69 protein-coding genes and 1 tRNA gene (2 of these 70 cut by a window edge) are annotated in these 52,405 nt (G+C 57.9%); 12 read left to right on the top strand and 58 right to left on the bottom strand.

Annotated elements, in window-relative coordinates; translation table 11 throughout:
- The 6 genes from BLP93_RS01035 to radA form a co-directional block, all read left to right on the top strand.
- On the top strand, window positions 1–2,374 hold the 3' portion of the coding sequence (locus BLP93_RS01035; RefSeq protein ID WP_092116325.1) for a homocysteine S-methyltransferase family protein. 83 nt of this gene lie to the left of the window's left edge; 2,374 of the gene's 2,457 nt are visible here — the last part of the coding sequence; the start codon falls outside the window, past its left edge; it ends in the stop codon at window positions 2,372–2,374.
- Window positions 2,375–2,480: 106 nt separating this feature from the next.
- Complete coding sequence (locus tag BLP93_RS01030) at window positions 2,481–2,960, top strand: TlpA family protein disulfide reductase (RefSeq protein ID WP_161946142.1); 480 nt, start codon at window positions 2,481–2,483, stop codon at window positions 2,958–2,960.
- Complete coding sequence (locus BLP93_RS01025; RefSeq protein ID WP_092116321.1) at window positions 2,957–3,430, top strand: N-acetyltransferase; 474 nt, start codon at window positions 2,957–2,959, stop codon at window positions 3,428–3,430. The genes BLP93_RS01030 and BLP93_RS01025 overlap by 4 nt, the downstream gene beginning before the upstream one ends.
- A 26-nt stretch (window positions 3,431–3,456) precedes the next feature.
- Window positions 3,457–4,017, top strand: coding sequence for a hypoxanthine phosphoribosyltransferase (hpt, locus tag BLP93_RS01020; protein ID WP_092116320.1), 561 nt, complete (start codon window positions 3,457–3,459; stop codon window positions 4,015–4,017).
- The gene (locus BLP93_RS01015; RefSeq protein ID WP_092116318.1) at window positions 4,014–4,853 is read left to right on the top strand and encodes a DUF3426 domain-containing protein; all 840 of its coding nucleotides are present in this window, start codon (window positions 4,014–4,016) and stop codon (window positions 4,851–4,853) included. The genes hpt and BLP93_RS01015 overlap by 4 nt, the downstream gene beginning before the upstream one ends.
- Window positions 4,854–4,900: 47 nt before the next feature.
- Window positions 4,901–6,238, top strand: coding sequence for a DNA repair protein RadA (radA, locus tag BLP93_RS01010; RefSeq protein WP_092116316.1), 1,338 nt, complete (start codon window positions 4,901–4,903; stop codon window positions 6,236–6,238).
- Between the two features lie 4 nt (window positions 6,239–6,242).
- On the opposite strand, the gene BLP93_RS01005 is transcribed toward radA, so the two are convergent.
- The 7 genes from BLP93_RS01005 to larC all read right to left on the bottom strand — a co-directional run bounded on the left by BLP93_RS01005 (window position 6,243) and on the right by larC (window position 13,337).
- Window positions 6,243–6,926, bottom strand: coding sequence for a hypothetical protein (locus tag BLP93_RS01005; protein WP_092116314.1), 684 nt, complete (start codon window positions 6,924–6,926; stop codon window positions 6,243–6,245).
- Between the two features lie 182 nt (window positions 6,927–7,108).
- Entirely contained in the window at window positions 7,109–7,447 is a 339-nt protein-coding gene (locus BLP93_RS01000; RefSeq protein WP_092116312.1) for a hypothetical protein, read from the bottom strand.
- Window positions 7,448–7,483: 36 nt separating this feature from the next.
- The gene (locus tag BLP93_RS00995) at window positions 7,484–8,431 is read right to left on the bottom strand and encodes a YIP1 family protein (RefSeq protein WP_092116522.1); all 948 of its coding nucleotides are present in this window, start codon (window positions 8,429–8,431) and stop codon (window positions 7,484–7,486) included.
- Window positions 8,432–8,550: 119 nt separating this feature from the next.
- On the bottom strand, window positions 8,551–9,033 hold the full coding sequence (gene fliS, locus BLP93_RS00990; protein WP_092116310.1) for a flagellar export chaperone FliS: 483 nt from the start codon (window positions 9,031–9,033) through the stop codon (window positions 8,551–8,553).
- A gap of 36 nt (window positions 9,034–9,069) precedes the next feature.
- Complete coding sequence (gene fliD, locus BLP93_RS00985; RefSeq protein ID WP_092116309.1) at window positions 9,070–10,740, bottom strand: flagellar filament capping protein FliD; 1,671 nt, start codon at window positions 10,738–10,740, stop codon at window positions 9,070–9,072.
- Window positions 10,741–11,013: 273 nt separating this feature from the next.
- On the bottom strand, window positions 11,014–11,964 hold the full coding sequence (locus BLP93_RS00980; RefSeq protein ID WP_092116307.1) for a flagellin N-terminal helical domain-containing protein: 951 nt from the start codon (window positions 11,962–11,964) through the stop codon (window positions 11,014–11,016).
- 185 nt (window positions 11,965–12,149) lie between these two features.
- Window positions 12,150–13,337 (bottom strand): nickel pincer cofactor biosynthesis protein LarC, encoded by a 1,188-nt coding sequence (gene larC, locus BLP93_RS00975; protein WP_092116305.1) that lies wholly within the window; start codon window positions 13,335–13,337, stop codon window positions 12,150–12,152.
- Between the two features lie 85 nt (window positions 13,338–13,422).
- Between larC and BLP93_RS00970 the strand changes: the two genes are divergently transcribed.
- A complete protein-coding gene (locus BLP93_RS00970) occupies window positions 13,423–14,094 on the top strand; it encodes a CBS and ACT domain-containing protein (RefSeq protein WP_092116303.1) in 672 nt (223 codons plus the stop codon).
- Between the two features lie 30 nt (window positions 14,095–14,124).
- Here the strand turns inward: BLP93_RS00970 and BLP93_RS00965 are convergent, their stop codons facing one another.
- The 48 genes from BLP93_RS00965 to BLP93_RS00735 all read right to left on the bottom strand — a co-directional run bounded on the left by BLP93_RS00965 (window position 14,125) and on the right by BLP93_RS00735 (window position 46,026).
- On the bottom strand, window positions 14,125–14,874 hold the full coding sequence (locus tag BLP93_RS00965) for a tRNA1(Val) (adenine(37)-N6)-methyltransferase (RefSeq protein ID WP_092116301.1): 750 nt from the start codon (window positions 14,872–14,874) through the stop codon (window positions 14,125–14,127).
- 85 nt (window positions 14,875–14,959) lie between these two features.
- Window positions 14,960–15,259 carry a hypothetical protein gene (locus tag BLP93_RS00960; RefSeq protein WP_092116299.1) on the bottom strand — a complete coding sequence of 100 codons (300 nt, stop codon included), beginning with the start codon at window positions 15,257–15,259 and terminating at the stop codon, window positions 14,960–14,962.
- A complete protein-coding gene (locus tag BLP93_RS00955) occupies window positions 15,237–16,280 on the bottom strand; it encodes an RNA-directed DNA polymerase (RefSeq protein WP_092116297.1) in 1,044 nt (347 codons plus the stop codon). Before BLP93_RS00955 ends, BLP93_RS00960 begins: the two co-directional genes overlap by 23 nt.
- Window positions 16,281–16,608: 328 nt before the next feature.
- A complete protein-coding gene (locus tag BLP93_RS00950; RefSeq protein ID WP_092116295.1) occupies window positions 16,609–17,691 on the bottom strand; it encodes a phage major tropism determinant in 1,083 nt (360 codons plus the stop codon).
- Window positions 17,692–17,706: 15 nt separating this feature from the next.
- Window positions 17,707–18,330: a hypothetical protein gene (locus BLP93_RS00945; RefSeq protein ID WP_139162872.1), complete on the bottom strand. Its 624-nt coding sequence runs from the start codon at window positions 18,328–18,330 to the stop codon at window positions 17,707–17,709.
- A gap of 11 nt (window positions 18,331–18,341) precedes the next feature.
- Window positions 18,342–19,169, bottom strand: coding sequence for a hypothetical protein (locus BLP93_RS00940; protein ID WP_092116291.1), 828 nt, complete (start codon window positions 19,167–19,169; stop codon window positions 18,342–18,344).
- A 9-nt stretch (window positions 19,170–19,178) separates the two neighbouring features.
- A complete protein-coding gene (locus BLP93_RS00935) occupies window positions 19,179–20,159 on the bottom strand; it encodes a hypothetical protein (RefSeq protein WP_092116289.1) in 981 nt (326 codons plus the stop codon).
- Window positions 20,159–23,602, bottom strand: a complete 3,444-nt coding sequence (locus BLP93_RS00930) for a phage tail tape measure family protein (protein WP_092116287.1) — start codon at window positions 23,600–23,602, stop codon at window positions 20,159–20,161. The genes BLP93_RS00935 and BLP93_RS00930 overlap by 1 nt, the downstream gene beginning before the upstream one ends.
- Before the next feature lie 162 nt (window positions 23,603–23,764).
- Window positions 23,765–24,265 (bottom strand): hypothetical protein, encoded by a 501-nt coding sequence (locus BLP93_RS00925; protein WP_092116285.1) that lies wholly within the window; start codon window positions 24,263–24,265, stop codon window positions 23,765–23,767.
- A gap of 13 nt (window positions 24,266–24,278) precedes the next feature.
- Window positions 24,279–25,475, bottom strand: coding sequence for a phage tail tube protein (locus BLP93_RS00920; RefSeq protein ID WP_092116283.1), 1,197 nt, complete (start codon window positions 25,473–25,475; stop codon window positions 24,279–24,281).
- A gap of 22 nt (window positions 25,476–25,497) precedes the next feature.
- The gene (locus BLP93_RS00915; protein ID WP_092116281.1) at window positions 25,498–25,926 is read right to left on the bottom strand and encodes a Gp37 family protein; all 429 of its coding nucleotides are present in this window, start codon (window positions 25,924–25,926) and stop codon (window positions 25,498–25,500) included.
- Window positions 25,926–26,414 carry a phage protein Gp36 family protein gene (locus tag BLP93_RS00910; RefSeq protein WP_092116279.1) on the bottom strand — a complete coding sequence of 163 codons (489 nt, stop codon included), beginning with the start codon at window positions 26,412–26,414 and terminating at the stop codon, window positions 25,926–25,928. Before BLP93_RS00910 ends, BLP93_RS00915 begins: the two co-directional genes overlap by 1 nt.
- 61 nt (window positions 26,415–26,475) lie before the next feature.
- Window positions 26,476–27,459, bottom strand: a complete 984-nt coding sequence (locus BLP93_RS00905) for a major capsid protein (RefSeq protein ID WP_092116277.1) — start codon at window positions 27,457–27,459, stop codon at window positions 26,476–26,478.
- A 48-nt stretch (window positions 27,460–27,507) separates the two neighbouring features.
- Entirely contained in the window at window positions 27,508–28,116 is a 609-nt protein-coding gene (locus BLP93_RS00900) for a hypothetical protein (RefSeq protein ID WP_092116275.1), read from the bottom strand.
- Window positions 28,117–28,213: 97 nt separating this feature from the next.
- Window positions 28,214–29,119, bottom strand: coding sequence for a phage protease (locus tag BLP93_RS00895; RefSeq protein WP_092116273.1), 906 nt, complete (start codon window positions 29,117–29,119; stop codon window positions 28,214–28,216).
- Entirely contained in the window at window positions 29,116–29,562 is a 447-nt protein-coding gene (locus BLP93_RS00890) for a phage virion morphogenesis protein (RefSeq protein WP_092116271.1), read from the bottom strand. Before BLP93_RS00890 ends, BLP93_RS00895 begins: the two co-directional genes overlap by 4 nt.
- Complete coding sequence (locus BLP93_RS00885) at window positions 29,563–30,273, bottom strand: phage head morphogenesis protein (RefSeq protein WP_161946141.1); 711 nt, start codon at window positions 30,271–30,273, stop codon at window positions 29,563–29,565.
- The gene (locus tag BLP93_RS00880; protein ID WP_161946140.1) at window positions 30,270–31,763 is read right to left on the bottom strand and encodes a phage portal protein family protein; all 1,494 of its coding nucleotides are present in this window, start codon (window positions 31,761–31,763) and stop codon (window positions 30,270–30,272) included. Before BLP93_RS00880 ends, BLP93_RS00885 begins: the two co-directional genes overlap by 4 nt.
- Window positions 31,760–33,148: a phage terminase large subunit family protein gene (locus BLP93_RS00875; RefSeq protein WP_092116267.1), complete on the bottom strand. Its 1,389-nt coding sequence runs from the start codon at window positions 33,146–33,148 to the stop codon at window positions 31,760–31,762. Before BLP93_RS00875 ends, BLP93_RS00880 begins: the two co-directional genes overlap by 4 nt.
- Complete coding sequence (locus BLP93_RS00870; RefSeq protein WP_092116265.1) at window positions 33,148–33,708, bottom strand: DUF3486 family protein; 561 nt, start codon at window positions 33,706–33,708, stop codon at window positions 33,148–33,150. The genes BLP93_RS00875 and BLP93_RS00870 overlap by 1 nt, the downstream gene beginning before the upstream one ends.
- Window positions 33,709–33,710: 2 nt before the next feature.
- Window positions 33,711–34,010, bottom strand: a complete 300-nt coding sequence (locus tag BLP93_RS00865; protein WP_092116263.1) for a VpaChn25_0724 family phage protein — start codon at window positions 34,008–34,010, stop codon at window positions 33,711–33,713.
- Window positions 34,007–34,369: a hypothetical protein gene (locus BLP93_RS00860; protein WP_139162871.1), complete on the bottom strand. Its 363-nt coding sequence runs from the start codon at window positions 34,367–34,369 to the stop codon at window positions 34,007–34,009. The genes BLP93_RS00865 and BLP93_RS00860 overlap by 4 nt, the downstream gene beginning before the upstream one ends.
- Window positions 34,370–34,380: 11 nt before the next feature.
- Window positions 34,381–34,605, bottom strand: a complete 225-nt coding sequence (locus BLP93_RS00855) for a TraR/DksA C4-type zinc finger protein (protein ID WP_092116259.1) — start codon at window positions 34,603–34,605, stop codon at window positions 34,381–34,383.
- Complete coding sequence (locus BLP93_RS00850; RefSeq protein WP_092116257.1) at window positions 34,606–35,190, bottom strand: glycoside hydrolase family 108 protein; 585 nt, start codon at window positions 35,188–35,190, stop codon at window positions 34,606–34,608.
- The gene (locus BLP93_RS16855; protein ID WP_153304269.1) at window positions 35,187–35,360 is read right to left on the bottom strand and encodes a hypothetical protein; all 174 of its coding nucleotides are present in this window, start codon (window positions 35,358–35,360) and stop codon (window positions 35,187–35,189) included. The genes BLP93_RS00850 and BLP93_RS16855 overlap by 4 nt, the downstream gene beginning before the upstream one ends.
- Window positions 35,361–35,362: 2 nt before the next feature.
- A complete protein-coding gene (locus BLP93_RS00845) occupies window positions 35,363–35,614 on the bottom strand; it encodes a hypothetical protein (protein WP_092116255.1) in 252 nt (83 codons plus the stop codon).
- Window positions 35,615–35,685: 71 nt separating this feature from the next.
- A complete protein-coding gene (locus tag BLP93_RS00840; RefSeq protein ID WP_092116253.1) occupies window positions 35,686–36,249 on the bottom strand; it encodes a hypothetical protein in 564 nt (187 codons plus the stop codon).
- Between the two features lie 72 nt (window positions 36,250–36,321).
- On the bottom strand, window positions 36,322–36,519 hold the full coding sequence (locus BLP93_RS00835) for a hypothetical protein (RefSeq protein ID WP_092116251.1): 198 nt from the start codon (window positions 36,517–36,519) through the stop codon (window positions 36,322–36,324).
- On the bottom strand, window positions 36,512–36,718 hold the full coding sequence (locus BLP93_RS00830; protein ID WP_092116249.1) for a hypothetical protein: 207 nt from the start codon (window positions 36,716–36,718) through the stop codon (window positions 36,512–36,514). Before BLP93_RS00830 ends, BLP93_RS00835 begins: the two co-directional genes overlap by 8 nt.
- Window positions 36,709–36,927, bottom strand: a complete 219-nt coding sequence (locus BLP93_RS00825; RefSeq protein WP_092116248.1) for a hypothetical protein — start codon at window positions 36,925–36,927, stop codon at window positions 36,709–36,711. The genes BLP93_RS00830 and BLP93_RS00825 overlap by 10 nt, the downstream gene beginning before the upstream one ends.
- The gene (locus BLP93_RS00820) at window positions 36,914–37,507 is read right to left on the bottom strand and encodes a hypothetical protein (protein ID WP_092116246.1); all 594 of its coding nucleotides are present in this window, start codon (window positions 37,505–37,507) and stop codon (window positions 36,914–36,916) included. Before BLP93_RS00820 ends, BLP93_RS00825 begins: the two co-directional genes overlap by 14 nt.
- Window positions 37,486–37,686: a hypothetical protein gene (locus tag BLP93_RS00815; RefSeq protein WP_092116244.1), complete on the bottom strand. Its 201-nt coding sequence runs from the start codon at window positions 37,684–37,686 to the stop codon at window positions 37,486–37,488. The genes BLP93_RS00820 and BLP93_RS00815 overlap by 22 nt, the downstream gene beginning before the upstream one ends.
- Window positions 37,683–37,943: a hypothetical protein gene (locus BLP93_RS00810; protein WP_092116242.1), complete on the bottom strand. Its 261-nt coding sequence runs from the start codon at window positions 37,941–37,943 to the stop codon at window positions 37,683–37,685. The genes BLP93_RS00815 and BLP93_RS00810 overlap by 4 nt, the downstream gene beginning before the upstream one ends.
- Window positions 37,940–38,215 (bottom strand): hypothetical protein, encoded by a 276-nt coding sequence (locus BLP93_RS00805; protein WP_092116240.1) that lies wholly within the window; start codon window positions 38,213–38,215, stop codon window positions 37,940–37,942. Before BLP93_RS00805 ends, BLP93_RS00810 begins: the two co-directional genes overlap by 4 nt.
- A complete protein-coding gene (locus BLP93_RS00800; RefSeq protein ID WP_092116238.1) occupies window positions 38,212–38,400 on the bottom strand; it encodes a hypothetical protein in 189 nt (62 codons plus the stop codon). The genes BLP93_RS00805 and BLP93_RS00800 overlap by 4 nt, the downstream gene beginning before the upstream one ends.
- Window positions 38,397–38,981 carry a helix-turn-helix domain-containing protein gene (locus BLP93_RS00795; RefSeq protein WP_092116236.1) on the bottom strand — a complete coding sequence of 195 codons (585 nt, stop codon included), beginning with the start codon at window positions 38,979–38,981 and terminating at the stop codon, window positions 38,397–38,399. The genes BLP93_RS00800 and BLP93_RS00795 overlap by 4 nt, the downstream gene beginning before the upstream one ends.
- Before the next feature lie 379 nt (window positions 38,982–39,360).
- A complete protein-coding gene (locus tag BLP93_RS00790) occupies window positions 39,361–39,579 on the bottom strand; it encodes a hypothetical protein (protein WP_092116234.1) in 219 nt (72 codons plus the stop codon).
- Entirely contained in the window at window positions 39,572–40,072 is a 501-nt protein-coding gene (locus BLP93_RS00785; RefSeq protein WP_092116232.1) for a host-nuclease inhibitor Gam family protein, read from the bottom strand. The genes BLP93_RS00790 and BLP93_RS00785 overlap by 8 nt, the downstream gene beginning before the upstream one ends.
- A complete protein-coding gene (locus tag BLP93_RS00780) occupies window positions 40,069–40,488 on the bottom strand; it encodes a hypothetical protein (RefSeq protein ID WP_092116230.1) in 420 nt (139 codons plus the stop codon). Before BLP93_RS00780 ends, BLP93_RS00785 begins: the two co-directional genes overlap by 4 nt.
- Window positions 40,482–40,721, bottom strand: coding sequence for a hypothetical protein (locus BLP93_RS00775; RefSeq protein ID WP_092116228.1), 240 nt, complete (start codon window positions 40,719–40,721; stop codon window positions 40,482–40,484). Before BLP93_RS00775 ends, BLP93_RS00780 begins: the two co-directional genes overlap by 7 nt.
- A gap of 35 nt (window positions 40,722–40,756) precedes the next feature.
- On the bottom strand, window positions 40,757–41,134 hold the full coding sequence (locus BLP93_RS00770) for a hypothetical protein (protein ID WP_092116226.1): 378 nt from the start codon (window positions 41,132–41,134) through the stop codon (window positions 40,757–40,759).
- Window positions 41,131–41,568, bottom strand: coding sequence for a gp16 family protein (locus BLP93_RS00765; protein ID WP_092116224.1), 438 nt, complete (start codon window positions 41,566–41,568; stop codon window positions 41,131–41,133). The genes BLP93_RS00770 and BLP93_RS00765 overlap by 4 nt, the downstream gene beginning before the upstream one ends.
- Window positions 41,565–41,909 (bottom strand): hypothetical protein, encoded by a 345-nt coding sequence (locus tag BLP93_RS00760; RefSeq protein ID WP_092116222.1) that lies wholly within the window; start codon window positions 41,907–41,909, stop codon window positions 41,565–41,567. Before BLP93_RS00760 ends, BLP93_RS00765 begins: the two co-directional genes overlap by 4 nt.
- Window positions 41,906–42,466: a hypothetical protein gene (locus BLP93_RS00755; protein ID WP_092116220.1), complete on the bottom strand. Its 561-nt coding sequence runs from the start codon at window positions 42,464–42,466 to the stop codon at window positions 41,906–41,908. Before BLP93_RS00755 ends, BLP93_RS00760 begins: the two co-directional genes overlap by 4 nt.
- Entirely contained in the window at window positions 42,466–43,215 is a 750-nt protein-coding gene (locus BLP93_RS00750; protein ID WP_092116218.1) for an AAA family ATPase, read from the bottom strand. The genes BLP93_RS00755 and BLP93_RS00750 overlap by 1 nt, the downstream gene beginning before the upstream one ends.
- Window positions 43,216–43,293: 78 nt before the next feature.
- Window positions 43,294–45,402, bottom strand: coding sequence for a Mu transposase C-terminal domain-containing protein (locus BLP93_RS00745; protein ID WP_092116216.1), 2,109 nt, complete (start codon window positions 45,400–45,402; stop codon window positions 43,294–43,296).
- Between the two features lies 1 nt (window position 45,403).
- Complete coding sequence (locus tag BLP93_RS00740) at window positions 45,404–45,592, bottom strand: helix-turn-helix domain-containing protein (RefSeq protein ID WP_092116214.1); 189 nt, start codon at window positions 45,590–45,592, stop codon at window positions 45,404–45,406.
- Window positions 45,589–46,026, bottom strand: coding sequence for a hypothetical protein (locus BLP93_RS00735; RefSeq protein ID WP_092116212.1), 438 nt, complete (start codon window positions 46,024–46,026; stop codon window positions 45,589–45,591). Before BLP93_RS00735 ends, BLP93_RS00740 begins: the two co-directional genes overlap by 4 nt.
- Before the next feature lie 211 nt (window positions 46,027–46,237).
- Here BLP93_RS00735 and BLP93_RS00730 point away from each other — a divergent pair, with 211 nt between their 5' ends.
- From BLP93_RS00730 to BLP93_RS00715, 4 genes are all read left to right on the top strand, one after another.
- Window positions 46,238–46,990: a LexA family transcriptional regulator gene (locus BLP93_RS00730; protein ID WP_161946139.1), complete on the top strand. Its 753-nt coding sequence runs from the start codon at window positions 46,238–46,240 to the stop codon at window positions 46,988–46,990.
- 24 nt (window positions 46,991–47,014) lie between these two features.
- Window positions 47,015–47,242: a YqaE/Pmp3 family membrane protein gene (locus tag BLP93_RS00725; protein ID WP_092116208.1), complete on the top strand. Its 228-nt coding sequence runs from the start codon at window positions 47,015–47,017 to the stop codon at window positions 47,240–47,242.
- Between the two features lie 71 nt (window positions 47,243–47,313).
- Window positions 47,314–47,715: a thermonuclease family protein gene (locus tag BLP93_RS00720; protein WP_161946138.1), complete on the top strand. Its 402-nt coding sequence runs from the start codon at window positions 47,314–47,316 to the stop codon at window positions 47,713–47,715.
- A 3-nt stretch (window positions 47,716–47,718) separates the two neighbouring features.
- Window positions 47,719–48,738 carry a hypothetical protein gene (locus BLP93_RS00715; protein WP_092116204.1) on the top strand — a complete coding sequence of 340 codons (1,020 nt, stop codon included), beginning with the start codon at window positions 47,719–47,721 and terminating at the stop codon, window positions 48,736–48,738.
- 319 nt (window positions 48,739–49,057) lie between these two features.
- On the opposite strand, the gene BLP93_RS00710 is transcribed toward BLP93_RS00715, so the two are convergent.
- From BLP93_RS00710 to BLP93_RS00700, 3 genes are all read right to left on the bottom strand, one after another.
- Window positions 49,058–49,133, bottom strand: a tRNA-Ala gene (locus tag BLP93_RS00710).
- A 212-nt stretch (window positions 49,134–49,345) separates the two neighbouring features.
- Window positions 49,346–50,929 (bottom strand): methyl-accepting chemotaxis protein, encoded by a 1,584-nt coding sequence (locus BLP93_RS00705; protein ID WP_092116202.1) that lies wholly within the window; start codon window positions 50,927–50,929, stop codon window positions 49,346–49,348.
- A gap of 39 nt (window positions 50,930–50,968) precedes the next feature.
- Window positions 50,969–51,430, bottom strand: coding sequence for a pyridoxamine 5'-phosphate oxidase family protein (locus BLP93_RS00700; protein ID WP_092116201.1), 462 nt, complete (start codon window positions 51,428–51,430; stop codon window positions 50,969–50,971).
- Between the two features lie 198 nt (window positions 51,431–51,628).
- Here BLP93_RS00700 and BLP93_RS00695 point away from each other — a divergent pair, with 198 nt between their 5' ends.
- Window positions 51,629–52,405: the 5' portion of a glutamate-5-semialdehyde dehydrogenase gene (locus tag BLP93_RS00695; protein ID WP_092116199.1), read on the top strand. Its footprint extends 489 nt past the window's final position; the window shows 777 of its 1,266 coding nt (coding positions 1–777); the start codon lies at window positions 51,629–51,631; its stop codon lies off the right edge, out of view.

The raw sequence follows: 52,405 nt of genomic DNA, 5'->3' as shown, positions 1-52,405 counted from the left end.
CGGCCTGCAGCCGGGGCAGTCTCCGGAAGAGTTCGGCGACCGCCATCCGGAGGTGATCGGCGCCATTCATGCGGATTACCTGCAGGCTGGTGCCATGTTTCTGACCACGAACACCTTCGGCGGAACCAGCTTCAAGTTGCCTCACTCCCTGGATCCCCAAGCCTTCAACCGCAAAATGGCCGAGGTGGCCCGGGGCGTGGCGGGAACCAGGGGATTCGTGGCCGGCAGCGTGGGACCTACCGGCGAACTGCTGGCTCCGCTGGGTAAGGCCGGTTTCGCGGAACTGGTGGATGCATTCGCCCGCCAGATTTCCGGCCTTGCTCAGGGTGGGGCGGACTTGATCCTTATCGAGACCCAGTTTGACCTCGGGGAGATTCGGGCCGCGGTGGTTGCCGCACGCAGGGTTTGTGATTTGCCCGTGGCCGTTTCCATGACCTTCGAGTCCGGTACCAGCCTGACCGGCACATCGCCGCTGACGTTTCTGGATACCATGCAAAACCTCGGGGTAGACCTGATCGGCACCAATTGCAGCCTCGGACCAGAAGGGCTGGAAGAGATCGTCCGGGCCATGCTGCCCCGGGCGAGAACTCCTCTTCTGGTCCAACCCAATGCCGGCCTGCCGATTCTGGAGAACGGTCGGACGGTTTTCCCCCTCCAACCGCAAGCCTTTGCCGAGCGGATGACGCGGTTTCCGGCGCTGGGCGTTCAAGGCGTCGGCGGTTGCTGCGGCACCAGTCCGGCGCATGTCCGGGCCATGGCCAAGGCCATGCGGGAAGTGCGAATCAATCTTCAGTCGCCGACATCCCATCCGGATATGGTGCTCACATCCCGCTCAACGTCGGTCTGCGTGGGCCTTGAAGAACCGATGGTTGTCATCGGCGAGCGGATCAACCCCACGGGCAAGAAGCAGCTTACGGCCCAGTTTCAAGCCGGTGAGCAGTCCCTGGCCATGGAAATGGCCGTGCAGCAAATAGCTCAAGGGGCCAGAATTCTGGACGTCAATGTCGGGGCGCCCATGGTCGTGGAGGAAAATCTGCTGCCGGAGCTGGTTTCACGGCTGGCCGCACGCTTTTCGGCTCCGCTGAGCATCGATTCCAGCAAGGTGGAAGCCATTGGCGCGGCGTTGGAATGCTATCCGGGCTCGGCTCTTGTCAATTCCATCAGCGGAGAAGCCGGCCGCATGGAAAGCCTGGGGCCGCTTTGCAAGATGTTTGGCGCACCCTTCGTTCTATTGCCGCTGGCCGGCAAGGATTTGCCGGAAACGTCCACCCAGCGGTTGAAAATCGTCGAATCCCTGCTCCGTAAATCCGAGGATCTCGGAATACCCCGACATTTGATACTTGTGGACGCCCTGGCCTTGACCGTGTCCTCAAAGCCCGAATCCGCGAAACATTGCCTGCAGACCATTCGTTCCTGCCGGGAGGAATGGAATCTGCCCACGGTACTCGGGCTGTCGAACATATCCTTCGGACTGCCGGCAAGAGAATTGCTGAACAGCACCTTCCTGACCATGGCCATGTCCCACGGACTCTGTGCCGTCATTGCCCACCCCGGAGCGCGGCGGGTCCAGGAAGCCCTTGCCGCCGGAGAGGTTTTGCTGGCCCGGGATCCCCAGGCCAAGTCGTTCGTGCGGAATTATTCCGGCTGGGCGGCCGGCGACGGCGCAGTGACGGTCAAGGCGGCGGACAGCAGCACCGCGAGCGCCGGCGCAGCGCGCAAGGAAGTCGGAACATTGGGCGAGGCGGTCATTCAGGGGGAAAAGGAACGTATCCTGGAGTTGCTGGAGCAGGCCCTGGACAGTGGAGGGCAAGCCGGTGAGCTGCTGGACCAGCAGCTGATCCCGGCAATCATGGAAGTTGGTCGGCGGTACGAGAGCCGGGAATTCTTTCTGCCGCAACTGATACTCTCCGCGGAAACCATGCAGAAGGCCTTTGATCGATTGACGCCTCTGCTGCAGGAACAGGCCGGCAGCGCAAAAAAGGCGTCCATCGTCATGGCCACGGTGGAGGGCGATATTCATGACATCGGCAAGAATATCGTCTGCCTGATGCTGCGCAACATGGGATACGAAGTGCACGATCTGGGCAAGGACGTCCCAGCCCGCGCCATCGTCCAGGCTGCCAGGGAAAAGCAGGCCGGCCTGATCGGCTTGTCCGCCTTGATGACCACGACCATGGTCCGCATGGAGGACACCGTCCGGCTGGTGAAGGAATTCGGAATCAATACCAAGGTCATGGTGGGCGGAGCCGTGGTAACCCAACGGTTTGCCGATATGATCGGCGCGGACGGGTATGCTCCTGACGCCGTGGCGGCAGTCCGCGTTGCAGCGCGGCTTATTGAAGAGACCACCCAAAACCAGTTAACTGCCTCGTGACTTTCCCCCGTGGTCTGATTAATCTTCAGGATGCCGGTCAATGAACAATGATGAACCGATGTATGCCGCGCCGGCAATCGACGGCATGTTTTCTGGGTGGATAAATATGAAAAAATTGTTGATTTGCATCTTGCTGATTTTTGGGGTGTTCCTCTGTCCCTGGCCAGGTTGGGCTCAATCCCTGCCGGTGATGGATCTGCAGGCCTACAACCAATTTCTGGAGAAAAACAAGGGAAAGGTGATTGTCGTTGATTTCTGGGCAACGTGGTGCGGGCCCTGCCGCAAAAAGCTGCCGGAACTGCAAAAATGCCGTGACGTTTTTCCCAAGGAGGATTTGACTCTGATCGGCATTTCCCTGGACTTCAATCCCGAAACATTGGCGACATATTTGCAGGATAACCCTCTGAATTATCCGGTCTATCTGGCTGAGGAAAATCTGGCCGAGCAGCTGGAAGTTCAAGCTATCCCGCTGTTGTTCGTTTACGATGTTGCCGGACAGTTGCAAATCGTGGAAGAAGGGCTGACACCTCATGACACGCTATGCCAAAATATTGACAATCTCACAGCCGATCCAGCCGATCCATGACCGTTCCTTCAGGCATCTACATTCGCAAGGCTCGCATCCAGGATGTCCGCACCATCCACGCCCTGTTGATGGATTGTTCCAAGCAGGGTTTGCTGTTGCCTCGTTCCTACAATCAGCTCTACAGCCATCTGCGGGATTTTTTCGTGCTGGCCCAGGATCAGGGGGCAATTCTGGGATGCTGCGCCCTCAGCATCACCTGGGACGACCTGGCTGAGGTCCGTTCTCTGGCCGTGGCGCCCGAATGTCGCGGCCAGGGGTGGGGGCGCAGACTTGTGGAGGCCTGCCTGAGCGATGCCATCACCTTAGGCATTTTTCGCATCTTCACCCTGACCTATCAGGCACATTTTTTTGAGCGGCTCGGGTTCCAGGTGGTCAGCAAGGACAATCTGCCGCAAAAGGTCTGGGCTGACTGTCTGCACTGTCCCAAGTTTCCGGATTGCGACGAAATTGCCATGAGCATCGAAATGTAACGTTAAGAACAAGAAATGAGCGCACCATGACTCCATCCAAGCACATGATAATCAGCAGCGAAGCCATTGCCGCCCGGGTCAAGGAACTCGGAGCGGCCATCTCCGAGCAATATGGAAATGAACCTCTGGTCATGGTTTGCGTGCTGAAGGGAGCCTTCATTTTCTTTGCCGATCTTGTTCGCGCCCTGTCCATCGAACCGGAAGTGGATTTTGTTCGTCTGGCGAGCTATGGCGGGCAAACCAGCCGTAAAGGCCGCATCCTCTTCACCAAGGATATGGAATTGCCGGTTCACGACAAACATGTGCTTGTCGTGGACGATATCGTTGATACCGGTCATTCCGCCCGCTATCTGTTGAACGTTCTACGTATGCGCGGGGCAAAAAGCCTTCGTGTCTGTGCCCTGGTGGACAAGCATCAGCGCCGGGAAGTCGACGTGACGGTCGATTTTCCGGGCTTCACCCTCTTCGATGGGTTCGTGGTTGGCTATGGATTGGATCATGCGGAGCGTTATCGCCATTTGCCCGCGGTCTATACTCTCAATGAAGCAAAACCGGCCTCCGCTGCAACCAGAGAGGAAGCACAATGATCGTAACCTGCCCCAATTGCGATACGAAATACAATCTTGATGCTGCCGTCCTCGGAACGGAAGGGGCAAAAGTACGATGCATCCGCTGCAGCCATGTTTTTTTCGTCACCCCGCCGTCCGACCACGAATCAGAGCCGGACCAACACCTGGATGCGGAGTTCGATTGGCTCAAGGATATTGATGAGCCCGGCATTGGCAGCAAGAAGGCAAATACCGGGGGGGCAGCCTCGGACGCCCAGGCTTCAGACATTTCCCTGGAGATCCACCCTTCGGAAGAACCGAAAAGCAGGGCGCTGACGCTGGTTTTCGTCGTTCTGGGGCTTGTGATCATCGGCCTGGGAGTCTTCTTGTTTGCGCGGCAGGACGGTCAGAATATTGTATCTTCCTGGTTCGGGACCCCGCCCGCCGAAGAGGCGCAGGCGCCGGAGGTGCTGGGACCGGACCAGGTGCATCTGATATCCCTGCAAAATGTTCGTCAGTACTTCGTGACCAACGAGAAAATCGGCCAGTTGTTCGTCATCGAAGGCAAGGCGCGCAATGATTTTCCCACTCCCATGGAACTTTTCAAGATCGAGGCCTCACTGTTCGACGGGGAAGGGCATGTGGTGGAGCGCAAGGAGTTTCTGGCCGGGAACACGGTTTCACTTTTTCAGCTGCAGATTCTCTCGGAACAGGAGCTGGATGCGGCTCTTCAGGCCAGAGTCGGCATCCTGACCAACAACACGAACTTGCGACCAGGCATGGATGTGCAGTTCATGGTTGTCTTTCCCAATCCCCCGGCCACTGTTCAGGAGTATGGGCTGAAAGTCATTGAAGCCCAGCATCCGCCACAGTAGCCAGCCGTGGCGGCACAGTGCCGTCGCGGCCGAATATCGACATCTTCATGAAGCCTCGCCAAATCTCCTACGTCTGTTCTGCTTGCGCAGCAGAAACTCCCCGCTGGCAGGGTCAATGTCCCCAGTGCAAGGGGTGGAACTCCCTCCGGGAGGCCCCCAAAAGCGCTCCCGCAAAGCCGGGGCATGTTTCGCTCGCCAAACCCGTCAGTTTGATGGATGAAGCCGAAGCGGCAGCCGAGTCCTGGAAGACCGGCCTGCCGGGGTTGGACGAACTCCTGGGAAACGGGCTGATGCCCGGCGCCTCCATGCTGTTGGGAGGTGAGCCGGGAATCGGCAAGTCCACCCTGTTGTTGCAGTTGGCCGCCCAGGCTGCCAAGGCCGGACGGCGGGTAGTGTATGTTTCCGGAGAGGAATCCCTGGGCCAGATCAAGTCCAGGGCACAGCGCCTGGGATCTGTTGTGGCGCAGTTGAAGGCGATGAGCAGCAACCGGCTGGAGGACTTCCTTTCCCTGATACTGCAGCCCGATGCGCCGGCTTTGCTTGTGGTCGATTCAATCCAGACCATTGTCTCGGATGAATCCGAGGGCCTGCCGGGCAGCGTCAGTCAGGTCCGCACCGTGGCCACCCGATTGGTCGAAGCTTGCAAGGGGCATGGGGTCTGCCTTATTCTTGTTGGACATGTGACCAAGGACGGCGCCATTGCCGGGCCGAAACTCCTGGAGCATATGGTGGACACGGTGCTCTCCCTGGAAGGGGACCGGCAGCACATGTTCCGATTGCTTCGGGTGTCGAAGAACCGTTTCGGGCCCAGCAACGAGCTGCTGGTTTTTCAGATGGAACAGCACGGGTTGACCGTGGTGCCCGATCCTTCCGAGTACTTTCTGGGCGACCGGGACACCGGTCTGAGCGGCACGGCTCTGGTCATGGCCCTGGACGGGTACCGTCCCTTTGCCGTGGAGGTGCAGGCTCTGGCCACCAAGAGCTTTCTGCCCATGCCGCGCAGAACGGTGCTCGGATTTGACGCCAACCGTCTGCACCTGCTTTTGGCCGTTCTTGAAAAGCGCCTACGCCTGCCCCTGGGACAGTTCGACATCTACACCAAAATCGGCGGCGGCCTGCGACTGCAGGATCCCGGACTGGATCTCGGAGTCGTGGCCGCCGTGCTTTCATCATTCCTGGACAAACCTTTGCCGGAACGTGCCGTGCTCTGGGGCGAAGTCGATCTCAACGGCCAGATCCGCCCCGTCCTGGCCCAGGACGTCCGCAAACGCCAAGCCGACCGCCTCGGCTACACCCCCATTCTCACCCCCCGTAGCGCTGAAAATCCGAAAGGCTTGAGCAACGTTCAAGAGTTGGCGCGGACGCTGTTCGGCAGTGAGGGGTAACGCTTTACCTACAAGCCTGAACCCTTTCCCAACCATTGTTCCATTGCCCGACATGCATTGCCAGATCGCAGGCTAGGAGGGTCATGATGGAATAGATTGGTTCCACGGGTAGGCGGCGGGTGTGGTGGGCGATGATGAAATCGCGGCGGGGCTGGGGCTCCATGCGTCCGGAGTGTTCCATGATCCAGACTCGCTGACCGCCTTCCACTTCAAAAATTTCCGTGTACAAGCTGATCCCCGTGGTACCGCGGGAGCCTCCGCTCAGAAAGTAGGGGATCTCCGCACGGATGATCAGATCCACATCCAGAGCCCGCGCCCGGTCCAGAGCTCGAGGTAAACCGGGCCACTGGGTTTCCTCCTCGTAGACAAGCGTTGGAAAAACTAATGTCTGATTCCAGGTCTGCCAGAAGATCCGCCCCAAGGCGTGACCCAGAACAAGAGGATTGTCGACAGGCTGGGTGACTCGGGGGGGATAAAAAATCGCGGAAAGCGGGGCGGGCGGGGAATTTGTGGGGTAAAGGGAAATCACCGGAGCGTTGCGGAACACCGGTGCGTCGGTGGCGATTTCCTGGGGACCTATTCGCGGCTCCCAGTAATCGACCCGCTCAACATAACCGCAACCGGCAAGCATCAGCAGCCCTAGGAGCGGGAACAGGATCAGTGGAAGTCGTGCGGATCGGGACTGCATCAGGAAGCTCTTTTTTCTGGGTTGGCGATCACGTAACTATGAGCTCAGGATGATCAACCACGGGGCGTACGGGATCACGGGGAAATACCTTGCTTATTACATCGTCCCATTGGTTCAATCTTCAGCGTCTCGACTTGCTCCAATAAATAGCGCTATTTATTTGTTTGCTTTGAATATCCAAGTCATTGCGGCAAGGAAGAGGCGGTCGGTGCCTCCTTGACTGCCTCCAAAAGGTGTTCTCGCGATTCGATCAGGTTTTCCCGCAACTGGATTCTTTTTTCGGTCGATACAAGGCGGAAATTCGGGCGCTCAATGATTTTTTCAAGTATTTTCATTTCCTGCTCGATTTTCAGCAATCTGTCCCGGTGTTTCGGTTCGTTGACCCAGAAGCGATTCACGGCTTCAGCCAAAGCCCGGACTTCCCGGGAAAGGTCCAGCAGCGCCTCAGGCTTGGTTTGCCTCGTGATTTCATGGTTTTCTCTGTAGGCGGACCACTTATTCTTCAGCCACGTGATGAACATACGGCGAATCTCCAAAAAAAAATGAGAAATTATGGATTAAAAAGTCGGCACGCCGCTGTTTTGGGCCATGGACATGACCACGGCCAGGATAAGAACAAACGGAATCAACGGAAGCAACATGGCCAGGATGACTTTGGCCGTCGTTGTCCCATGGATGTGCTTGTAGCCGAGAAACGTCACCACAAGCGACCATATTGCGCCTATCAAGGGCCCGATGATCGGTACGATCGTCATGACCATGGGGGCGCTGCCATAAGTCAGTGCACGGAAAGTACCCTCAAACCCACGCGTGGCGCCGCCGACGAGATTCAGACACGAATGGACCAGAACGGCCATAACGTACAGGAGCAAAGTCAAGATTGCCGGATAGCCCACCAGAAGCATCAGGACGTTGATGCCCATGGCCTCTCCCTCGCCGGCCATGCCTGGGGCCACTCCGGTCATTTCCCAGAGCATTTGCAGAACAATCTGGAACTCGGCAATCAGAAGGTAGAAGATCAGGGGCTTTATCTGGCCGGATCCCACCGGCATGGCTTGAAAAAAGCCGACCGGACGAAGCATGGCACGTTTGATGGTTTCCCACATCCCGGGGAAAAAGCCATGGAGGTCCAGACGTTCCCATGGGACCTCAATTTCTCCGTTAGGAGTGACGTCGGAGGGTTGTTCGTCCTGGGTTTCCTGATGAGGCGAACCCATGGAGGCGAGGCTGTCCCAGAAATCCCCATTGCCTGAACCCGGTTTTTCGGATTTCTCCGGCTGAAATGTTTCCTGGGAGGTGTCTTTGTCTTGATTGCCGGGATGTTGCGGCGATGGGTCCTGTTCCTGGCTGGTCTCGCTGAGAAGCGGCGGGGGAATTGTTTCAGTCGCAGTGCGAAATTGAAATTTTTCTTTGCATTTCGGACAAGTGGCTATTTCAGCACGCGGCGGAACTTTTTCATCCGGAATGTTTCGGGTAAAGCCGCACTTGGGGCAGGTTATCTCCATGTTGATTCCTCGGGAACAGACGTTCAGTAAATATCCGCATACTTAGCCCTTCCAGCGAAGAGAATCAAGCAAGGTTGCATTACATGGAAGCTCTGGATGAAGCCGCAGTATTGCGGCGTCTACTTGTAGGCGTTTCGGGCGTACTTCATGCTCATGGTTGGAGACGTCGTGGGCGGTGCAATATTTGGTGATGTGGCCGAGTTCATCTCGGAAGCTACGGACTGCATCGGCGTATGGTTTTGGCCTTTGATTTCCTCGAACGCGGATTTCAGTCCGGAAAGAATGGTGATCACTTCATCCACAAGCTTCGGATCGAGTTTCAGATTGGCTTGCAGCAATCTTGTGTTGCAGAAGAAGTACAACTTATGCAGGTTCTCGCCCAGTTCGCCCCCCTTTTGCGTGTTAATGCTCGCGTCGAGTTCGGCGATAATGTCGAGAGCCTTGGAAATCAGGATCCCTTTTTGCTCCATGTCGCGTTCAGCCATTTTAATCTTGGCCTGCTGCAGAAATTTTATGGCGCCTTCATACAGCAGGACGACAACGTCTCCGGGGTTGGTCGTCGTCACTTGAGTCTGCAGATAGGCTCGTGCTGCGTTGTACATGAAATCTCCTGATGATCGTCCAGGTGTGTTGCGTAATTATTTGTTATCGGACCGGAGCATGCCCATCTGGGAATTCATTGCCTGACCGAGTTGGTCGTAGTAGCCAAGAAGTGTTTCCAAACGAGCGAAACGATTGCGCAAATCCCTTTCCAGTCGGGTGATGCGTCGTTGTTCAAATTCGATCTTCCGATCGATGCCTTTCGTGATGTCGTCGTAATTCTCTTCAAGAATTTTCAGGGGGCCGGATGAAATGTCCGTCAAGTCCCTGAGCGCGTCAGCCAGTTCAGGTATCTTGCCGTACTTCAAGAAAACTTTGCCCGTGAACGTCCCCTCCGTGGCCAGGTCGTCCACCTTGATCACCATGCCTGCCTCGGGCTTGCCGCTTTGGCCGGTTATTTCGCCGTTGCCGCTGTAACTGGCCGGGTTACCGTTGATGGTCGCATTGATGATGGTTCCTCCGCTGACCGTGTACTGTACGGAGTACTCGCCGCCTTTGGTCACGCCGTCGACGCTCGAAAGATACCGGAAGTGCTGTGAATCACTGGAACCGATGTGGTCCGCTGCAAAAACTTGAGCCAGGGCATCAGGACGGTTGCGCAGGGAATGATCCAGAACCTCTTCATCCAGCTTGAGCATGCCGAATGTTGGTGATCCTTGATCTGCATCCGTCGTAATGCCGACCATGGACAAGGAGCTGAACACGTCATTGTTCACGTCGAACCCGATGCTTTTCACTGCCAGAATGGACTTCAGCCGGGAATCGATCATCTGGATGGCATAGTTGCCGGTGAGGATCGATCCGTTCCCGCTGGTATCGACCTTTGAGAGTTCATTGATCTGTTGCCGGACTTCATTCACCTGATTGACGAACTGACGGACGTTGTCCTTGACCTGCTCGTTATCCACCGCGATGTTCAGGGTTGTCGTGCCCTGTTCGCGCAAGTTGAGCGTAACGCCTTCGATGAGATCTGAAATGGAGTTCGTAGAGCGTTCGATCCAGGAGTCCTCGGCAGGAAATCCATCTAGCTTGATTTGGGAATCCTGAGCCTTCAGGGTTGTCACAAAATCGTTTGCGCTAAACCCATCAAGAGTGCTCGCTTCAATTACGACATTTTTGCCGGTTCCCAGGTCCATCCCGCGCAGCTGCAGGCGGTAATCCCCTTCAGCATTCTTGATGATGCCGGCCCGTACACCGGGGTTTTCCGGGTCTGTGTTGATCAGGTTTCGAAAGCCCTCGAGGGTTGTCCCGGAGGGAATGATCAAAACTCTGGTTTTTCCCTTGTAGGTATACGAGAATTCCGAAATGGAGCCGCTGGTGATGTCCGTGGTAGAGGATGTCTGCCCTGGGGCGTCGGTAGTGAGGATGTGATTCTGGGCCAGTTGATTGACTGTGATGGAATGGGTTCCTACCTGGGCCTTGTCCGTTGCCGTGGCTGTCAGCACGTTTGTGTTGATGCTGTCTGCGCCCTTGACCATGAACCGACTCATGGTGTTCATCCCTTGCAGATTGGTCCTCAAGGAAAGCATCTTGGAGTTCAGTTCCCGGAAACCGGCCTGTTTTACCTCCCATTCCGCCTTCCATATCTCCAGGCGAGCGGTATGACGCTGCTCCAGCTTGAGGAGCTGGTCGATCATGGTCTTGAAGTCCGTGCCGGAGCCCAGGCCGGTGAAACTGATCTGTCCCGATAAAAGAGCTTCTGTATCCATAAGTGCAACCCTAGCGGAAAAAAATGCCGTTATACTTAGTAGTTCATAACCTCAAGCAAAGTCAGTGCCATGAGATGGGGTTGTTAGAGAAACGAGAGTTGGCGTTCAAATCGCTCTTCGCAGCCGCAACCAGTTTTGGGAGGCCTGTAAATAGTTCTTCAAGGGAGCAACAGATATTGGCAAGGATTTCACCGAACACGACAGTGGCGGGATCTTGATAAAAAAGGCCGGGCCCTTGTGGGGTCCGGCCTACTAGTCATGAATGCGTGCCTGTTATCCGCCGATGAGCTGCATAGCCATTCTGGGCAGGTTGTTGGCCTGGGCGAGCATGGCAACGCCGGCTTGAGTCAGGATCTGGTTGCGAACGAATTGGGTCATTTCCTGAGCAATGTCCGCATCGGAAATCCGCGATTCCGCGGCTTGGATGTTCTCCGCCTGAATCTGAAGATTGGTAATGGTGTTGGAGAGTCGGTTCTGGAGAGCACCAAGGCTGGCTCGAACGTTATCCTTGGAAAGTATAGCTTTTTCCAGGGCATCCAAGGCTTGCTGAGCTCCCTGTTGAGTAGAAATTGACCGACCGGCACCGGTGACACCACTTCCGTTGTCAATGTTGCCGGCGCCAGTGCCAAGACCAAAAGCCGATGCAGTCGATAAGCCGATTGCTATGTAGTAGTAATCTTCCGAGCTGCTGTTGGATGGGCCAAAGTGAATCTTCATTGGACCCGTGGACTGGAGTCCTGATCCGCTATGACCCGGATTAGATCCAGTTCCCAATGCGTGAGGAGTATCACTGGAGGAGAGATTTCCGTTAAGCAAATAAATGCCGTTAAACTTGGTTGCACTCGCGATACGGGTAATTTCCGAAGCCATGGCCTGGTACTCGGAGTCGATGATCAGACGCTGGTCAGAGTTGTACGTGCCGGTGGCGGCCTGAGTGGCAAGTTCCTTCATCCGGATCAGCTTTTCGTCGATAACGGCGAGGGCGCCGTCGGCCGTCTGGATCATGGAAATGGCGTCGTTGGCATTCCGAATGCCCTGATTCAGCGATGCGATTTCAGCGCGCATCAGTTCTCGAATGGCCAGACCTGCTGCGTCATCCGCACCGCTGTTAATTCGCAGACCCGATGAAAGGCGTTGCGTGGAAACTCCCAGAGCCTGATAGTTGCCGCTCAGGTTTCGGGCGGCGTTCCCTGCCATTAGGTTGTTATAGATACTGATTGCCATGATACTTCCTCCTTGCGAAACGTTGGCTTCCTTGCCTGAGCGTCAAACCGTCCATCATGGACATGATCCGCACTCACGTTGAATGCAGCCGCTCAGTGTTAAACTCTCTATCGACGGAAGGAGGAAAAACTTTAGGGGTTGTGTTTGGGAATACCCGTTTGAGGTGGGATGGGTGAGCCTTCAAGTTATTTGCCCGGTTGCTCATCCTTTTCCTGCAGTAAATATCTGAGTTGCGCAACGGAGCGCCCTGTGCGCTGAGCGAGCTTCTGGAGCGCCTCAAATTCCGGACGAGAGAAGGTTTGCTCGTTTATCTCCGCTTGTTTCATTTCCAACATCCCAAGCGACGTCTCGCGAGCAATCTCTTGCCTTGGCAAGATGACGCGTTCAATTCGTTGACGGCGAACTCCAAGGCTCAGGGTGTGCTGAAAAAATGCTTCCTGCACCGTAGGCAGGTGCTCTGGGCGGCACAGGACCTGAATTTGTCCGCCGGGCCTGTTCTTTTTCATGACTCCGGGAATGTATAGGACGTCCAGGGCGCCTTCCTGGATAATGGCATCAAAGCAACTGCCGAGTTCCTCTCCGGTCAGGTGGTCGATGTTGGTCGTGAGCAGAACGATTTCCTCAACGACCTTCCCTTCGGGTTGCTCGGATAGAGTTTCCTCAAAAAGAAAACAGCGCAGAGCGTTTGGCTGGTCGGCCAGATCCATGCTTCCCAGGCCGATGCCGCACCTGAGAAGACGCCCCTCCGGACCTGGAGTGAAGTCCTGGACAAGGCAATCCAGAAGCAAGGCTCCGGTGGGAGTGATCAGTTCAACGCGGTGCTTCGTGGCATAGACGGGTTTGCCTTGCAGCAGTTCGGCCACGGCGGGCGCGGGTAGGGGAAGCAGGCCGTGGGCGCATTGAACCTGGCCCTGGAACCACGGGAGCTTGCTTGCGCGGATTTTTTCGATGCCGAGTTGTTCCACCCCCCAGAAGGCTCCAACCACATCAACAATGGTATCCACTGCGCCGACTTCGTGAAAATGAATGGTTGCCGGATCAACGCCATGAACTTTTGCCTCAACAGCGGCCAATCGTTCAAAGGCCTGTCTGCTCTTGGCCAGCACGTCGGGAGACAACGGCAGTCGTTCCAGAATTAATATTATATCCGCTAGATGACGTAGCGGCGGGGCGGATGCGGAGGCTGTGGCAATCACAAGCCGTTTGCCGGAAAGTCCGCACCGGACATCATTGATGGCGGACAAGGAGACATCCAGTCCTGATTTTTGGAAGATGTCGGCAAGATGAGCCATATCCAAATCGAGATCAATCAACGCGGCCAGAAGCATGTCGCCGCTGATCCCGCTTGTGCAGTCCAGGTATAATGATTTCATAGTTTCCTTTCAGGCTGATAATTGATATCTCTTCCGCTTCTTGTGCTTAACTCGGCAATGCTTCAATTATAAGGAGGAATCATCAATGCTTATCAGTGACTGGATGACCAGGGATGTCATTTCCGTGGAACAGGATGTTTCCATGATGAAGGTTTCCAAAATCATGAAGGAAAAGCGCATTCGCAGACTTCCCGTCGTGGACGCCGGAAACAAGTTGCTGGGTATCGTCACGGACCGGGATATCAAGGAAGCATCGCCGTCCAAGGCCACAACCCTCGACATCCATGAATTGTACTATCTTCTTTCGGAGATCAAGGTCAAAGACATCATGACCAAGAAGCCGTTCACTGTTTTGCCCAATGATACCATTGAGCGAGCCGCTCTGGTCATGATGGAGAAACGGGTCGGCGGTCTGCCTGTTGTCGACGAGCAAGGAAAGGTTGCCGGGATCATCACGGAAAGCGATGTCTTCAAGGTACTGATTGCCATCACCGGAGCCCAGTTCGGCGGCGTGTTGCTGGCTTTCAAGCTGCCGAACACCGAAGGGAGCCTGAAGGAAGTCCTGGAAGTGCTGCGTCAGGAACAGACCAGGATCATCAGCATTCTTACCTCCTATGGTCAGCAGGAGGAAGAAGGCTACAGGCAGGTCTATGTGCGGATTCAGGACCTGGAAAAAAATGTTCTGGATGCTCTGATGGAAAAACTCAAGGGCAGGTTCAACGTGCTGTATTGGGTGCGGGAGAATCTGCACCGGTAGGGGGATGGTTTTGGGCGAAGCGGAGGTTTTTCACGATGCAAGATGAATGGCCCTTGAACTGTTGCACCGCAGAAATGGACAAAAAGAAATGGCTTCAGGGGTAGCATGGTTGACCTGTCCCGCAGGCGATTCCCCCCTTGCATACAGGATCAACGGAGGTTCGACGGACAAGCCTGGATTGCCGCCTTTTCTGGCCTCGAGCAGCAGGAGGGATGCAGGCTTGTCCTTGTATGGGTGGACCAGGCAAAGCCGTTTCGGTTCAAGCCGGTGAGCATTGAGAACCTGCAACACCCGGTTGGCATGTTCCGGCAGGTGGACCATGCACAAACGGCCCCTGGTCTTCAAAATCCTGGATGCTCCACGGACAAAGTCTTCCAGTCGACCATCCGTCTCGAACTTGGCCAGGCACTTGGCCGGGGCCGATGGCGTTCTTCCTTGGCCCAGAAGACGATATGGAGGATTGCACAGGACAAGATCGCAGTCGTTGGTCTGGAGTCTCGAAATGTCGGCGAGGTTCCGGACATCGCCGTGCACCGACGTGAACCGATCCGCAAAGCCGAGGTTGCGCGCGTTCGCTCCGGCCGCGCTGATCATGTCCGGATTGATGTCCAGGCCAGTGATTTGAAAATCGTGTTCCGGGTAGTGCAGCAAGAGACCAAGGCTGATCACACCGCACCCGGTCCCGAGATCAGCAACCCTTTCCGGTAGCCGTCCGGCGGCGAAACAGGCGAGCAGAAGGGCGTCAACCGAAAACCGAAATCCGTTCTCCGGTTGCCTCATGTAACCGCGCACGCGACTTGAGAAACTTTTGCACGCGATTTGAGAATTTGTTTTTACTGTCTCATGGGCGCTGGCACGCTGGTTGCTATGCCAGGGTATAGTACCTGTCGATCTTTTTGATTGTCGCTCGAAAGGGGATTTTGTCTCCGTATTTTTGGAACTGTTCGATCAGGACATCGCTGCCGGTGAAGCAGATGTAGCGGGCTTCTTCTCTTTCGAATTGGATTGTGAGGAAGAGGCCAGAGACGTTTTTCTTGTACTTGCTTGTCTTAATGGAATGCCCCGTCACAAGGACTTCCAGGTTTACCACGTCGTCGATTTTTATTTTCTCTCCATCCAGGGGCCGGGCTTCTGTTGCGAAATCACTGAACCGAGGGGCTTCCATCCTTTGCCAACTCCATCCTTATAGTGTGTTCCAGGTCGTTCACATTCATTGCCATTGCTAAATTTCTTGTATTGGCCCATCTCATCCATCCTTTTGCTGAGGCCACAACCGAGCGGGCAGTCTCTAACGTCAACCTCCCGCTGGCCAACATCGCCGGGATTGTCCGCAGTCGGCGCTGCATCTTCTTTGCCGTCCTCTTACGGAGCAGGACATAGCCGTCAGGAAAGTGCCGATAGCCCAGGAAATCCAGTCCTCGCGAGACAGGGAACAGATCGCACTTGCTGAGGCGCAACCCCAGGCGCTCGGACATGAACTCGCGGATCTTCGTGGCCAGGTCACGCAGCACGGCCTTGTCATCGTGAAACAAGCAAAAATCGTCGCAGTACCGCAGATATGCGCGAACTTTCCAGACGTGCTTGGCTTGCATATCCAGCTCGTGCAGGTACAGGTTCCCAAACCACTGGCTGGTATAGTTGCCGATAGGGGCGTTTGCCCCTCCACCTGTGGAATAGATGACATCCCGCAACAGCCAGAGAGCATCCGGACACTTGATCTTGCGCTGCACCAGGCCAAACAACACATCATGCTGAATGGACGGATAAAACTTGGACACGTCGCACTTCAGGCAGTATTTATGTTTGCGAACGAACTGCATCGCCCGCAAACTTCCGGAATGGATGCCCTTTCCGGTCCTGCAGCAATACGAGTCATCAATAAACATCCTGTCCCAGATCGGCTCCACCACGGCCATCAATGCGTGCTGCACAATTCGATCCGGTGCGAACGGCAGAACGTATATATCCCGCTTCTTTGGCTCGTGGATTGTCTTGACGTTATATGGAGAGGTCCGGAACGTCTTCCGGATTAGAGATTGGCGGACCCGCTCCAGATTACCCGCTATATCCTGTTCAAAAGATTGAATGGTGCGCTGCCATGCCTTGCCGCGGCGCGCTCGCAAATACGCCGCATGGATGTTTTCAGACGTCGTAATCGCGGGCCAGAGGTTTCCTTGTCGTTTCATTTTTTAATTTGGCATCCCGGACGTTCGGCGAACCTACTAGCCCGGGATGCCCTCCGCTTGGTGTTTTGCCTTTCGCCTTTCAGCTACCGGACATGGCCATCCGATCCAGCCGTGGAGTTTGGGCGGGTTGGGCATGAATGCCCAACGGCGCTTGAGAATCCTCGTATCCGTGCGACCCCGCACGCCGTTATTCGCATTCAGATTCAGCGGACTGTTATTCCAATTCGAAGCACGTGGACCGCAAATCGCTGCATTATTCCAATTAGCGCCGAACAAGGGCCGAGAGACCGGATAGCCAAATTTTTCGCGACGATTTACGATCCCCGCTTTACGATTCCCGATTCTTCGGCTCCGCGCGACCCCGCACGCCGTTAGTCGCATACAGCGTCAGCGGACCGTTAGCCCAATTCGAAGCACGCGGACCGCAAATCGCTGCATGAGTCCAATTAGCGCCGAACAAGGGCCGATTGGGAGACAGCCTGTGTTGCCCACCTACGCCAGAATCATTAACATCAAAGGCATCTAACCAGGCATCTGCACTCTGCCCGCCGCCATCACCTTCACCCCATTGCCACAGAACTCCACAACAGCTCTCACAGCCGATGCTGCTGATCATCCTCCGCCCGGCCGTGTCCACGTACCCGCCTGTATTCGTGGGGTTGGCTGAGCCGGTGATATTAGTTCCCTGGTTGCTCCCCAGGGACGCGGCTACGAATTCGTGCTGATTCAGCATCCGTTTGCCGATCCTGCCCAGCCATTGACTGAACTTGTACCAATGGAACTTCGTGGCCGTGTCGCCGGTCACGTGGGCCGCGCCGTTGCGGCTGGCCAGTTCTCCGGCGTTGATGCTGGCCAGGTAGATATCCACCCAGCGGTCGATGCCTGCATGATAAACCATGCCTTCGGGGGCACTGACGGGCCGGTGATTCAGGCACCAAATGGACGCCGGGAGGATGTCACCGGCCAGGTAGCCGGACAGCGCATGCCCGCTGATCGTCCCGACGTTGGCGCAAAGGGTATGGAACCCACCTATTTTGCGGCTGGAGTCCGCAGTGTAGCTGGCGGGGTAGGTCGCATTGAGCGAGGTCACCAGCTCAGATGTTCCGTCTCCATTGTCGCACAGATAGATGTAATAATCCTTGCCGGGATCGAACGAAGAGCCGAAATCCAACGCAGTCTGGCCATTAAACTCCACGTCAGCGTCTGCCTGGAACACCAAGTGCTTCCCATCGGAAATGATCTTGATCGCCGTGTTCTCTTTCAGCGTCAAATGCTTGCGGCTTGTCGTCCCGGCCACGAGGAACGGCGCATGCACGGCCTGCAACTGCGGGTGTATCTCGTGCAGGTTGTCCGCGTTCAGTTTAAATTGCGGCGCGTCCTGGTTTTTCCAACGTATATTAAGAGTGCTCATAATCAACGATTCTCCTTATTGTTGCGGCGGATACAGATCCGCCAGGGAAACGCCGGGGTCTGCCGCGTCCAGCGCCGTCAGGGCCGTTTCTCCGGCGTCCAGGGCTGCCTGGATCTCGCCGGGGCTTTGGGCATGGCCGACGGCCGCCGCAGTGGCCAAATACTGGCCATTCACCTGTAGTTTCCAGGCCCTGACCTGATTCACGAGGTCCAGCGCGGCCAGCATCTCCGGCGTACGGTCCTGCTCCGGCGTGGAGAGGACGCTCAGCATCACCTCTATCATGGCCGTGTCATGGTGCGGTGCGTACCGGTCCCCACCGTCCTTGCGCAGCACGAAATCCTGACAGCGTAACTCCCAGCCGCGCCGCGCCTGAGCGATCAGCGCCACCATATCCGGCTCCGGCTCCACGGGCGCGGGCGGATCTGTATATCCACCGCCGATCCAGGCGATAGCCTCGACCGTGGATATCCCCATCGCGGCCAGCGCGGAGTCGGGGTTTTCCACCCAGTTGCCCTGGTCATCGAAATGCATCCTCTCATCGAGCAGCCGGCGCAGGTACTCCGCTGCCTGCTCCGGATACGCGGCCAGCATCCGCTCCATATCCGTCCGTGTCTGTATAATCCTCGGAAATCCTCTCATCGGTCCCTCCATTATAGAATCATGGTCCCGGCATAACTGCCGTCGCCGCAATAAGCGCCACTGCCGCAATAGATAGATGGCCCGACCAAAATCGTCCGCACATCGCTCCAAAATGAATGGTGCAACACATTGCCATCCCCGCGCACCCTGGCCCGTACAGTATAGTTTCCCGAGGCAGCCCACCGCAGGGTGATGGTTGGGCTATCCGAACCGGACAAATCGCCGCTGATCACGCTCGGACTCCCCGTGGCGTCCCATTCGACCTCTGAAGCCTGTGAATCGAAGTGTCCATCGATCACAACATCATCAAACGTCGCTGCCGAGCCCAACATTTGCACAACAGGCTTGACCAACCGCCTGGTCAGCTGTCCGTCGGACCGTCGCCACCTGGCCGCGCCGGGGGCCACCCCGACACAGACCCAGAAATCATCTGTGCCCGGATAAATCCACGTGTAACCTGGCGGATAGACATCGTCGTTGGGCGAGGGCAAGCGGCCCACGCTCACGGCAACCTGACCCATCGTGATGGCGTTTTGCACCTCGACGATATGCTGCACTCGCTCATTCATTTCCTGCATCGACGCCGCCAGGCTGCTCCGCCCCAATCGCGCTGAATTCACCTCTCCGCGCAATAACGTCAGCTCCGAATCTGCAGCGTAATAGCGGTTGTTCCAGTCCGTGGACTGGAGGTTGACCTGGTCAGTCCACAAACCAAGCTGGGCGCTCAGGATGACCAGGGCGGAAAGAAAATCATCTGCTTTCGGATCAAACTCACTTTTGGGATCTTTGCGAGACGGAGCCGTGGGCAGCTTGGTTATTTTCTGTTCGATAAATTGCATTTTTCCTCCTTAAATGAGCCCGGAGACATCGAGAGCACACCGGCTGTAAGCAGGTCCAGGAATGACCAGGTCAAATTCGCGTACGAATCCATAGGCCAGCAGGGACTCGTATCCTGAATCACTATTATTGCCCTGAATAACCACCGGGATCCCGCGCATGCCGGCAAAAATCCGCTGGACCGCATCCACGGAGCCGGAGTCAACTTCCAGATCCAGAGACATACGCTTAGCCCAGTTTCCCTGCTTGAGAGTAGTCAGGCCGTCCTCATCGGTCTCTTTCCGGCTAAAATCTTGAATTCCAACGCTGGCCCCAAACTGAGTCATGCCGATATACCTAGACTGCCCGACAATCACCTGACCAACCTTTGCCCGGCTGGATGGATTAGGATGTATGCGGACCAGTATTTTGGCATTGAACCACACTGGAAACCGTAACAGCAGGTCATTTCTCCACTCATAGGGCAGAAAAAAATATTCCCACCAGGACGTGGACATATCCAGCCTTAGATCCACGTCCTTTTCCACTTCCACGGTGCCTGTGGATAGATTGGTAAGCTCTATCTCGACGCGGTCGCCGTCCAGCGCGAACATGGCAAGGCCGTCACAGCTGGACGCGTCAATTTCAATTTCGATTGGCTGGCCCAGCTCCCCGACGCTTTGAGAGTTCACGAATCGATCAAACATCTTCCACTGATTTGTGGCTCCAACCTCTGCCCACCAGGGGGCGTAGACAAGATCTTTATCCGCCACTCCCTCCTGTGGTTCATCTTTGAATTTTTCCAGATTTTCCGGGGGATAGTTTCCTTGATTCGCGCTTCGCTTGCTCTCGAAAACTATGTGAGGAGTGCGCGGCGTGACTCCGTCGTCTTCGAGGGAGACGACTACTTTTTGCCCAACGCTATAGGTCGCATCAGGATCATATTCCGGCAGACTTTCCGCTGCCAAATTTGTCGAGAGCAGGTTTATTTTTTTGGGTATAATCACTTCCATCAGACTCTTACCCCCGGCAGGCCGTCTTGGTCCCACCTGTCCATGATCCGTTCGGTCCGGCGTATGTGCTTGGCTATGACATACAGCGCACGTCCCAGGGACTCATCAACCCGGCCGGCGGATATTGTTTTGAGCGTGTCCAACATTTCCCTGGTCTGCTCTGCTGTCAGGATGCGCCCCCCCTGGCTGGGCATGAACATTTCATCCCCGGCTTCGTTGATGCGGTACATATGGCCAGGGAGCACATCGCCGCCTATGCGTCGGCCAATACTGCTGCCTCCGCCGCCCGCGACTCCGCGCCCTCCGCTGTCACGGCCTCCACTGGTGCCGGAGCTGGGGCCACCGCCCCCAAATCCGCCGGGGTTCCCGTGGGGAGAGTTGCCCCAGCCCCCAGAAGTGCCCAGCCCCTGGCTGCGCCCGCCATGCGCATCAGGGCCTCCAGGAGAATACCCGCCAAAGTCAGCTCCCCCGGGACCGTCTGAGCCGTATTGAGACCCCACCTGTGCGGCCCAGCCTCGTGTGGCGTAGGAGTAAAAACTGGGAGAGGCCAGAACATCCGCGGCGAGCGCTGCGGAGACGGCTAAGCTCCCCTGAGCCTTGACCGCGTCCGTAAAGCTCTTGCCGTATGTCTTGGCCATGTGGCTTACATGATTTCTCAGCTGGGTATCGGGGTTTGTGGCTATGGCTTGGGCACGCTCAACCAGGCCCATAGCGAGCCTTCCGCGAGGCCCTTCCTCGGTTATCTCTTTGACAAAATTCGAAATTCCGTAGCTTTTAGACATCCGGTCGATAGACGCATACATGCCGCGCCCTGCGATCTCTCCGTACTGGTCCTCCAATGCGTCACGGTAGGTCTCGTTTGCACGAACGCCGAGTAGGTCAGCTATCCCGCTGATTGCCATGCTCACCATAGGGGACAGCGCCCCGGCCATTATTCCGAGGCCCAACCCGGAGAATCCGGTCAATGCAGCCAGGGCGGAGACGGCAACCTTCGAATATGGCTGGTATTCTTCAACGCCAAGGCTATACGATGCAATATCGCCGAACAGACCGGCGGTCATGCCGGTAGCGATAGACGATACCGCCCCCTGAACGGCCACATCTCTGGCCATCGATCGAGCGGCGGACATATCTATATTGAGGCCGACGCTCTGCAACTGATTGGCCATAGACATGGTAGAAGCGTAGTTCTTGGCGGCCGCGGCCAGGCCTCCCAAAACGGAAGACTGCATCCTGCCCATTACCATGCCGCTGATATTCGGGTCACGGACCCCCATGAAGTCGGCTGCTCTGGCCCCCCGAGAAAGGCCCTCAACACGCCCCTGAACCTCGCCGAAAAACGTATCCCGGCTCATGCCTCCACTGCCGACGGCCGCCCTGATGGCCTCGGCCTGTTGCCTCGGGATGACCATTTCGCCTTTTTGCAGCTTGGCCAACAACTCATCCTGCTTGATTTCCACGGTCCCAGTGTGGAATGACAGCATGCCGTCCAGCATGTTGGCGCCGAAATCAACCAGCTTGCTCGCTGCCCACTGGGTGGCCATTTTGGCTACGGCATCGGTCATGGTCCGGAGCATGGATTTCCAAAACGTGTCCCAGGACCGCCCGAGGCCGTCCATGTCACCCCGGATGCCGTTAAAAAGCGTGTCGGAGACAACGCGGCTAGAGTCCGAGGAAAACCTTCGAAACACATCGTATCCGGCCTGGCCCCAGGTGTGCTGCTCTTTGAGCAGATCCCTCAAACCAACCCGGAACCCTGCGAAAAATTGATCTGACGACATGATCATTCGGCGCTGGGCCTCAGCGTGGACTCTGATCTGTTCCTCAGCCGCCTTTTTCCGCTCCGCAGTCTCCTGAGTATTGATCTTTTTCAGCTCAGCATCACGCCACCTTGCCACCTTCACCGCATCAGCCCCGGCCAGCTCATAGGCTTTTGCCTGCGCTATTATCCCCCGGCGCTCAAATTCATAACGGTCAGTGAAAAGCTTCGTGTAATCTTGGCTAAACTTCTCCAGCAACCGCTTTTTGTCCTGCTCGCTCTTCTCTATCTCCTTCGCCAGGGCTTTGGCTTTCTCAGCCTCTTTTTTCCTGGCTTCGGCCACGGCATCAACAGCATCTTCCAACAGCCCAAGATCTATAACTTGTTTTTCTGTCGCCTTAGCCTGCTCAACCGGGATAGCAGCAATCTCGCCGCGCACGTCTCTGATCTTTCTTCCCCAAGAATCATAACGCTGTTCCGCAGCGAAAACGGCATCAGCGATCTCCTGGGCCGCGCCGTCGTAGAGCGTACGTTGGACAAGTAATTCGCGATTGACTGCTTCCAGGGCTGATGTCAGTGGATTATAATCCATGCGCCCTAAGCGGACCGGAATTTCCATGAGGGCTTCAAAGGGGACCAGCAATGTGCGCAACATGCCGAACAGCTGATGCAGCCCCTCAACTGTCACAGCCACGAATGTTTGAGTCGCCAATCGCAGATTCAGCCAGCTGGTATGCACAAAGCCGACAGTCCTCAGCACTAGGTCGAGGGCGTCCACCACTGACAGGACGCCGGACTTGGCCAGCTCCATCAGCATGTCGCGATTGTCTTCGATCTTGCCGCCCCAGCTTATGAACTGTTTTTCCGCCAGCCCCATCAGGTCGATGAAAAACTGGTTTCGCGTGATCACGAAGCCCAGCTGTTCCCACATATCGCCGTACGCGTTTGCCGCTGCCTCTCGCATCCCCGAGTAGGTATTCCGGGCCGCCGCTGCCGCACCGCCGAACTGGCCCTCAAGTTCCTCCAGAATGACCGCTTGAGCCCCGGCGGCGTCTCCGCTCTCCCAGAGGACCTTGATCATTTCGCGCTGTTCTTCGGTGAACTGCACCCCGGCACGTGAGAGAGCCCCCAGGCTGGAGACAGGATCATTTAGGGCGCGGCCTATCTGCTGGATAGACGAATTAAGATCCTGCCCCATCGCCCGGCTCATATCCAGGGCAGCCATCGTGGCCCGTTCAAAGCCTTCGCCCCGGATATTCTTAAAGGTGCCGAGGATAGCCATGCCGTTGATGATCACTTCGTCGCCAACGGTGGTCAGACGCTGATACGTCCCAGCCAGCGCCACCAGCTCACCATGTGTGAAGCCCGCGGAGTGGCCCGTGGCAGTGAGTACAGCCTGCAACTTGTTCTCGGCGACATCCTGGATGTCCGCCAACTCAACAGCCCGCTCGCGGACCCGGTTGAGCGCGTACAGCCCACCAACTGCTGCAGCTGCTGCAACGGCTCCCAGTTTGGCCACGGACTTGACCGTTTCGCCGACACTCACAGACAGATTGCGCATCCTGGATCCGGTCTGTTCACCGGTCTGTTCCAGGCCGCTCAACTCCCCGCGCACCCCTGCGAGAGCTTGCCGCGCCTCTCGGCCATCAGCAGTGATGGTTATCTGGACTCTATTTTGGCTCATTTAAATCAAACCTCAGCCGGGACAGGTCTTCCCATACAGTCAGGTCCAGATCGTTTGCCCTCCAGGGGAAACCGGCCTCCTGAAGGTTGTAGATCCAGAGCAGATGTTCCACCCACACTGATCTGCGGACATCCTTGTCCGGACATGCGGCACATGCCTGCTCTAGCCATTTTCCGTTGTGCTTTTCACAATCAGTTCGTTTTCGCTCGGTACAGGCTGATCTGTACCGCTTGAGGACTCCCCCACAGGCTCATATTCCTCCACAGTTAATTCGAGGTCTTCCAGATCCTCTGCCGACGGCAGCCTGACCATTTCTACTCCGCCCAGGACAGTACCCCCCACAGCCGCCGCGATCTCCGGAGCGGCCTTTCTCAGCAGCTCTTTCCAGTCCTCCCGATAGTCCGGATCGGACTTGTCGGCAGAAAAGGCTTTGCCATCAATTCCGAATGTCCCTTTTCGGAATCCGACCATAATGGCCAGACCATACTCGATGTTCTGGACAAATGTCCGGTCGACTATTTTTTTTCCGTCCCTGTAAAAACGCCCGGCATTGTACCGGGCGCGTTCCTTGGTTGTGGGCACTCTGAAATAGATTTCGTGAACGCAGCCGCCGATGGTGTCGCGGATCTCTATGATGTTTCTATCTGCTACCAATTCGCGCATTTGAAGCCTCCGGTTAGGAATAAATCATCCAAAATTCATCGTCCCCGCCGCCCAGTCCGAGATCGTCAGCCCGGGCGGTGAAGGGCAGATCATACGTGACCGTGCCGTCCCGATCGCCATAAGAAACCGAGTCGTACAGAGCCTTGGGGACGTATAGCCCGATCCTGTTGCCCATCTCATGGCCTATGGTGGCGTGCAACAGCCCGGGCGTGGCGGTCTTCCACGCCTCCCACGGATTGAATCCGGCCAGCGCAGAGACCTCGGGGTCGATGGAACCGCCTGGATTGCGATTGGTGATGTTGAAACCAATAATCCCCTCGGGGGCATTCAAATCCCGCCTCGGAGTAATTTCATTTCGCAGCTCCAAAGACAGGCCCTGGAATACCGGGGTGTGCCCTGCGATCCGTGCTCCCAGGGCTCGAGCCGTAGGCGGCACCAGATCCAGCATGGCCGGTGTGGGCATTGTCTCATCAGCCGGATCACTCCACAGCCCGCGGCCCTGGAAATTGATGCTCGGGATCTGTCCGCTCTGGATATTCAGGCTGAGCGTGCCCCGCCAGCCGGGGCACTTATGCAGGATGCCGTCCCGGAAAAAATAGACCAACGTGCTCTTGTGCAGTGCCGGGCTGGACTCGGGCCTGTAGCCAATAGCCGTTCCCGGATTCCCGTCGAGAATCCCGCTTGTGTCTGAGGTCAAGCCCTTGAACGTGTCTGTATCCGCAAATTGTCCGGACAGCTGCAACACGATCAATTCCGCGGGCCGGGCATCATCACCAGTGCCGGAGACCTCCGGAATGATCTGCAAAATTCGCCCTTCCACCTCGGCCAGGTCTTTTTTCACGATTTCGCCGACCAGGAACCCGGCAGAGCTGCCGTCCAGCGTCAGCCGGGCCAGATCCTCCCTGACCAGGCCGCAGGACAACAGAAATTGCTCATATTCCGGAGCTGCCACGGCACTGGCCACGACGCCGCCGCCTTTGGCCTCGACTGTCAGGTTAATGGGGACCTGTTTGGCCCCGATAACGTGACCGATAGGCGAGAGAGTATCACGGACCGGATCTCGCTCGATTCGCTCGCCTTCGGCGCTAATTTCCGGCGCCATATTGCACAGCAGCCCATTTGCCGCGGTGATTGCCGTGGCCGGATCGGCATAGCTGCTTTCCAGGGCGGCCAGGACCACAGTCCGCCTGGTCAGTTTGTAATTTGCCATCAGTCGTTCCTCCGTAAATATGTTATCGCCTCAGATACGCATCCAGGGCGAACATTGCCTCATAGCCGACTATGCCCGGCTTCCCGGTCTCAATCAGCCCATCCGTTTCCAGGCTCAGCCTGTTTCCCCCAACCTCTTCTCCTGCGAGGGAGTCAATCACCGCCTCCAGGAGCGGCAGAGCGTCGTCAGCGGCCTCGACGTCGCCACGGTAGTTCAGGGCGAGGACCAGCACGCTCCAGCGCATTGACCGGCTCTGGACGTGCAGCGACGTGGTTTGCGGCTTGCCGTACCGGGACCCCGCGTAACAGACCCACACCGCGGCCCGGCCGAACGTGAAAATCCGCTCGGAGTTGCGCCCCAGGGGCAGGCTTCCGATCTTAACGCCGGCGTGCAGATCGTCTGCCCTCAAAATTTTCAAGATCTGGTCTTCAATTTCCGAAATGACGCCCATCAATACCTCCGCCACTCTCCAGGCCCGAAAATACGAGCCGGCGCGATCACGTCCACGCCCTGGGCCTCGGGCTGGGACGTTTTGCCAGGCTCAGCACCCAGGCTGAGCTTGCCCTCGCCTATTTTGTCCAGAGTGCGCCGAATCCCGGCCTGGACATCGCGCCACGGACCGGGGTCGATATGCGGCCGCCGGTTAAAAAGGTTGGCGATCGCCAGGCGGGCGCTCATGTTGCTGACCAACCCGGGCGGGGCAGCCAAAGGCACGGCCCGCACCAGCCCGACATGGCCGTCAATCTCCCGGTCCGCCTGACTGATGGCGTCCATCAACACCTTGCGTAACGCGGCCTGGTCTCCCGTTAGGCCATCCCCGCCAACCCCGGCGGCGGCCAGCAGATCCGCATCATTCAGCCCGCCAATGTCATCGGCCAGCTGGAGGATTTCACGGGAAGGGAGCAGGGCGGTCAGGTCCGAAATTTGCGAGTAGGGCATTAGGTTCGTCCATTGTTAAGCAGGGGCACGGCGCTGCCATGCCCCTGCGAGATTACTTCAGTTACGCTACCACCAGCGCCTTGCAGATCCCTTTAACGTTCGGGATCGGGAAGGGCTTGGATTCGCCCACCAGCTTGTACCCGCTCGGATCTTTGATCTCGATGGGCTTCACGAACATGGGCATGGCCATCAGGTTCGCGTCCAGATCGTCCACGGCGCAGTAGGGCATCCGGTGCCCGGCATCCGTGGCGATCATCCGGACTTCCTTGTCCGGGACGGCGGGCGTCATCACACCGGTCTGCGGGTTGCGGTACTTTTCGGCGCGGCGTTTGATGAGGAACCCGCCGATATTGATCCCCTGATCCGTCAGCTCGACGCGGATCTTTGCCGTGGTCTCGCTGGCCTCGGCCTTGATGAACAGCTTGTTGTACGCCGTCTTGCCCGCCCAAATCTCCGCCGTGGAACCGTATCCATGCTCCTCAATGGCTTCCTGCATGTCCGTCAGCGTCTCAAAGATGTCGGCCAGCTTGCAGTCTGCGTGATCCCACTTGGCCGCCGCGGCGACATTCAAGGAGAGGATAGCGCCGAAATCGACATCGAAGATGTCCCATCCGCCGCCTTCCAGTTGCACGGGCCACTGAACGCGCCCGGAGAGGGCCTGCATACACACGGCCTCCGCCGTCTTCCGGATGCCACGGCGCAGGTGGTCGGTCCGGCCACGCGCCCAATCTTCCTTCCCACCCTGGCCCATCAGCTTGAGGTTGTTCAGGTCCGCGCCGGTGACCATGACGTTTGGACGTGCGGCCAGCGGCTCGTACCAAGCCCAGCTTCCCTGCTCTTTTGTAGCCGGGACCGACGGAGCGCCGCGGCGCACAAACGGCAGCGCATGGACGGTCGCCAGTATATCCGACGTGGAAACCATCGCGGTGTGAATCTGGGGCCGGTCCGTGAAAATCGTGTCCATGACCACGGTCTTCAACGGCGGCAGGGCCGCCAGGTGGCGGATGATCGTTTCACGCGTAAAGAGTCCTGCAATATTCAGCATGTTTGTTGCTCCTTATTTCGGATAGATCCGGTATTTTCCGGGGTTGTCTTATTCCGGGTAGATCCCGGCATCTTCCAGGGTTTTGAGCATGGCCGCGGCCGGGGCTTCGTATCCGCCGGCGTCAGCGGGCACCTTGAGCACATCCTTGCGGACCGATCCGTGGCGAATATACAGGCCGCTGGTACTGCGATCCGTGTCCAGGTCCTCATCCAGCACGCCAACTGGGACAGGCTCCCAGGTCGCCTCTATGTCGGCTTCCGCCAACGGTGCGGTTTTGAACGTGACCGTGCCTTTTCCGGTCCGGTAGTCAATTTTCCCGGTCCCCGGAGTGGTTGCGCCGTCGCCGGTCAACGTCCCGAAACCATCGTCGGTGAATGCCTCCACTCCGTCGTCAATGACCAGCGTGCCCGGCACGATGGGGCCTTTCAGGTCGAAGACGAACGTCTTCTCCGTTCCATCCCCCTCCCCGAGCACCCCGGTCATGGCCTTAAGCCAGGAGGTCAGCTTGCCGTCCAAGCCGCGGGCCAGGAGCAGCCCGACGGGCAGCAGGACGAGGGCCAGGGCAAACAGCCCGGACATGATCACCGCAGGATGATTCCCGCCCCGGGCGCGTTCATCGTTGTACGAGAAATCTCCGATCTTTCCCTTGATTGCCATGTTCTTTCTCCTCTCTTTTGTTTGGTGGCTGTGGGTTGGAGGCTAGGGGCTATGGGCAATGGGCTATGGGTCAAGCCTATCGCCTATTGCCAATCGCCTACACCCGGCTGGTCAGGTCAGCCGGAGTTTCAGAGCCGTTGTCTTTACGCGCCTGCTCCGGGCTGGCGAAATCGCCGCTCAGATCCCGGCCCGGCCTCGCTTCCAGGTCTCGCCAAAACGCCTCTTCCGCTCCGACCTTCTCGGTCTTGTCGCCGGCGGCGAAATCCAATGTGGTCTCGGTGTCCTTGGCCAGAGAGGCCGCAAACGCCAGGACGTTCTTCTTGTCGCCGGGAAGTGCCTTCCCCTCGGCCACGAGCTTTCCGAACCTCGATTCCCGATTCGCGCCCTCCACCTTGCCCTGAAACAAGGCGAATTCCGCGCCCAAGGCCTCTTTTGCGGACCTCTCATCGGCAAGGGCGGTTTGGGCGGCTTTAAGAGCCGTTTTTGCCTCTTCCAACTGAGCGGCGAATTCACTATTGCCCTTCAGCCTCTGAATCTCCGCTTCCAGAGCGGCGATCTTTGCCAATGCTTCTTTCAGTTCCACGTCGTCTTCCTCCGTAGGTTTAGAAAAATTGATGGTCATTCCCGCTTCATCCGCGAAACTCACTTCACCTAATCCGTCGATGGCCGGCGGCGTCGCACCCAGCAGCCCGATGTGGCGCAGGCCTCCATCCGGGAACAGGCTCATGGAGACGTACCGGTACAGCCCCTGTTCAACGACCCGGCGCACCTGATCCGACACGTTCCCCAGCTTCGCCTGCAACACGTCCCCGACCCGGCGCACCTGGTCAGCCCAGCCGAACGCCGGGCCGTTGGTCTCCGGATGCCCGAAAACCAGCGGGGCCTGACGCTTGGCCGGATCGTAGCTGCTGGCGATCTTGTCCAGACGCTCCGGCGTCAGATCCACGTCCTCTCCGTTCATGGCCCGGAACTTCCCAACCCGAGCGATATTGATCCAGCTCATTGCCCCTCCATCAGGTAACTTTCCAGCACGTTACGGATCTCCGGCCAATCCACTGACTCTTGGCCCGGAATGAATGTACGGGCCGGGATTTTCGTCTTTCGGCCCCGACCGGCTTGGCCGCCGTAATTGTGAATCGCCGCATAGACCTTGTTTGTGCCCGCGCTCACTTGGCTCGGCCCAGCCTGATAATTGATCGAATTCTTCAGTATTGAGCTCAGCACAAGGGTCTGTCCGCCTTCGCGTCGCGCTCGAATGGACGGCGGCCACGCGCCCCCACCAGGTGCAGTCCCAGCTTCAAACGAACGCTGGATCTGCGAGACTAGCACCTCGCCAATGCCTTCCATCGCTGGGGTCAGGTCGGCATTGCGCCGGGCGATCCCCTGAAGCATCTCCTGGACGTCTTCCAGCCCGTCGAGCTTGATATCTATCCCGGCTCCGGCCATTTAAACCACCTGCTCCAGTCTCTCCCGCATCCAATCCGGATACTTGCTCAGGTCCGCCGTCCATGCTTCTTTCGCCTGGTTTGTCTCCCATCCCCGGTCCGGAAAAGGACTGATCACCGTTTCCATGCCCGTACGCGGGTCTGTAACCAACGTAGGGCCAGGGATTCCCGCGTCGACCTCGTAGCCGTATTGCTCCACCTGGCGCTCAGAAAGGGTCTGGACTGTACATCGGCACTGGTAGCCGTTCGGGGGATAGAACGTATCCCAAAACGTATCATCCGCATGAAACACTTTGCCGTGCAGAGCGGCATGGCTCGGTCTGGTCCTCGCGTCCTGCACGGACACATAGCGCCAGTAGGGGCGGGCTCGCTTCACGGCTTGCATTTGCTTCCAGCGTCCAGCTTGAAAAGCGGACTGAACATTTGTTCGAAAAATCAACTCGGCTCGCCGCCTGTCCCATCCACTGGCCTGGATTACGTCCGCGATCGACTTTTTCCACTCGCCAAAGCTGGAGCCTTGCTCCAGCGCGCGCCCCAGGCTCGAATAGACATCGTTCACCATGTTTGCCCTGGCCAGTGCGCCAACAGTGAACGCCCGGCCTCGCAGATCCTCGGCCAAACGGTAGAAGTCGTCCGCGTCCAGGACGATTTTTGCGGCCCAGTACTTAAGAGCCTGCCGCATGGGCAGGGAGAAAGGCCTTACCGTGCTCACCTGGCCGCCCATCTGCCGTACAGGTCCGCGGCTACAAGGGCCTGTCGCAGAGCCTCGGTCATTTCATCGTCGGAGAAGTCCGAAAATTCTTTCATCAACAAAAGTTCCAGCTCCTCCGGGCTCTCGGCCTGCTCGACAATGGCCAAGAGTTGCTGGGCCAATCCATCCAGCCCGGGCTGGACCTTTCGCGCTCCGGCTTCGGCCAGGCGGTCAACTTCATCCTGGCGTGAACGTTTTTGCACACCACTTGAGAAATTCGCGGCGAAGTCCAGCCCGCTGACTGCCCCGGCTTCCTGCATCTCGAATTCATCCTCGGACAGCCCGAAGCGCCGCTCGAAATACGTCTTTCGGAATCGGACCCCGGCCGTATGCAGCCTACCGGCCCGGTCCGCTTCGGCGTCCAGGTCGTCGGGGTCTACGTACTCCCACACCGGGGTATATTCGCCGGGGGCGTTGATCTCGCCGTAGATCCATCCCAGGTCCGTGAAAAACGTCGACACCATGCGCTGATCAGCGGCCCGGTAGTCCTGCAAGACTGAATAGTGAGTTTCGGAAGCCGCCCGCGCGCCGACGCCGGAGAGATCGCTGGTCAGGGTCTGGCCGATCAGAACCTTGCTGATCGCGTTATCCCAGTGCCGGACCATCGCCTGGTGAACTTCACCCTTGCCCTGGGCCTGCTCCAGCTTCACATCAGCGCCGCTGGGCAATACGGCCACGGCATCACGGACCATTGAGGCCAAATCCTGGGCCATCTCCCGGCGCTGGGTCCGCTCCATGCCCGCCGGAGCCGTGGCCAGGGTCCAGGGCATGCCGTAGCGCTCGCAGAAGTCCATCCAGAATTGCACGCCCCCGCGCTTGAACGCCACGGGCCATAAACACCTGGAGAGCAGCCGCAGACCGTAGGGGTTTTCGTAGGTCGGGAAGTGGCGAGCCAGGAGAAACTTGAATTCCGGGATCTCCCGATCACCTTCCATTGACCGAAAAACGACCTTACTGCGGCCCGCGAAGCCGAACCAATCCCGGGGCTTGCAAACTACGTCCTTGAGCCGCAGGACGCCGCCTCGGGACTCCCAGTACAGCTCGGCCACCGTGTAGCCGAAATACGGGGCGTCCAGGATCTCCGACGTCAGGTTGTAGAGATCGATCCGCTCCAGGTCCTCCAAAAACATTTTCCGCAGTCGCTCGGCCCCGTCCGTTGGCTCGGCGCCTGCACCGGCGCTCCCGGCCCGGATCACGTAATCGTTCTTCAGAAGCGTTCCGAGCTTGCGCTGCTGCACGGCCATCGTCACTTGCTCATCGCCCAGCAGGTCCGCCAACACTCCTGTGTCGTCGCCGCGCTTGCGCAACACCGGATCAGGGTCCGGAAACGCTCCCAGCCATCCGGCTAGGTCCATCGATCCCGTTGACTCCCTGGTGGCGACCTCGGCCAACAACTCCTCGCGTCGAGCCGCGCCCGGACTCGCAAAATCTTTGATCCAGTCCCAAATCATAATCCGTAACCCCTGGTAATTTGCCTGGACATGCGTTCGCCCGTGGAAACGGGGTCCCATTCGTAAACCTCGCAACTGGCTGCGCTCACGGCCAGAGCCAACGCCCAGAACCGGTCCGCGTGCCCGTCCGGGGTGCGCTCCGCCGTGAATCGGATGTTCCCGGCCGCGGTGGTCTGCTTGGTCACGCTACGCAGGTCGGCGCGTATTTCCCTGTCGTAGGGGATTCGCAGTTGCCGATCTTCCATCTTGCCCCGCAGCGGATAGGCCAGGGCCTCCTTGGAACGCGAGGTGAACGTCACGGCCTCGACCCGGTATTCGCCGAACTTGGCCTGGGCGTCATCGGCCCAGCCGATCCCCAGGCCCGTGGCGTCAATGGCGGTCCGGTCGCAACGCTCGATCCACGGCCAGAGGGCCTTTTCCTGTTCGCCTTTGGGCATGTTTCTCAGACACTCCACGTGCCTGGTGTAGAGCACGTCTCCCAGCAGCTCGACCACCCAGAGCACCGTCAGGTCTTTCTTGCGCCCAATGTCGATCCCGGCATAAAGCCTGCCGCCCTGGGGCTGTTGCCATTTGGCGTCCGCCGGGTATTCACAGGCCGCAATGAGGTCGTACTCCAGGAACGCCACGTCATCATCCGCGGGATGACACATGTATTCCTGCTGGAACGACTCTTCATCCGCGCAGCCGGAGCGCACGAAATCATAGTACTCGGCCTCATCCATCTCCTGAATCGGATCTTCCGGAGAGATGGACTGTTGCAGCCGGTGCAGAAAGCCCTGGTCCAGGGCGTCTTGCAGCGTAACCCGGTGCAGGCTGATCTTCTTGGGGTTCCCGCCTTCGCGGACCTCTCGGATCAGACCGTTGAAAAAGTTGTTGCTGCCCCTGTGAGTCGAGATCAGCTCCATGTTTCCGCCCCAGGTGATGCCCGGGTAGGCGATGGACCAGAGTTTTCGAGGATCCGGATGCAAAGCGAATTCGTCCAATATGCGGCCACCTCGCTTGCCCGCCTGGGCGTCCGGGTTGCTACTCATCGAATGAATGCGCTTTCCGCTTGCGAAACTGAGGACATAGGCTGAAATCTTCTTGTCTTCGTCGATAACCTTCTCGCCCAGGTCCTCGGCGGCCAGCCCCAGGACCTGCGCCCACATCTTGCAATCTTCAATGAAAAGCCGGGCCTGCAAATCGTCCCGGCTGGATACCCACTGATCAAACCGCGCCCCGGCCTGGGCCGTGCGTTCGGTCCCGGCGTAGGCCGTGCCCCAGGAAATGCCGATCTGTCGGCTTTTCTCCATGAGCTTCAGGCGGGCAGTATCCGCAACCCACTTGGCCTGATACGCCAACAGCAGGGCCTTCGGGTTCGCGGGCTTGATCCTGGCATTGCCCATCAGGATGCAACTCCCATGATCCGCTCCCGGATCTCACGGACGGTCTCCTCGGATAGTCCGCCTTTCTTGGCGAGCTTCGCCACCCGGTCCCCAGCTTCTTCCAACGCCTTTTTCCGGATCTCCTCTTCACGCTTCACGTTTTCGCTGGCCGCTTTCTCCAGCTTCTCAATCGCCACGGCCAAATCCCGGATCATGCGCGGCTCCACGGCCTCGCTCCCCTCGGACATCTCCACCACGGCTTCGAACGCCAACGTCCGGACCATCTCATTCAGCAGCTTGCCAACCTCGCCCTGGGGCTCCGCGCCCAGCCGCCCGATCCACATCCGCGCGACTTCGCGGCTTTGCCGCAGCTTCGCGCCGACGGCTTCCATCTTGACCGCATACCGGTTGACGGCGCTCTTGCTCAGCGGCTCCTGGCCCTGTTCCTCCAGGATGGCGTTGATACGCGCCGTGGCGTCCAGCTGGGTCACGCGAGGATCACGCAGTAGTTCCTGCAGCTGCTCCCGGATATCCTCGGGCAGGCGATCGATGGAGGATTGTTGTCGCTTTTTATGTTCCATTTTTATGCTTCCGGAAGAGGCCTGGCCACGCCGGGCACCACGGCCCGGCCCTCGGCCACGTCTAGGCCGCGCCGGGTGGCTCGAATGAGATAGATCCCGGACAGCTCCTCGATCTCGGCCAGACCCTGTTCCCGCAGCCAGGCCCCGGCGGACCGGACCTGATCCACGCTGGAGGCGATTCCGACCAGTCCCAGGGCGTCCTGTATCAGCCGCTCATTGAGCTGGTAACCGGGGTCCTGAGCCAGGACTCGCAGAATCTCCAGACGTCGGTTCTCGTTGACCAGGGCCGCGTATTTGCTCATCCCTCACCTCGCATCAGGTGTTGATTGATCATGTCCAGCGTTCGTCGCTGGGCTCTCATTTCGCCGCCCAGGGCTGCGACTTGCGTATCCACCGAGCCAATCCGGAGATTCACGGAGTTAATCCGGTCGTAAATATCTCCCAGATCGGCCTTCGTCGGCAGGGAAGAACATTCGGCCCGGAACACTTCCTGAGCCTTGTCCAACACATTGGTGCGCTGGGACTCCTCTTGCAGCTTCACCTCCAGCTCAGCTCGGCAGCGCTCACACTCCTCACGAGGCATAAATTTTCTTCCGAGACTCCAAAGTCCCCAACCCATGAGCACCTGCACAATAAGGACGACCACGGGCACAAATTTCATGGCAACATCCATCACAGCGGATATCCCTCCTCGAATCGTTCAACCTCGTGCGCCGTCTGGCAGTCCACGCACCGCAGGCACCCAGCCACCAGCTTCCGCCGCATTTCCGGAATGCGATCATCACAGTCCAGGCAGTGGGTCCGGGACTCCGCGTTGCCTGCTACCGTCCTCCGAGCCATTGCCTCACGGAGAAACATCTCCTCAGCCGATTGGGCGTCGTCAGCGATGTCGGGCATCTAGACGGTCCTCTCCACCCAGCCGCGGGCAAATTGGCGCTGGGTTACGTCGGAGCGCAGGATTTCGATGTAGATACGTCCTTGATACAGGGCCAACAGACGCTCCAGGATGCGCTCCGCACGTGGGCGCGGCTCGCGGACCAGGAAGATCACCAGGGCGCTCATGGACCGCGGCCCAAAAATCCCGTCCAGCGCCAGCGGCTCATACCAGCCGGGCCGGCCCAGGATGTTCAGCGCCTCCTGCAGATTGCGCCTGGTCGTCTTCCGCCCCTGGTTCACGGCCATGTCGAACACGCGCCGGGCCACCACGTAGCTGCCCAGCTCGTCACATCGCATTTTCTCCCAGTATTCACGGAGATAGAACCCACGTACTTGAGACTGTAGAAACGGGTCCTGGTCGAGACATCTAGGGAAATCGGCGACACACCGGCTCTTTGCTTCGTCGATGATCGCCCAGCCTCGCCATTCCGGATGATGCACGCGGGATATTCCTCGGTAGGTCTCGCCGCCGCGATCCGCCGGCTGATCAGCGTAGCCGCCCTCCACGGGCATCAATTCCGCGTAGGCATTCTCAAACCAAGTCATTCGTCGTCTCCGCCGTCCGGAGCGGAATCCTCTGGCCGCGTTTCATGGGTCAGCCCCTCACCCAGCGCGTCGGCGCCGACGTTTTGCCTGTCACCCCAGTTTCCATCAAAGCTGAATGTGCCGGAGCACCCGGCAAGAGTCAGGATTATGAGAAACAGAATTACGCGCATGATCAATTCTCCTTGCGTATTTGGCGCTCCAACAGACGAGCATGGCGCTCAGCCCACTCCAGGCCTTCCCTTAGGCGCTTTTCGCGTTGCGTGCCCAGGTATCGGAACACGCCGGCAGCAACCACCAGCCCCAGACTAATCAGAGCGCTGACGGTCTCGGTGACCTGTTCACCGGTCACATCCAGAAAATCCACGCCCAAAGTTTTCGCAGCCAGGGCGGCCAGGGTCAGTTGAGTTTTTAGATTGTCGAGCATGATTCTCCTTGTATTCGGGCGGCGTTCCGCGTCCGAGAACGGAACGCCGCCGCTTCAGTATGGGGTTGATACTATTTAACGATTTCCCGTGCCGTACCGTTTACCCACAAAGGCAAATCCCCCGGCCTGGGAGCCTGCCCCGCCTTCAACGCGGCTTGGCCGGATTCGGTCAGGTTGTCGTAGCGGAGCACCCCGGCCATGTCCCATTTCCGCCAGACGACCTCACTGCAGAAATAGCGCTTGGCGTCAGTGGAAACGCGACCAAAGACGTTGGCGAACAAGCCCTTGAAATCGTAACCGACGCCCCTTGCGGTGGCCGTCAGGGCATCAGAGCGGATCTTGTCCTGGGAGTAGCCGTAGAGGGTGCGAGGCTGAAAAATGAAGGCCCGCCCTTTGCCGGTTGCGGGAATCCGCCCGGACAACAGCGAGAGCACCAGGCCCTTGCTCACGGCCTCCACCAGAAAAATCCTGTCCTTCAGGCCGCAATACTCATCCAATCGGACGACCAAAGCCGCGTGGCTGTACGCGGTGAACCGCTGGATGATCCACGGGACCAGCCCGCGCGACTGCCAGAGCACGCAATCGCCGGTACGCAACAGGGGCCGAATTTCTTTATACGTTTTTGGCGTTTCCATGCTCAGTGCATAACACGAAAAAAGCCCTGTATTCCAGCGAATACAGGGCCTAAATATTCCAAATTTCTCGCATTATTCACGGTCTGGGACTGGCTTTACGTGTTTTTCGGCCTGCCGAAGTCGCCACTTTTCCAAGTCCTCCACATCCGCCTCCCAGGTCCCCACGATTTTCACGATGGGGAGCCCCAGCCGCCGCCGGTAGACTTGCAGCGTCTCTTCACTCCGCCCCATGTATTTGCTGATCTCCTTCATGCCGAAGAGTCTACGCATCCGTCGCCTCCGGAACCCTCGTGCTGTAGCGGAACACGACATTTCTTCGGCAGCGATACTCCAGCCCGCACTGTGGGCAGTCGAAGTCGTCGAAACCTTCCAGATCCTCGAACATCTCGCTGTCATCCCGCACCACATGCCCGCAATGCGGGCAAACGGGCCTATCGGTCCATGTGTGATCCTGCTTATCTACGGCCATGCAACATCCCCCCGCATTTCATCAACAAACTCCATCCACACATCCCCGCCGATATGGGCCGAGATGACCGCCAGGCCGCGTTTCCAGGACGTGCGTCGGGCATGGCGGAGCAGGGCCTTTGCGTCCGGGCGGTGATACATCGCCGTCAATCCTGACATCAGCGCCGCCATGTCCCGATTCTCCACGATCCGTTGTTCATCGGTTTTCATTGGCTCTATTCTCCCTCAGTTTCTGCAGCAGCCCCCGCACTCCCGCCCCAACCGATTCGATGTCCGGAGATTCAGGTTGAGGCCCTTTAACGACAAGGGCTTCCGGCCTGTGCGCACCCGTGCCAACGGTCCGGCCGGCATCCGCCCGATACCGCAATTTCTCTTCCTTCTCCCGTTCTTGCCCGGCCTCCTGTTTTCCGGCCAGGTCATAGGCCACGGCCTTCAGCAGGTTATGATTCTGGATAGGTCTGGTCAGCTTGCCCACGCCTTCTTTCTCGATCAGGATCTCCATCGCCGAATACCAAAGCCCAGGCCGGACCAGCAGGGGCCGCCCGGCCCGCCAGGACAGTTCCGACAGCCCCAGCAGGCTCCGCAGCTCCTCCACCAGCGCCCCGGCCCGGTCCCAGGCCAGGCCCCGATTCGCAGGGCGAAACAGCCCAAGATAACGCACGACCAGAGCCGGACGCTCCAGCCCGGCAATCACAGCCAACACGTCCCGCGCCTTCGCGTCGTTCCCCCACGCCTCGGCGCTGCAACTCGCTCCGCAGGAGGGGCAGACTAGGCGCATTTTTTCCACCATTCAGCCTTCTCCAGATAATCCGAATATTCCAGCAAATCCGTCCGCAGCTTCTGCCGCGAATCATTGGCTGGTACATCATAATCCTTGTCCCACGTCAGATGGATCAATTCCTCCAGCGCATCCACCGCCGCATCCAGCTTGCGGATGATCACGGGCATCCGCTTCTTGATGTCGCTCACTGCAACCTCCTCGGCCCATCGGCCTCGATCGCTTCCGTCTTTCTTGCCCGATCATTCGATTCGATAGCCCCGTGCAACTCGGCCAGGATGCGCATTATTTCCGAAGACGCCGGTTGATTCATGGGGACCAGGATCTTCAAGCGACCTTTCACTTCATTCTTTCGCTCTCTCCGCGCCTGGAACACCTCCCAGGTAGACCCCAGAAAGAAACCAATCCCGATCAAGGAGGCCGAGATAACATAGACATCCAGGCTCATGCCGCCTCCTCGTCATCCTCATCATCATACTGCGCATATTCTCCTTCGGTTATCGGGCGCAGCGGATAACCTTCCATGCCTGGCAGGCCCCGCTCAACGAACTTTCTCGAAAGGGCCAACAATCTATGCTCTTCCGGGAGCCTGGTTTTATATTCCACTTTGATTGCAACGGCAGAGTTTTCTGGCTCACCATTTTCGTTCTCAGCAACGCCTTCCATTTCAAATAGAAAAATCACTGCCTTTCCCGCTTCATCAATCTTCCAGTTCTTCATGCCGCCTCCTTCTTCAACCCCATCTCCAGCAACCATCTTTCCATCAAATCCGCGGGAGCAGGGCATGTTTTTGGGTCTTTGCCTGGCATTGGAAACAGCGCAGCCATGCAGGCTTTTCTCGGCGCGGCCCAGGCGCAGCACTTGGCCGCGCACACGCCCATTTCGCGGGCTTGGGCATGGGTCATGCCGCCTCGCCGTGGGCCAGGAGGTCCACCAGCCAGTACTTGTCCGCCTTTCTCAGGTCGACCTCGGGCAGATATTCCAGGATATAGGCCCGAACATCCTGCTCCTTGATCCACCACTGGTCGCCGCCCTGGGCCTCGGTCCGGGCCGTGCCCCGGCGTGTCGCCTTCAGCCGCCCGGAGTCGATCAGTCGGCGGATATGCTTATCGTCCACACCCAGACACAAGGCCACGGACCGGGCGGACATCCCTTCCAGGTTCTTGAGCATCCGGGTCCTGCGGAGCTTCAAGACAATGCCGTTCACGCTCCGCTTGTAGCCGTTCGCCTTCATTTTCCGTTGGATCACCTCCGGATGCAGATGGGCAACCCGTTGCAGATACGACAGTTCAGCATCCGACCAGTTCGGCTCTTTCGGCTGCTTGGCCACCCAGCCCTGATGCAAGGCGTACCGGCTCACCTTCCACCTGGGCAGGTGCAGCCGCCGAGCCAGATCCCGCACCTGTCCGGCCCCTGTATCGCTCTGATACACGCGCCGGATTTGCTCGTGAGCCTCGGGAGTTATCACATACTTTGCCGGCTTCATGCTCCGGGCCTCCGAAACTCCCGCTCCAACCTCTGCAGCGCCTTCTTGGCCGGCCCGGCTCCCTGGGCGTCCAGTATGCCGATCAGGGCCACGCGCTCTTCTGCGTGAATCCTGGCCGAGTACAAAATCCGATCCCGCAGCTTGCATCCGTTGCCATCCGAGATTGGACATCCCTTTTTCCTCCTGTCTGTTGATTGTTCACCCCATTAAATTGAACCCCGCGAGCGGTTTCCCGCTCGCGGAGCCCCATCAAAGGAGGTGTTTAGCCGTTTTCACCCCGGCCAGGGGCTTTTCCAGTAGGGCCGATACTCTCGGACACCATGCCGATTTCCCGGCCCCTGCCACGGTCTCGGGCACAAATTTTCAGCCCCGCACTTATTTATTCATCTATTCCGGCCTCTTGAGCCAACTTCACAATATCATGAAATGGCAAGGCAAAATATTTCCCGGTCTGTAATGAGCGCACAACCGGGGTGCTCATGTTCGCGATCGAGAGCACATAGTAGTTCCCGTAATAGTCTGTGATTTCGCCCTTATACTCCCGGTAAAATAGCGTTCCCGGTTTAAGTATTCCCCCTATCTTCGCCTGGTTACTCATGGCGTATTGCCTCCCAGGTGATGCTCGCTTTGTCCTTCCTTTCCGTGCCGATCACGGCCAGTCGCTCATCGGTCCAGCCCTCGATCTTGTCCCAGGCCACGCTCTCTTCCACCCGCACCCCATCGAGCCATCCCAGCCCCTTCAACGCTTCCACGGTCACGGCCTTCGCCTTGCGGACCACCTGGCGCACGGTCAGGATCAGGGAGCCGGAGGGCAGCCCGCAGCGCACCCCGGCGGCAGCCTGGTCCTTGTCCGGCGTGCCGAACAGATCCACCTGATGCCGCGTCGCCAGCGCCTCGATCTCCTTCTCGGTCTCCTTCAACCTCGCCACTGTGGGCGCGACCAGCTCAGTGAATCGCTCCTTCACCTGTCGCGTTTCGGCATCGTAGCGGTCCTTTTCCTCTTCCAGCCGAGTTTTCAGCGCCGCGGCCACGCGCAGCAGCTCATCGGCCCGCGCATGGGCAGGGCTGGGCAGCTTCTTTCTTGCGCTCATGATTCCCCCGGAATGTCAGCAGTGAGGCTGAGCTGGATTTCATTCAGCAGCAGCGGCAGATTGGTCCTCTTGATCGCCGCGATTTTGGCCAGAATCTTCAGGGCCTTCGTCTTTTCCTTGCGGATAAATCCCTCCAGGTCGGACCCGGCCACCAGGAGGTAGTAACCACCGCCGGAACTGCTCTGGCTTGTCCCGATAGGGAAGCCCTCCCGCTGCACCAGGGTGATCAGGTCTCGCAGCTGGCGGGTGCCGTTGATCTTGGTTTTTGGCTCCTTGCCGAATACCCGGCGATACAGATCAACCATCGAGATCGCGCGGCCTGGTCCGGGATGCTGGACAATCACGTCCTTGAGCCGCCCCTTGAGCTTCATCAACTCCAGCTCGGCTTCCGGTGTCTTTGGATTCGCGTTCAGCATGTCTGAGCCTCCACCTGTTCGCCTTTTTCTCTGCATAAGCACCCCCCGGCGCAGACCTCCAACGTCTCCAGCCGCGCCGCCGGGCTCCACTCCCGTTCCATATTCTCAACCTGTTCCGCACAATCCTCCAGGACCTCCCGGCAAAGCCGCACCATCCCCCATTCCAACTCCGGAACCCGGCCAGCCAACTCGCCCAGTGCGTGATGCACGCTTTTAATTTTCGTATTGACCATCGTCTTATCTCCTTGTTTTATCTTAGCGTCTTAGCTCATACCGGACACATGCCCGCATGTTGAAACTTCCCCATTTCCGCCTGCATCCCGGCGAAAATTCTCGCCTGGGCCGGGCTCATCTTCCCGGCATTCGATTCCTGCCTGGTCTGGTAGGCCTGAGCCTGCAAGCAGGGGGTTTTGCCGCATGTTTTGCGGATGTACGTTTTCCCATTGCTGAGTTTGGCCTCGTATTCATAGGCATCCCCGCAGAACGGGCAGGGGCGGGTTTTGCTCGCTGCCTCGCCATCCTCCAGGGAAAGCCGCCATTCTCGTTTGCACTCCGGACAGCGGAAGAGGCCGGGCACCACCGCGAACTGCTCCCACTCATCCTGATAGCCGCACGCGCAGCTGATATTGCACTGTTCGTTTCTCATGCCGCTGCCTCCTTGCGCTTCTGTTGGGCCTTCACCAGCGCCGTGACCACGCTCCCAAGTTGCCTGGAGGTCAGCCATTCCACCCGCTCAGAGCCGTACATCCGCTTGGCGATGCCGTGAGCGTACGACCAGGGGCGCTTGCCCTCGGCAAGCAACGCCTCGATCTTGCCCAGCAATGGCCCCTTGCCGTCCGTATCCATGTTCGCAGGCTTACCCGGGTGCTTCGGCTTGCTCAGCTCCACGCCCTGAGCCAGGGCTATTTTCTCAAGTCGCATGCAAATGCTGACCAGCTCACCAAGCCGCATATCCGCACAACTCCGTTTGCCCGTGGCCGCTTCCAGCATGTCCCGGTACGAATCGTCATCCAGCCCCAGGGCCTTCCGGCCTATGTGGATCTGGGCCAGCAGGCCCTTGCGTCCGTTTGCGTTTTTCATGGGTTCAGCTCCCGGTACGCCTTGAGCTGCTGCTGGACGCAGTGGTTCAACATCACAAAGTCGGCGCCGTATTCGTCAATCCAATTGATGCTGCAGTCACAGAATATGTTTTCGTAAACCCCCTGGCCGCATTCCAGGTCTTCAAGTATCCCGTGATTCTCCAGGTAAACCCGCAGGCTACGCATTGCGTCCGCTTGCCGGTCTATGCAGTGCTTCTGCATTCGGTAGTCACGGGGCCAGCTTTGCTCGCAACGCTGCCGCACGTCATCCGCCATCGCCTCGCCGGCCACCATCGCCAAGCCAATCGCTGCGCCTGCCAACATCCTTGTGATACGTTTCATGACTCGCTCCTTTGGGTTGTTTTTCTCAATCTTGGTGCAACCTTGACCATTGCTCCGGTGTTGCCGTCCTTGACCATCCTGGTCTGGCTGTTCCAGGTGGGCGCTTCCGGGCCGGTGTCCCGCTCAAGGGGGAGCATCCATTGTCCGGATCGCATCCGGACCAGATACCCGGCGTCTTCCAGGGTCCGGATGTACCGCTGCAAATCCCTGACGGCGTCTTTCTCCGTGCCGTCGGCTACCAAGGAGAGCAGATCATCAACCGAGAATTTGCGCTTCAGGCGCATGGCCCGCCATGCTCTGGCCCGCAACGTCGTGGCCCTGGTGGTCTGGGCCCGGACTGGACCGGCGACTTTCTGACCGCTCCGCAGCCAGATCCGGCCCTGCTCGGTGATCTCGCAGACGCCCTCGCTGATGCTTAGCAGCCCCCGCCGGGCCAGCGCCCGGCAGGTGCACCGCACGCCGCCGTCCGGCGCGTCGAACATCGCATCCAGGCCGCGAATGGTCATGAGCCCATTGGCCAGCATTTCCAGGATTCTCCGGCCTCGCCACTTGCCCATCACTTGCCTCCGTTGACGGCACGGACAACCTTTTGCTTCCGGCTCTGCCAGTCGAAGGACAGCGCCATGCCCGAAAACGCTTCAAGATTCGCCGTGGCCATGCTGTTGGCGATGGCCACACGCTCCACCGTGGAAATGATGTTCAACACTTCGCGCATCCGGCCGTTCGAAAGCCGGTGCACCTCGCCGGCCAGGTCGTCGGCAATGGGCACCTCGGAGAGCACTGAGCAGGCGAACCGGACGTCATCCAGCGTGACCGGAGTGAACTCCACGGCCTGGGCGATCCGGCTATGAATCTGGCCGTGCTTGGCGATCATCTTTTGAATGCGCTCCATGCCGATCAGGACCACGACCACTTCGGCGAAGTCGCTCAGGTCGCGGATCTTCTCCAGGGTCTTCGCACCCTGGGCCAGAGTGAATTCCGCCTCATCGATCACCAGTGCCTGCTGGGTGCGGGCCAGATGCTCGGAGAGCCGGGTAAAGAGCTGCTGGCTGGTGCCGGTTGGGTCCACGGTGCGCAACTCGTGAGCCAGATCCCGCATGAAATAGCGCGGGGTCCAGTCCACTTTTGCCCGCAGATACACGGCTCCGGTCTCCACGGCCCAACGGTCCGCGACGTGGCTCTTGCCCAAACCCGGCAGGCCATGCACCAGCATCAGCCCGGCCTCGGCGGCTCCGCGCTGCTCCACCTGGCGCACCGAAGCGACGAAGCGGCCGTAATTCTCTGTCTTGACGAATGCCTTCCTCATTTCATATCCTCCTTTCTTCTGTCAGTTGAGGTTCACCCGAAACGAAGCCCGGCGCCGTCTGCCGGTCTTCGTTTTTTCTTACATCTGAGCGGCGTGAACGTGGGCCTGGCCCTTGTAGCCAATCCCGTCGAACTCGTACCGCTCGGCCATATCCGCGTATTCATCGGTACGCGCGTAATTGGCCAGCCATTCCTCATCCTGGGCCGTGCATCGCTCCCGGTGGGTCATCAGCCACCGGTAGCGGTGCATGCCGTCCTGGAACAGGGGCCGGCGCTCTTCCGCTGCAGGCTGCTCCTGGACCGAAACATCAATGATCACACCATCCGCCTGGGCAGTCAGGGCTTCCGGCGTCTGCCTGCCAAGAATGTCCCCGCACTCAACCAGCACGCCGTCATCTTCCGGCAAGGTCAGCATTGCGCCGGGCGCGATCCGCTGAGCTTTCGCCTCCAGGCGCATCAGCTGGCCCTGCTGCCGGCGGTCCCTGGCCGCGTCGATCCGGGCCTTCGGGAAATACGGCTGGGCGTGTCCGTCCAGCTCGGCAACGCAGACCCGCAGGCCGGCCAGGGTGTAGACGTAGACCTTTTCAACGTCCCACATGTCGTAACGCACATCCACGATTTCGCCGTGCAGCTCCTCCAAATCCTTGTGGAAATAGCTCCCGCCATAGAACTGCACCAGGCCGCGCCGGACCTTGCGCTTTTCGCTGGGCATGAACATCTCGGCCCGCTGGCTTTCGGTCACGTGATCCGGCTTCCAGCCTTTGTTCACGGCGTCCGCCCAGGCCTGATCCGGGCTCATCCGGCGCATCCGGCCGTCTTCAATGCGGATCTTCGGCAGTGCGGAATGGGGCCTGGCGTTGTATTCCCGGACCACTGCCATCAACACTTCCTTGAATTCCTGCCAGGTGGGGAGGGCAGCCCGGCCCGTTTTCTTGAGAGCATCACGGCTGAACTTGAAGACCTTTTTCGCCGCGTCCCGGTCCATGTCCGCATGGGAGCAAGAAAACAGGCGCTTTGCCGCTGGGACCCAGATGGACTTGCCGGCCCTCTCCATCAAGCCCTTGCCCTGGGGGCACCTGGCCCGCGAATGGGTCAGCTCGTATCCCAACCGGGCCGCCATGCCCGTGCCCATCTCCGACCAGATCGCATTCGTGTATCCTGAGCCGCGGTCCGCGTAGACCATCGCTGGAAGTCCGGCGCCGACGCAGGCCATGCGCAGCGCGTCCAGCGTAGACATGGCGGATTCGGCCAGCGAAACGGAAACCCCCACGCAGCGCCGGGTTGCCACGTCGATCACGAGGGTGATCTCGGGCTTGAACGGCTGGCCATGATCCGGATGCTGAATTTCCGCGTCGAAAGTGGTGCCGTCCATCGTATAGACGTCGCAGGGCCACAGTTCGTCGGTTTTTCGGCGTACGTAGGGCAGCAGGCCAAGGTAGGCGTTGCCGGTTTTGCGGCCTTTTTCCCTGGCCAATGTAGAGAGGGAGCAAACGAAGCGGCGCACCGCGTGGTAATTTGGGCATGGCCCGGTCCCGGTCCAGCCGGCGGCGAACTCCCGGTGGGCGTCCGCCAGGGAGGGCTTGGAGGGGCGCTGGTAAATGGCCAGGAAATCATGCCCCCAGGCCGGGAATGTTTTCGGCTTCGGCGCATACGCCGGGGCGAGTTCGATCTCGCCGCCGGCATGATATCCGCCGACCCACCTATATAAGGTTGCCTTGCTCAGCTTCCGCCCGGACTTGCCATCCTCACCACCGACCACGGCCCGCTCCAGATGCAGGCTCAAAGGCTCCCGCAGATTCCCGCTTTTCGCGGCAGATACCAGGGACTCGATCACGGTATTCCGGGTCAGCCCCCCCGCCTCCAAACGCTCGATGTGCCGGACAAACACCATCCGAGAGGTCATCACCTCACGCTGCCAGTTCGTCAGCAAATCCGTCCGAGAATCCTGAACCACCGGCAAAAATTCCCGCTCCACCACGGCAGGCACAGCCGAGGGGTTGCTGAGGAGGTGCGCTTGGATCTTTTCACGGACATCGTGAGGTAATCCCTTATAAGGATACACGCGCCCACCGCCGCGGCCCTGGCGTTTTTCGAAGGGCCATTTGCCTTCATTTGCCATCTCATTGACTCTACGCTTTGAGATACCCATAGCCTGGGCGATATCCGCTGCTGCATATGTCGCCTTCATTCTAGCTCTCCTTTGCCAGGAATCCTTCTGGGCAACCCTGAGCGAGAAACCACAACCTGATTCGCTCGCTGCTGTAGCGCCCGGACAGCCAGTGCGACACCATAGACCGACTGACGCCAATCCCTTCGGCGACGTCCTTGCCCTTGATGCCCTTCTGCAGCATCCAGATTTTGACTTTTTTCAGTTTCACAACAACTCCTCCATAAGAGCCCGCTTTCTGGAAGCGCGTTTCTTTTCCTCCAGGGTCAAGCGCCCGAACTCCATAATTTTAAGATCATCAACGCTGACAACCCGAAACCCGGTAACGGACAAAGCCGCATCCAGGATTGCCGTATTGCCGGTTATCATTGCCATCGCCGCGGCGAATTCCAGAGGGAAGCGCCAGCCTTGTTTGCTGGCTGCCGTCCAGCTGTTCAGGTGGTTAACGGTGACGCTCTCACCGGTCACCCGGCTCATTTCTTCCGCCAGGTCTTCCCGGGAGATAGGGCACTTCTCTAGTGTCTCACGCAGTGCCTCTTGAACGGCATCCCGCACCCTGTATCCACCAGCTCGAACCGGTTCACGGTGCAGGTCCAGGGGTAGTTGTAACTGCCCCCTGTCCGTGCGGGCTTTCTTTTTTGTCATTGCATTACCCTTGTTCCTGTCGTAACTTCCGGTGCTCCATCAATTTGTTGAGATGAGTTGTACAATTAAAAATTGAACCATGTCAACGTAGAATTTAAGGTTCCCACTTCTTTTTTTCACAAAAAAATTATACTTGTAATACTAAATTGAAATGATTAAACAAAACAATAAAACTCCTCCGCCCGCTTCTCCGCTCGCTTTGGAAAAAGAAGTGAGCGGAGAAAAACGCCCACACCATAAAAAATTCGAGCAAATTTTAGAGCGTCTTTTCTATGCCGTTGATGCTGCCAACGACAGCGAACTTGCCCGTGCTTTGGACAAAACCCCACAAGCAATTGGCGCGGCCAGGGATCGGGACAACGTTCCGAGTAAATGGATTACAACTATAAGTGAAAGATGGGGGTATTCCGCGGATTGGCTCCTGCACGGGACTGGCCCCATGATGCGTGAGGGGCAGGATATTCCCGTTACACGCCTTGCCGTCGAAACAAAGGGGCTAAAATGCGAAGAGCCATTGCAAACATATGGCAGGGGTGTGAGGCTTGGCAGCGTCGATCTGGTGCATATCCCGAAAGTGAAAGCCAGACTATGCGCCGGCAGCGGCAGTATGGAGACGAGCGACGACATAGATGGGTATTACGCATTCCGCAGCGACTGGATCCACCGCAAGGGACAGCCTGGCAGGATGGTGCTCATGGACGTGACCGGCGATAGTATGGAGCCGGAGCTGAGGGACGGCGATACGGTCCTGATAGATCAATCCAAGACAGAGATCCTTCCCGGAAAGGTCTACGCCGTAGGCATCGAGGACGCCGTGATGATCAAGGCCGTAGACGTAGAGCCGGGCCAGATCATCCTCCGGTCATTCAACCGGGATTATCGGGAAATCGCTGTAAAGCCAGGCCAGATGAACGGAGTGCGGATCGTGGGGAGAGTGGTGTGGAGCTGTAGGGAGTTTGGGTGAACACATTTAATTAAAGGAGGGCTTATGGCCAACGAGTTGCTGTGCACGAATTGCGGGGCAAAAGGGAAGCCAAAGAAGATTGCGAAGGGTTCTTTTGTTTTAGAGGTTGTCCTTTGGCTACTGCTGATCGTTCCTGGAATTATCTATTCTTTCTGGAGACTAACATCCAAGCAAAAGGTTTGCCCCATCTGTAAAGCGCCAAATATGATCCCGCTCAGCAGCCCAATGGCCCAAAAGATTATGGCCCAATAATGAAAGCCAGCGCCGCAATAGCGGCCTGGCTTCTTCTCTTTGCCTCTGCAGCATGGGCATGGGAGGGGAAGGTGATCCACGTCGCCGATGGCGACACCATTACTGTCCTGACTGAAGACAAGCGCCAAGTCCGTGTCAGGCTATGGGGGATCGATGCGCCGGAAAGCGGCCAGCCATACGGCCGCCAGGCAACCGCATACGCCCGCGAGCTGGCCGCCGGACAGACCGTGCGGATCGAGGAGATGGATACCGACCGCTGGGGCCGCACCGTGGCCCTGGTCCACCTCCCAGACGGCCAAACCCTCAACGGCGCCATGATCCGCGCCGGCCTGGCCTGGGTCTTCCTCCGCTACTGCAACCGCCCCAAAATCTGCATCCCCTGGGCCCACGGCCAAGAAACCGCCAAAGAATCCCCCCTCGGCCTCTGGACCGAAAAACACCCCACGCCACCGTGGGAATGGAGGAGGAAGTGAGAAATGCCTGATCAACTGATTATTCGGAGTGAAGAGGACGCCTATTCAGTACTTCAGAGGCACATAGACGGAAGTATCGACCTTGAAGACGTCTCTATTCAGTTTGAAGGGTGGCCTAGGCTTGAAGTAACTCTTTGCGGAGAAAAATACCGGCAGTCGATAACTCCGACGATGATGAAGTCATTTTTGGAATTTCAATCAGAAATATATAGATCATATAGCTTTATAATCTATGAATCCTATAATATTCGCTTGTTATCCAAAGAAGAGCGTGATAAACTCGAAATAATTGTTAAGGTTGTCGGCGGTTCATCAATTTATGATATCAATTTCCAAGAGATAATTGAAAAGTTTCTTGGGAAGGGAATAGAAAAAATGGACTCAAAGCAAATCACCTTGATAGTAATTACGCTTGCTGTCCTGTTTTTTGGAAATTCCGCGTTTCGCACATACCTTGACCACAGAAAAAACGTCCGCATTGCGGAGGTTCGGAGCGATGAGCAAAGAGAGCACTTGCAAGCACTACAGTTTTTAAGCGAACAAGAAACGGAACGATCAAGAATCATAGCATCAATAGCCGCTGAAAATGATCAAGTTCGAGACATCCAGCACTTTGCATACGACGCTCACGGCGCACTTGTTAAAAGCATCGCGCCAGCGAGCAACGGAAAAATCCAAGGAATAGAGATTGACCCTGAAACTGCGGAAATACTTACCGCAAACGCAAGAAAGCACGCCGAAGAAACGAGACTCGACGGCACATACAAAATACTCCGCGTCGACACGTCAGACCCAACTGAATTCAAGGTGCGCATTCAAGACACCACAAGCGGCCAACTGATCGACGCGATATTGCAAGACTCCATCCTCAGCCCACAGAATAAACCTACGCTGGAAAGGGCTGTGTGGGCCAGGACACCTGTATCCCTGGCCATAAACGCAAGGAGCCTGCAAGGCGAAATCAGAAATGCCGTAATAATCTCCGCCCGCGAAGCCGGAGCGGTTCAGACCGCTGAGCAATAAAAAAGGTGGCCCGGTCAACGCTCCGACCAGGCCACCTTAAAAATTCTCATTTAACATGCAAAAATCACCTCCCACCCCCGCAAATTTCTCAACTCCAACCCGAGCTGCCTTTTTTCCTTCACTCCCTTCCAAACCCTTTATCCATCCCACTAAATCCCGCCCCGTCCCACCCAATCCCGCTTCTTTCACTTTCTCATTCTAGGTGCTAGCTCACACCTCAGGCCCCGCGGGTACAGTTTCCGGTGTTCATCAGTTGATAATTTACCATTCATAGGCAAAAGAAAAAGGGGTTAGATATTCTCTAACCCCTTGATTTTTATGGTGGAGGCGGGGGGATTCGAACCCCCGGCCTCTGCCTTGCGAAGGCAGCGCTCTCCCAACTGAGCCACGCCCCCATGAACAAGAGTTCTCAATTAGTCGATTGAAGGTGTTTCGGTCAAGCGACGAATCCGGCATTGTCAGACGCATTCTGGAGCGACTAATCCAGTTGGGCTCCGGCTGGGCTTAATACTGTTAAAATTACATCGCAGCTTTTTTTCGGTGCATCCTGAAAGCCGGGTGCAGCGAAGAGATTTTCTTTTGACTGCGGATACGATTCTGTTTCATCTCAAGAAGTTTTTTCCGCTGACTGATCGCGCATCCGTTCAATGATGGAATTGAGTTCCACGGCCATGCGGGCCAGTTCGGACACGGCTTCGGCGGATTGGTTCATGATCTCGCTGGTCTCGGATGAAATGCGGTTGATGTCCTCGACGCCCCGGTTGATCTCTTCGCTGGTGGCGGATTGCTGTTCCGCGGCCGTGGCAATGGAACGAACCTGGTCCGCGGCGAGTTCCGCGAGAGCCAGAATCTCCTGGAGGGCCGCGCCGGACGTGTTGGCCCGAGCAGTGGCTTCCTCGATGGCTGCCATGGCCTTGTCCATTCCTTCAATATTCGATCTTGTTCCCTTCTGAATATCCGCAATTGCCTGGCCGACCTCCTTGGTGGCGTTCATGGTTTTTTCGGCCAGTTTGCGTACTTCGTCGGCCACCACGGCAAAGCCGCGACCGGCGTCTCCGGCCCGGGCCGCCTCGATGGCCGCGTTCAGGGCCAGGAGATTGGTCTGGTCGGCAATGTCCTCGATTACGTTCATGATCCGGTCGATCTGATTTGCCTGTTCGCCAAGCTGGCTGAGTGTGGATTTCAGTTCCACGGATTGCTGCTGCACTTTGTTGATGGCCGAGACGGATTCTCCTACCACCTTGGCGCCGGCCAGGGCTTTTGTCCTGGCCTGATCCGAGGCTTCCGCAGCTTGGGAGGCGTTTTTGGCCACTTCCAGAACAGTGGCGTTCATCTCCTCCATGGCCGTGGCCGTTTCAGCCGTTCTGGCCCGCTGCTCTTCGGCTCCGCGGCTGGCTTCCTCCACCTGGGCAGCCAGCTCCTCGGCTGCCGATGCCATGGAGTTGGAGATGTTCGTTGCCTTGTCCGCCGCTTGGGAAATGATCTGGTTTTGTTCGTGGATCTGGGTTTCCTTGGTCTTCAGGGCCGTCATGTCCACGTAGAGGCAAAATCCGCCGATGCAGACGCCGTCAAGATCGTAAAGCGGGCAAACATTGGCCAACACGTGTCGCACTCCGCCCTTGTGTCCGGTGATGGTCACCTCCAGGTTCCTGAAAACCTGGCCGTGGTTGATGGCCTTGCCCACGGCGGTTTGGCGTGTCGGGTCATTGTAGAAAATTTCCGCCAATGTCCGGCCGTATTGTTTTTCCGGAGGCCCTTCGATCTGGAGCATGTCCAGGCAGGCCTGGTTCGTGAACAGGGCGCGTTCCTTGACGTCCACCAGCAGAAAAGGGGTTGGCAGGCCTTCGATGATTCCTTTGTTCATGCCCTTCTCATGTTTCAGTGCGTGGGCGACGTTTTCAATGCCGGAGAACAATTCCAACGAGCATCCGGATCGGTTCTGCGTCCGGTCGGATACGTTCCTGAACTCACCGGTTGAGAGGTGGTTCAGGAGCACCTGGACTTCGCGCAGAGTCCTTTCTGAACGTAGGTACAGAAAGGCGATGCCGGCCAAGGCGGCCAATCCGGCGCTGGCCACGAGCAAATTTCCGGCATGTCCTGTCAGCCCGAAAAAGAATGTCCCCGCAGTGACCACGGCAATGACAAGAGCGCTGAATATCACGTTGAGCATCATGAGCCGTTGCTGACGCATTTTGCATCTCCTTTGACGGGTTGGATAGCCATTCGGTAGCTATACCGCATGGCTTTCCGTGGAATGATCAGTTGTTTCGAAAATTGTCGACGTAGGGCCTTTCAAGAGCTGAAAGGTGGCCGCCTGGACAGCCAGGAAGGCAATCTCCTTTCCTTCCAGAAAATTCTGCAGATGGGAATGTTTTTGGCGCAGTGCGTCGGCAACGGCCTTGCATTGGACTGGGTCCTGGAGGACTACGGCCTCTCCATGGATGGTCAAGGCCATGGTTTTCAGGCGATCCCGGGATGGGTGCGCATTTCGATCGTCCAGCAGCAGGCTGACCTGCGGGTTGGATATTATATTTGCGAACTTGCTGGTGTTGCGGTAGGTGGCCATGAAGAAGGTCATGCTATCCGCGGACGGGACGTAGGCCATCAGGGATGTGTGCGGGATGTTGTTGAGGGATGTGGCCAGGACCAGGATATCCTGGCTTTGAATCAGCGTCCTGATGCTCTCGTCCATGGAAAACTCCTTCGATTGATGTGCGATTCTGCTTGATTCGGCTAGCAGGAAGAACGATGGCAATCAAGTGCTATTACTGCTTGTACGGCTGGATCTGCAATTCATAATGAATATGTAACGTTTTCAACTACGGCTTTCCATGATGTTCCGGAAACAATCCGCGGACCATTGATAAGCCGGAAATGGTGGAGGTGGAGAATGACGGGTGAATTGCACGGTCAAATGCTCAATCTGGCCAAGGAGGCCAGGCAGGCTTCGCGGATACTGGTCGCGGTCCGGGGGTCGCAAAAGAATGCGGCGCTGCGGGAACTGGCTCAGCGCCTGCAAACGCAGGCCGATCAGGTGCTGGCGGCCAATCAGCGCGATGTGGATGCTGCGCTGTCCGCCGGTCTGGACGCCGCGCGCGTGGATCGCCTGCGGATTACCGGCTCGACCATCGAGGGCATGGCCCAGGCCTGTCTTGAGGTGATGGCCCAGGCCGATCCGGTGGGAGAGATCGAATCCATGTGGCAGAGGCCCAACGGCTTGCAGTTCGGCCGGATGCGCATTCCCCTGGGCGTGGTGATGATGATCTTCGAATCACGTCCCAATGTGACCATTGAGGCGGCGATTCTCACGCTCAAGGCCGGTAACGCGGCCATTCTTCGGGGAGGTTCGGAAGCGTTTCACTCCAATCAGGCTCTGGCCGCACTGATCGCCGACTCGCTGGAGGCTGCCGGGTTGCCCAGGGCCGCTGTCCAGCTGGTTCCGGTCACGGATCGTGAGGCGGTGTCCCACTTGCTGAAACTGGACGAATTCATCGACGTGGTCATTCCCCGGGGCGGAGAGTCCCTGATCCGGGCCGTATCCGAGCAGGCGACCATGCCCGTGCTTAAGCACTACAAGGGCGTTTGCCATGCATACGTTGATCAGGATGCGGACCGGGACAAGGCCCTGGAGATCGTCTTCAACTCCAAAGTTCAGCGATGCGGGGTG

This window comes from Desulfonatronum thiosulfatophilum (assembly GCF_900104215.1).
GTDB classification, from domain to species: Bacteria; Desulfobacterota; Desulfovibrionia; order Desulfovibrionales; family Desulfonatronaceae; genus Desulfonatronum; species Desulfonatronum thiosulfatophilum.
The sequence above is the reverse complement of the archived record's forward strand: the minus strand, read 5'-3'. Positions and strand labels throughout refer to the sequence as shown.

What these genes read in the sequence shown, in the direction of transcription:
- BLP93_RS00850 (WP_092116257.1), bottom strand. Translation starts at nt 35,190, where the DNA reads ATGACTTGGTTTGAGAATGCCTACGCGGAATTGATGCCCGTGGAGGGC.
- BLP93_RS00935 (WP_092116289.1), bottom strand. Translation starts at nt 20,159, where the DNA reads ATGGAAGTGATTATACCCAAAAAAATAAACCTGCTCTCGACAAATTTG.
- BLP93_RS00875 (WP_092116267.1), bottom strand. Translation starts at nt 33,148, where the DNA reads ATGGGCAATGCCAGGATCAAGCCCGCGAACCCGAAGGCCCTGCTGTTG.
- BLP93_RS00865 (WP_092116263.1), bottom strand. Translation starts at nt 34,010, where the DNA reads ATGAGCAAATACGCGGCCCTGGTCAACGAGAACCGACGTCTGGAGATT.
- BLP93_RS00925 (WP_092116285.1), bottom strand. Translation starts at nt 24,265, where the DNA reads ATGCGCGAATTGGTAGCAGATAGAAACATCATAGAGATCCGCGACACC.
- BLP93_RS00700 (WP_092116201.1), bottom strand. Translation starts at nt 51,430, where the DNA reads ATGGACGAGAGCATCAGGACGCTGATTCAAAGCCAGGATATCCTGGTC.
- BLP93_RS00995 (WP_092116522.1), bottom strand. Translation starts at nt 8,431, where the DNA reads ATGGAGATAACCTGCCCCAAGTGCGGCTTTACCCGAAACATTCCGGAT.
- fliD (WP_092116309.1), bottom strand. Translation starts at nt 10,740, where the DNA reads ATGGATACAGAAGCTCTTTTATCGGGACAGATCAGTTTCACCGGCCTG.
- BLP93_RS00955 (WP_092116297.1), bottom strand. Translation starts at nt 16,280, where the DNA reads ATGAAACGACAAGGAAACCTCTGGCCCGCGATTACGACGTCTGAAAAC.
- BLP93_RS00790 (WP_092116234.1), bottom strand. Translation starts at nt 39,579, where the DNA reads ATGAGTAACCAGGCGAAGATAGGGGGAATACTTAAACCGGGAACGCTA.
- BLP93_RS00785 (WP_092116232.1), bottom strand. Translation starts at nt 40,072, where the DNA reads ATGAGCGCAAGAAAGAAGCTGCCCAGCCCTGCCCATGCGCGGGCCGAT.
- BLP93_RS00920 (WP_092116283.1), bottom strand. Translation starts at nt 25,475, where the DNA reads ATGGCAAATTACAAACTGACCAGGCGGACTGTGGTCCTGGCCGCCCTG.
- BLP93_RS00760 (WP_092116222.1), bottom strand. Translation starts at nt 41,909, where the DNA reads ATGAAACGTATCACAAGGATGTTGGCAGGCGCAGCGATTGGCTTGGCG.
- radA (WP_092116316.1), top strand. Translation starts at nt 4,901, where the DNA reads ATGAAGCCTCGCCAAATCTCCTACGTCTGTTCTGCTTGCGCAGCAGAA.
- BLP93_RS00835 (WP_092116251.1), bottom strand. Translation starts at nt 36,519, where the DNA reads ATGCGTAGACTCTTCGGCATGAAGGAGATCAGCAAATACATGGGGCGG.
- BLP93_RS00820 (WP_092116246.1), bottom strand. Translation starts at nt 37,507, where the DNA reads ATGGTGGAAAAAATGCGCCTAGTCTGCCCCTCCTGCGGAGCGAGTTGC.
- BLP93_RS00915 (WP_092116281.1), bottom strand. Translation starts at nt 25,926, where the DNA reads ATGGGCGTCATTTCGGAAATTGAAGACCAGATCTTGAAAATTTTGAGG.
- BLP93_RS00965 (WP_092116301.1), bottom strand. Translation starts at nt 14,874, where the DNA reads ATGAGGCAACCGGAGAACGGATTTCGGTTTTCGGTTGACGCCCTTCTG.
- BLP93_RS00860 (WP_139162871.1), bottom strand. Translation starts at nt 34,369, where the DNA reads ATGAAATTTGTGCCCGTGGTCGTCCTTATTGTGCAGGTGCTCATGGGT.
- BLP93_RS00825 (WP_092116248.1), bottom strand. Translation starts at nt 36,927, where the DNA reads ATGAAAACCGATGAACAACGGATCGTGGAGAATCGGGACATGGCGGCG.
- BLP93_RS00735 (WP_092116212.1), bottom strand. Translation starts at nt 46,026, where the DNA reads ATGACAAAAAAGAAAGCCCGCACGGACAGGGGGCAGTTACAACTACCC.
- BLP93_RS00895 (WP_092116273.1), bottom strand. Translation starts at nt 29,119, where the DNA reads ATGAGCTGGATCAATATCGCTCGGGTTGGGAAGTTCCGGGCCATGAAC.
- BLP93_RS00765 (WP_092116224.1), bottom strand. Translation starts at nt 41,568, where the DNA reads ATGAAAAACGCAAACGGACGCAAGGGCCTGCTGGCCCAGATCCACATA.
- BLP93_RS01000 (WP_092116312.1), bottom strand. Translation starts at nt 7,447, where the DNA reads ATGTTCATCACGTGGCTGAAGAATAAGTGGTCCGCCTACAGAGAAAAC.
- BLP93_RS00905 (WP_092116277.1), bottom strand. Translation starts at nt 27,459, where the DNA reads ATGCTGAATATTGCAGGACTCTTTACGCGTGAAACGATCATCCGCCAC.
- BLP93_RS00770 (WP_092116226.1), bottom strand. Translation starts at nt 41,134, where the DNA reads ATGAGAAACGAACAGTGCAATATCAGCTGCGCGTGCGGCTATCAGGAT.
- BLP93_RS00810 (WP_092116242.1), bottom strand. Translation starts at nt 37,943, where the DNA reads ATGAGCCTGGATGTCTATGTTATCTCGGCCTCCTTGATCGGGATTGGT.
- BLP93_RS00705 (WP_092116202.1), bottom strand. Translation starts at nt 50,929, where the DNA reads ATGCGTCAGCAACGGCTCATGATGCTCAACGTGATATTCAGCGCTCTT.
- BLP93_RS00910 (WP_092116279.1), bottom strand. Translation starts at nt 26,414, where the DNA reads ATGCCCTACTCGCAAATTTCGGACCTGACCGCCCTGCTCCCTTCCCGT.
- BLP93_RS00980 (WP_092116307.1), bottom strand. Translation starts at nt 11,964, where the DNA reads ATGGCAATCAGTATCTATAACAACCTAATGGCAGGGAACGCCGCCCGA.
- hpt (WP_092116320.1), top strand. Translation starts at nt 3,457, where the DNA reads ATGACTCCATCCAAGCACATGATAATCAGCAGCGAAGCCATTGCCGCC.
- BLP93_RS00900 (WP_092116275.1), bottom strand. Translation starts at nt 28,116, where the DNA reads ATGGCAATCAAGGGAAAGATCGGAGATTTCTCGTACAACGATGAACGC.
- BLP93_RS00930 (WP_092116287.1), bottom strand. Translation starts at nt 23,602, where the DNA reads ATGAGCCAAAATAGAGTCCAGATAACCATCACTGCTGATGGCCGAGAG.
- BLP93_RS00755 (WP_092116220.1), bottom strand. Translation starts at nt 42,466, where the DNA reads ATGGGCAAGTGGCGAGGCCGGAGAATCCTGGAAATGCTGGCCAATGGG.
- BLP93_RS00750 (WP_092116218.1), bottom strand. Translation starts at nt 43,215, where the DNA reads ATGAGGAAGGCATTCGTCAAGACAGAGAATTACGGCCGCTTCGTCGCT.
- BLP93_RS00795 (WP_092116236.1), bottom strand. Translation starts at nt 38,981, where the DNA reads ATGAAGCCGGCAAAGTATGTGATAACTCCCGAGGCTCACGAGCAAATC.
- BLP93_RS16855 (WP_153304269.1), bottom strand. Translation starts at nt 35,360, where the DNA reads ATGCGCGTAATTCTGTTTCTCATAATCCTGACTCTTGCCGGGTGCTCC.
- BLP93_RS00805 (WP_092116240.1), bottom strand. Translation starts at nt 38,215, where the DNA reads ATGAAGAACTGGAAGATTGATGAAGCGGGAAAGGCAGTGATTTTTCTA.
- BLP93_RS00940 (WP_092116291.1), bottom strand. Translation starts at nt 19,169, where the DNA reads ATGCAATTTATCGAACAGAAAATAACCAAGCTGCCCACGGCTCCGTCT.
- BLP93_RS00775 (WP_092116228.1), bottom strand. Translation starts at nt 40,721, where the DNA reads ATGGTCAATACGAAAATTAAAAGCGTGCATCACGCACTGGGCGAGTTG.
- BLP93_RS01015 (WP_092116318.1), top strand. Translation starts at nt 4,014, where the DNA reads ATGATCGTAACCTGCCCCAATTGCGATACGAAATACAATCTTGATGCT.
- BLP93_RS00840 (WP_092116253.1), bottom strand. Translation starts at nt 36,249, where the DNA reads ATGGAAACGCCAAAAACGTATAAAGAAATTCGGCCCCTGTTGCGTACC.
- BLP93_RS01030 (WP_161946142.1), top strand. Translation starts at nt 2,481, where the DNA reads ATGAAAAAATTGTTGATTTGCATCTTGCTGATTTTTGGGGTGTTCCTC.
- BLP93_RS00870 (WP_092116265.1), bottom strand. Translation starts at nt 33,708, where the DNA reads ATGGAACATAAAAAGCGACAACAATCCTCCATCGATCGCCTGCCCGAG.
- BLP93_RS00800 (WP_092116238.1), bottom strand. Translation starts at nt 38,400, where the DNA reads ATGACCCATGCCCAAGCCCGCGAAATGGGCGTGTGCGCGGCCAAGTGC.
- BLP93_RS01025 (WP_092116321.1), top strand. Translation starts at nt 2,957, where the DNA reads ATGACCGTTCCTTCAGGCATCTACATTCGCAAGGCTCGCATCCAGGAT.
- BLP93_RS00945 (WP_139162872.1), bottom strand. Translation starts at nt 18,330, where the DNA reads ATGAGAGGATTTCCGAGGATTATACAGACACGGACGGATATGGAGCGG.
- BLP93_RS00715 (WP_092116204.1), top strand. Translation starts at nt 47,719, where the DNA reads ATGCCTGATCAACTGATTATTCGGAGTGAAGAGGACGCCTATTCAGTA.
- BLP93_RS00880 (WP_161946140.1), bottom strand. Translation starts at nt 31,763, where the DNA reads ATGATTTGGGACTGGATCAAAGATTTTGCGAGTCCGGGCGCGGCTCGA.
- BLP93_RS00970 (WP_092116303.1), top strand. Translation starts at nt 13,423, where the DNA reads ATGCTTATCAGTGACTGGATGACCAGGGATGTCATTTCCGTGGAACAG.
- fliS (WP_092116310.1), bottom strand. Translation starts at nt 9,033, where the DNA reads ATGTACAACGCAGCACGAGCCTATCTGCAGACTCAAGTGACGACGACC.
- BLP93_RS00745 (WP_092116216.1), bottom strand. Translation starts at nt 45,402, where the DNA reads ATGAAGGCGACATATGCAGCAGCGGATATCGCCCAGGCTATGGGTATC.
- larC (WP_092116305.1), bottom strand. Translation starts at nt 13,337, where the DNA reads ATGAAATCATTATACCTGGACTGCACAAGCGGGATCAGCGGCGACATG.
- BLP93_RS00950 (WP_092116295.1), bottom strand. Translation starts at nt 17,691, where the DNA reads ATGAGCACTCTTAATATACGTTGGAAAAACCAGGACGCGCCGCAATTT.
- BLP93_RS01005 (WP_092116314.1), bottom strand. Translation starts at nt 6,926, where the DNA reads ATGCAGTCCCGATCCGCACGACTTCCACTGATCCTGTTCCCGCTCCTA.
- BLP93_RS00960 (WP_092116299.1), bottom strand. Translation starts at nt 15,259, where the DNA reads ATGGAAGCCCCTCGGTTCAGTGATTTCGCAACAGAAGCCCGGCCCCTG.
- BLP93_RS00780 (WP_092116230.1), bottom strand. Translation starts at nt 40,488, where the DNA reads ATGCTGAACGCGAATCCAAAGACACCGGAAGCCGAGCTGGAGTTGATG.
- BLP93_RS00855 (WP_092116259.1), bottom strand. Translation starts at nt 34,605, where the DNA reads ATGCCCGACATCGCTGACGACGCCCAATCGGCTGAGGAGATGTTTCTC.
- BLP93_RS00890 (WP_092116271.1), bottom strand. Translation starts at nt 29,562, where the DNA reads ATGGCCGGAGCCGGGATAGATATCAAGCTCGACGGGCTGGAAGACGTC.
- BLP93_RS00845 (WP_092116255.1), bottom strand. Translation starts at nt 35,614, where the DNA reads ATGCTCGACAATCTAAAAACTCAACTGACCCTGGCCGCCCTGGCTGCG.
- BLP93_RS00830 (WP_092116249.1), bottom strand. Translation starts at nt 36,718, where the DNA reads ATGGCCGTAGATAAGCAGGATCACACATGGACCGATAGGCCCGTTTGC.
- BLP93_RS00725 (WP_092116208.1), top strand. Translation starts at nt 47,015, where the DNA reads ATGGCCAACGAGTTGCTGTGCACGAATTGCGGGGCAAAAGGGAAGCCA.